Genomic DNA, 56,728 nt, shown 5'->3' on the forward strand with positions numbered 1-56,728 from the left:
CCGCCGGGGTCCTCAACGTGGTGCAGGGCTACGGCGCCACCGCGGGCGACGCGCTGGTGCGCCATCCCGATGTGCGGGCGGTGTCCTTCACCGGCGGCACCGTGACGGGCAAGCGCATCATCGAACGTGCCGGGCTCAAGAAGTTCTCGATGGAGCTGGGCGGCAAGTCGCCGGTGCTGGTGTTCGACGACGCCGACCTGGAGCGCGCGCTCGACGCCGCGCTGTTCACCATCTTCTCGATCAATGGCGAGCGCTGCACCGCCGGCTCGCGCATCTTCGTGCAGGAAACCGTCTACGACGACTTCACGCGCAAGTTCGCCGAGCGCGCCAAGCGCCTGCGCGTGGGCGATCCCACCAGCGAGCAGACCCACGTGGGCGCCATGATCACGCGCCAGCACTGGGACAAGGTGACGGGCTATATCCGCCTGGGCGAGCAGGAAGGCGCCACCGTCCTGGCCGGCGGGGCGGAGCGGCCTGCCGACCTGCCCGCGTACCTGCGCAACGGCAACTTCGTGCAGCCGACCGTGCTCGCCAATGTGGAGAACCACATGCGCGTGGCACAGGAAGAGATCTTCGGGCCGGTAGCCTGCCTGATCCCGTTCAAGGACGAGGACGACGGCCTGGCCATGGCCAACGATACCGAGTACGGCCTGGCCTCCTACATCTGGACGCAGGACGTGGGCAAGGTGCATCGCCTGGCGCGCGGCATCGAGGCCGGCATGGTCTTCGTCAACAGCCAGAACGTGCGCGACCTGCGCCAGCCCTTCGGCGGCACCAAGGCGTCCGGCACCGGGCGCGAGGGTGGCGAGTTCAGCTTCGAGGTGTTCGCCGAGGTCAAGAACGTCTGCATTTCGATGGGGGACCATCACATTCCCCGCTGGGGAGTCTGAGGGCAGCAAAGCGAGAGCGCCGGCATGCATGCCGGTGCCAACCAGAACCAAGGAGACACCGCCATGGGCAAGCTATCGCTCGCCGCCAAGGTCACGCACGTGCCGTCGATGTACCTGTCCGAACTGCCCGGCAAGCATCACGGCTGCCGCGAGGCGGCGATCGCCGGGCACCGCGAGATCGGCCGGCGCTGCCGCGAGCTGGGCGTGGACACCATCGTGGTGGCCGACGTGCACTGGCTGGTCAACGCGGGCTACCACGTCAACTGCAACGCGCGGTTCGAGGGCGTGTACACCAGCAACGAGCTGCCGCACTTCATCAAGGACATGGCCTATGCCTATGACGGCAATCCGGCCCTGGGCCGCCTGATCGCGCAGACCGCCTGCGAACACGGCGTGATGACGCGCGCGCACGAGATCGCCAGCCTGGAGCTGGAGTACGGCACGCTGGTGCCGATGCGCTACATGAATGCCGACCGGCATTTCAAGGTGGTGTCCATCGCGGCATGGTGCGCATGGCACCAGCTCGACGAGAGCCGTCGGTTCGGCGCCGCGCTGCGCGAGGCCATCGAGGCCAGCGATGCCAACGTGGCTTTTCTCGCCAGCGGTTCGCTGTCGCACCGCTTCAACGACAACAACAGTCCGGAAGAAAGCATCCACCAGATCAGCCGCGAGTTCTTCAGGCAGGTGGACCTGCGCGTGGTGGAGTTGTGGAAGCAGGGCGACTGGGCCACCTTCTGCCGCATGCTGCCCGAGTACAACGAGCATTGCATCGGCGAAGGCGGCATGCACGATACCGCCATGCTGCTCGGCCTGCTGGGCTGGGATGCGTACGACCGTCCGGCCGAGATCGTCACCGACTACTTCACCAGTTCGGGCACCGGGCAGATCAACGCGGTCTTTCCCGTGCGCTGAGCGGCGCCCCTGAACTGCGTCCCCGGGCGCACCATCCACGAAGCGAGGCACTGCATGCCCCACATCATCGTCGAGTACACCGACAATATCCGCGCCGAGGCGCGCGTGCCGGCGCTGCTCAAGACCCTCAACGACGTACTGATCGCGCAGGACGGCGCCTTCCCCATCGGCGGCATCCGTTCGCGCGCGCTGGCGCTGAGCGACTACCGCATGGCCGATGGCGAGGCGGACTATGCCTTCGTCCACATCACGCTCAAGATCGGCGCGGGGCGTGACGAGGCCGTCAGGAAAAAGGCGTGCGACGCGCTGTTCGATGCGGTCAAGGCGCACTTCGCCGAACTCTACGCGCGGCGTTACCTGGCGCTGTCGATGGAGCTCGTCGAGTTCAACGAAGGCGGCACCTACAAGCACAACAACGTGCATGCCCGCTTCAGGAAGGCCGGCTGATATTCGCGCCCGGTCACCAGACACGCTACCACGACCCCACGGAGACCCTATGCTCAGCCCTGAGCTGATCGGCCAGATCGCCCGGCGCCTGGACGGCGCCGAACAATCGCGCACGCAGATCCGGCAGATTTCGCTGGACCATCCCGACATCACCATCGAAGACGCCTATGCCATCCAGCGCGAATGGGTGGCGCACAAGCTGGCGCAGGGCCGCACCGTCAAGGGCCACAAGATCGGCCTGACCTCGCGCGCGATGCAGATGTCGTCGCAGATCGAAGAACCCGACTACGGCACGTTGCTCGACGACATGTTCTTCCAGGACGGCGCCACCATTGCGCCGGGGCGCTTCATCGTGCCGCGGGTGGAGGTGGAACTGGCCTTCGTGCTGGGCAAGCCGCTCAAGGGGCCGCACTGCACGCTGTTCGATGTCTACGACGCCACCGCCTACGTCATCCCCGCGCTGGAGATCATCGACGCGCGCAGCCATTCGATCGACCCCGAAAGCAAGCGCCCGCGCAAGGTCTTCGACACCATTGCCGACAACGCCGCCAACGCAGGCGTGGTGATGGGCGGCCGCCCGGTGCGCCCGTTCGACGTGGACCTGCGCTGGGTCTCGGCCATCATGTCGCGCAACGGCGTGATCGAGGAAACCGGCGTGGCGGCCGGCGTGCTCAACCATCCGGCCAATGGCGTGGCCTGGCTGGCCAACAAGCTCCATCCGTTCGGCGTGGGGCTGGAAGCGGGCGAGGTCATCCTCGGCGGCTCGTTCACGCGGCCGGTGGCTGCCAGCCCGGGCGATACCTTCCAGGTGGACTATGGCGCGCTGGGCACCGTCGCCTGCCATTTCGCGTAGCGGCGCGGCGCGGGTGCCGGGCCGATCTCGGGCCGCGCCCGGATCGCGCCGGACTGGCCCGGGCTACCGGGCTACCAGGCAGGCTCAGGAGACGTTGCGGTACCGCTCGGCGGCATGGACCTGCGCGAAATTCGGGAACATGGCGAGCCGGGCGGCTTCGTAAGCGTTCCATTGCCCCACGTCCGGCAACGGCGGGATCGTGACGGTTTCGCGGCGGTCGTAGCCGACGAGTGCCGCATCCACCAGTTCATCCACTTCCATGACGGCCGCGAGGCTGTTCACATCCTTGCCCGAGCGCGCCCAGATTTCCGTGCGGGTGGCCGATGGCAGCACGGCCTGCACGTAGATGCCCTTTGGCCCGAGCTCGAGGTGAAGACCCTGGGTCAGGAAAAGCACGAAGGCCTTGGTCGCGCCATAGACCGTCAGGCCGAATTCGGGCGCAAGTCCCACGACCGAGCCGATGTTGATGATGGCGCCGCCGCCGGCCTGGACGAAGCGGGGCGTGACGGCGCTGGCAAGACGCGTCAGCGCCGTGGTGTTGAGGTTGATGACCGCGGCCACGTCATCCGGGCTCTGATCGGCAAAGCCGCCGGCAGCACTAGCGCCGGCATTGTTGACCAGGACGCCGATGCGGGCGTCGTCGCGCAGCCGTGCCTCGACCTGGGCCAGCTCCGCCGGCCTGGTCAGGTCTGCCTGGAGGATATCGATGGTGACACCGGTTTCGCTGCGCAACGTCTGCGCGATGGCTTCCATGCGGGCGCGGTCGCGCGCTACCAGCACAAGGTTATGTCCGCGCCTGGCGAACCGGTCGGCATAGACGGCGCCGATGCCAGTGGATGCGCCGGTAATCAGGACGCTGGGCTTTGTGGTCATRCTGTTCCCCTTCAGGATGTCGGTACGTTTGCTCGCGTATTCATGACGGCCGTCATGAATGGAATCATGATGTACGTCATGTATAATGTCAAGCGATGATGGAGAGAATCAGATGAAGGTCAGTCGCGAGCAGGTTGCCGCTAACCGGCAGAGGATCCTGGAGGCGGCCAGCCGCCTGTTCCGCTCGCTCGGCTTCGAGGCCGTGACGGTGGCGGAAGTGATGAAGGCTGCCGGCCTGACGCATGGCGGCTTCTACGGGTACTTCAAGTCCAAGGACGACCTGATCGCCCAGACGCTGGCGCATGTCATGGCTGCCGGGGCCCAGGGCGAGGTCGACGTGGCCCGCTATGTCGCCGATTACCTTGCGCCGAGCCACCGCGACGACCTCGCGGGCGGGTGCCCGACGGCTGCCCTTGCCGCGGAAACCATCCGCCAGGCGCCGGAAGCGCGGGCGGCAATGACGGCTGCGCTACGGCGCCAGTTCGAGCGGTTCGGCGAAAGCGCGCCGGGTGGCAACGCGGCCCAGGCACGCCAGGCCGCGATCGGCAACTGGTCGGCCATGCTGGGCGCCGTGATCCTGGCGCGCCTGGTCGACGACCCGGACCTGTCCGACGAGATCCTGGCGCAGACCCACGCCTGGATCCGCGGCAAAGGCAAGCCGGCGGCCGGACCCGACACCTGAGCGGCAAGGGGCGCAACCGGCGCCCGGGACTGGCATGGCGATTGCGGCAGTACCGGATCGCGCCGCCGCCGGCGGCGATCCCGGAGGAGACAGCCATGCATTCGACGCCCCGCAAGGAACACAAGGAAGACAGCAGGGCCGTCCGGCCCGATGACCAGCCGGTGCCCGGCCGCACTGGCACCGCCACGCGCGCGCAGGACCAGCAGGGCGAACCCCAGCCGCGCCTGCCGCACGAACACGACGAAAGCCATCACAGCCAGCGCAGCGGCCCGCGCAAGGAGGTGGAGCAGGCCGGTCGCGATATCGAGCGCGGGCTGGAAGACACCGATCTCTACGCCACGCGCGGCAAGCGCGCCGGCGGGCAGAAGTAGACGTAGCGGTCCCCGGACAGGCGTGCCCGGGGACCGCTACAAGACGACTCTCAAGATATTTCCCAGAACAAAGCCGCCTCCACGCTTGCGCGCGGAGGCGGCTGGCGGCGCCGTGAGGTGCCGCGCTCGTCAAAGCAGGCTGTCAGCGCTGTCCGCCTTGCTGCCCACCTTGCTGGCGGCTCTTCTGGCCTTGCTGGTTCTGCTGACCGGCCTGATCGGTCTTCTGGCCCTGCTGGCCTTGCTGGCCCTGGCCGCGATCCTGTTGCTGCTGCTGGCCGCCCTTCTGGTCCTGGCCTCCGGACTGCTGGCCCTGTTGACCAGACTGCTGCTGTTGCTTGTCCTGGTCTTGCTGGCCTTGGCCGGGTTGCTGTTGCTGTCCCATCGTGCTCTCCATGGCGCGGCGGAATGCCGCGTTATGGCATGGGCGCAAGGCGCGTGCCACGCACGGTGGCGGCTGCTGCGCATGGCGCATCCCGGTATGGCGCGCGTACCCGCCAGGGCCTGCCAGGCAAGGGCCCCAGCGCCCTGGCGCATCGATCCGCGCGCACCGGCAGAGACCGCCCGACCCCGTGGAAGTCGATGGCGCCGCATATGCGCCGGCGCGGCGCGGCATGAGTTGGCGCCATCCACCCGGCGTTTTTTACAAGCCCGTCATTTATTTACAGGCGCCGCAGGGGCCGCACCGCCGGTTCGCTTGCGGCACCGGCCAGCGCGCCCGGCCAGCGCTGCCGGACGCGCTGGCCGGGCGTCTCTCCTTGCGGCGGCATGGGGGCGCCGCGCGTGCCTGTCCCGGAACGGTCCTTGCGGGAGAGTATGCAGAAGCCAGCACACGGCACGCGTCCAGCGACGCGCGGACGTGGATGCCAGGCCTTTCTGTTCCTTCCGGCTCCCTGCGCAATCATCGGAGCCATCGAACCATCATCAGGAGATCGCCATGAACACACATGAGACGTTTCGCGCCGTTTGCCTCGCTGCGCTGCTGGCAGCCGCCGGCGCCGCCCAGGCCGCCACCGCCACGGACACTGCGCCTGCGGCAAACAGCGCGCCGGGTATGACGGGCCATCCCGAAACCAGCAGCGCCAGGCAGAAGATGAGCGACAGCGCCGTGACCACCAAGGTCAAGGCGGAACTGCTGGCCGCAAAGGGCCTGAAGTCCACCGGCATTCACGTCAAGACCCGGGACGGCGTAGTGTCGCTGGACGGCGTGGTGCCTTCGGAAGACCAGCGCACGCTTGCCGCGCAGACCGCGCGCAACGTGGATGGCGTGGCGTCGGTCTCGAACTCCCTGCAGGTGGTCACCAGGTAGCCGCCAGTCGGGCGCAGGCGCCCGGAGCCCGACGCCCGGCGCCGGACGGGCTCGGGCCATGGCACGGGCACTACGCCGCGAGATTGATGCCCGTCAGGGTGAAGGCCGTGCTCGCCCGCATGGATTCCGGCAGGTTTTCATTGAGCAGCCGGACCGCGCCGGGGCCCACGGTATTGGCGCAGGCGCTCGCCAGCGCACTTGCATGCGCGAGGCCGGCCTGACGCGCCAGCCTGTCGCCGGGGATGCGCCGGCCGGTAGCCAGCAGGTATAGCGCGTGCGCTACGCGCTGCTCGCGCAACAGTACCCGCAGCGCCTCGCCCTCGGCAAACAGGCGGGCGCGCACCAGCCTTGGCGCTACCTGCCACCGTTCCGACACCAGCGCGGCATTCCACGGCAGCCGCGGCAGCTCGAACATCGCGCCAGCCAGCGCACGCGACCAGTATTTCCCGGTGGCGCCATGGTCGCGCGGGCAGGCCGCATCAGGCACCGCGCGCAGCACGAGCGCCGTGTCGCGTCCGGTCCTGGGCAGGAAATCGCAATCGAAATAGGCAAAGGCAGGCACCACGAACGGCTTGCCGGGCGATACCTCGCGCCGCGCATTGGCATCGCGCAGGCATGCGCTGCCCCGCAGGGCGTCCACGTGCACGGCAAAGGGAAAGCGCAGATGGGACAAGCGCAGCTCGGTGCTGCTGACAAGGGCCATGCGAAGCTCAGGGGGCGCAACCGGCGCGCGGGTATCGCGCCGCTTGGGAAAAGAGGCATTGTACGGTGTCGCGGCACGCCGGACCATCATCGTGCCGGCCATTGCCTGCGCTACAGCTCCGACAGCCCGACGTGGCGCAGCCGTTCGAGGTCGGTCACGCGGATGCTCTGGTAGGAAAGATCGACCATGCCTTCGGCCGCCAGCCGGCGCAATGCCTGGTTGACGCGCTGGCGCGAGAGCCCCGTGAGCAGGCCGATTTCTTCCTGGGAAAGCTCCAGTACCGCGCTTGTGCGCGGGTAGAGCGCAGCATGGAACAGCTGCGCGATGGCCTGCGCCACGCGCGCATCCGCACCCAGCAGCCGGTCGTTCTGCACGGTTGCGATGAACTGCCCCATGCGTTCGTTGAGCTGGCGCACCACGAAGCTGGAGAAGGGCAGGCTCTCCGCCAGCAGGGTGTGGAACACCGTATCGGGCACCAGCGCGATGCGCGAGTCGCGGATGGCGATCACGTCGTAGCGGCGGGCCTCGCGCTTGATGACGCTGCCTTCGCCGCACCAGCCGCCGGCCGGCACGCCGGAGAAGGTGCAGCCGCGCCCGTCCGGCGTATACACGGCGAGCTTGATGAGTCCGTTCTCGACCCCGATCCAGTAGCGCGACGGCTCGCCCCGGCGCGCCACGAAGGCGCCCGCGGCGAAGTCCTGGACCACCACCTGCCGTGCGGCCAGCGCCTGGTGGGCCGGCGCGAGCGAGGCGTACCACTCGTGCCTGGACAGCAAGGCAGCCGGCGACGCAGGCGTGGCAGCGGGGGGTGGTGCGGGAAGGCCGGGCTGGGAGGACGCGGGTGGATGGCTGGACATTGATCTGGATTCAACCCGGAGAGCGCGCCCCGGCGGGGCACTGTCATCCGGACGACAAAGCTTTGTCGTGTGGGATGATAGCCTTGCCCTGCAAAAAGTAACAGCGACCGGCGGCGCCCGCAGCGCCAGGCGCAAGCGGAGACCAAGCAATGCCAAGCGATTTCGACACCGGCCTGGGCAAGAACCCGGCCAACCACGTTCCCCTCACGCCCATCGATTACCTGGCGCGCGCCGCCGAAGTCTATGGCGAGCGCCTGGCCATCGTGCATGGCCCGCTGCGCCAGACCTGGCGCGAGACCTACGCTCGTGCGCGGCGCCTGGCCAGCGCGCTGGCGGGCCTCGGCATCGGCCGGGGCGATACGGTGGCGGTCCTGTTGCCCAACACGCCGGCCATGGTGGAAGCGCACTTCGGCGTGCCGATGGCGGGGGCGGTGCTCAATGCGCTGAACATCCGGCTCGACGCCGCCAACCTGGTTTTCATGCTGCGTCATGGCGAGGCCAAGGTGCTGCTGGCCGATACCGAGTTCGCCGAGCTCGCGCGCCAGATCGGCAACGAAATCCCCGGCCTGAAGGTGGTGGCGGTGGCAGATGCGCTGGGCCCGCAGGACGCGCCGCGCTTTGGCGAGACCGACTACGAAACCCTGCTGGCCTCGGGCGATCCCGACTACGCCTGGCAATGGCCCGCCGACGAGTGGGACGCCATCGCCCTGAACTATACCTCGGGCACCACCGGCGACCCCAAGGGCGTGGTCTACCACCATCGCGGCGCAGCCATCAATGCCGTGTCCAACATCCTCGAGTGGGACCTGCCCAAGCACGCGGTCTACCTGTGGACGTTGCCCATGTTCCACTGCAACGGGTGGTGCTTTGCCTGGACCATCGCCGCGCGCGCCGGCATCAATGTGTGCCTGCGCAAGTTCGAGCCCAAGCTGGTGTTCGACCTGATGCGCGACGAAGGCGTGACCCATTACTGTGCCGCGCCCATCGTCCACACCGCGCTGGTCAACGCGCCGCCGGCCTGGCGCGAAGGCCTGCGCGGCCCGGTGCGCGGCATGGTGGCCGGTGCGCCGCCGCCCGCGGCGGTGCTGGCGCAGATGGAAGAAATGGGTTTCGAGCTGACCCACGTCTACGGCCTGACCGAGACCTATGGCCCGGCCGCGGTGTGCGCGGAGCAGGACGACTGGGCCGCGCTGTCGCAGGAAGACCGCGCCACCCGCAAGGCCCGCCAGGGCGTGCGCTACCACTTGCAGGCCGGGGTGGCGGTGCTCGATCCGGATTCGATGCAGCCAGTGGCCGCCGACGGCGAGGAGATCGGCGAGATCATGTTCCGCGGCAATATCTGCATGAAGGGCTATCTCAAGAACGAGAAGGCCACGCGCGAAGCCTTCGCCGGCGGATGGTTCCACACCGGCGACCTGGGCGTGCGCACGGCGGACGGCTACGTCAAGATCAAGGACCGCAGCAAGGACATCATCATCTCCGGCGGCGAGAACATCTCCAGCGTCGAGGTGGAAGACGCGCTCTACCGCCATGCGGCCGTGCTGGCCGCGGCGGTGGTGGCGCAGCCGGATGCCAAGTGGGGCGAAACGCCCTGCGCCTTCGTCGAGCTGAAAGACGGCGCCAGCGCCACGGCCGAGGAACTGATCGCGCATTGCCGCACCTTGCTGGCTGGCTTCAAGGTGCCCAAGGCCGTGTATTTCGGGCCCTTGCCCAAGACTTCGACGGGCAAGATCCAGAAGTTCGAGCTGCGCCGCAAGGTCAAGTCGGACACGGCCATCGACGTCTAGCCACGCGCGGTGGCGCCGGCCGGCGCCACCGGGGCCGGGGGCTAGTGGACGGCCCGCTGCGCGGACGCCAGCGTCGCCGGCCGCGTCGTGCCACCGGCGGGCAGCGCGCCCGTAAAGGCGAAATCCACCTCCGGCACGCGGCCGCTGACGATGTCCGCGATCGCACGGCCCGAGCCGCAGCCGTGCGTCCAGCCAAGCGTGCCGTGGCCGGTGTTCAGGTAGAGCCCGCCGATGGCGCTGGCGCCGATATAAGGTACGTTGCCCGGCGTGGCAGGGCGCAGCCCGGTCCAGAATTTCGCCAGCTCCGGTCGGCTCATGCCCGGGAACACTTCCAGCGTGCGCCGCACGATGGCCTCGCAGCGCACCGGGTTCAGATCCATCGCATAGCCGTTGAGTTCGGCTGTGCCGGCCACGCGCAGGCGGTCGCCAAAGCGCGAGAACACCAGCTTGTACTCGTCGTCGGTCAGGCTCACGCTGGGCGCGCGCTCGCTGTCGAGCACCGGCAGCGTCACCGAATAGCCCTTGGCCGGATAGATGTCGAGCTTGACCCCGAGCGGGCGCGCCAGCATCGGGCTGAAGCTGCCCAGCGCCAGCACGTAGGCGTCCGCGCTCTCGATCTGGTAGCCGCCAGTCTCGTCGGCAATCTCCACCCCGTGCATGCTGCCGCCCTCGGCATGCAGGCGCTGCACCCGCACGCCATAGCGAAAGCGCACGCCCAGCGCTTCGCAGCGCGCGGCCAGCGCGGTGGTGAAGCGGTGCACATCGCCCGATTCATCCTCGCTGGTATAGGTGGCGCCCGCCAGACGCGGCGCGATATTCGCCAGCGCCGGCTCCAGCCGCACCACTTCGTCCGGCCCGATCACGCGGCGCTCGCAGCCCAGCTCGCGCATGATGCGCGCCGGCTCGACGGCCGCGTCGAATTCCTTCTGGCTGGTATAGAAATGCAGGATGCCGCGCGTGAGGTGGTCGTACTCGATGCCGGTCTCGGCGCGCAGCGCCTGCAGGCTGGCGCGGCTATAGGTGCCCAGGTTGAGCAGCTGGATCATGTTGTGGGTGGAGCGACTGGCCGTGCACTCGCGCAGGAACTTGAGTCCCCACGACCACTGCGCCGGATCTGCGCGCAGGCGGAACAGCAGCGGAGCATCCTCGCGCCCGAGCCAGCGCAGCATCTTCAGCGGCGCGGCCGGGTTGGCCCAAGGCTCGGCATGGCTGACCGAGATCTGCCCGCCGTTGCCAAAACTGGTTTCCCGGGCCGCGCCCGCATTGCGCTCCAGCACCACGACCTCGTGCCCGGCACGGGCCAGGTACCACGCAGACGCAACGCCGATCACGCCGGCTCCCATCACGATGACTTTCATTTCTCAGGCTCCGGATAGCAAAAAGGGGCAGGCAAGCCATCTGGCCTGCCTGCCCCCACTGTCCTTTTGCCTGAGAGATTCGCCGCACCCACCACGGGTACCGGCTTGCCCCTTCGGCGGCCGCGTGCCGCTTACCTGGTCGGTGTGCGGTCCGGCGCTCTCCAGTTTGTTCGGTTTCCAGTCTTTTGCACCTGAGCGTTTCAGGGGTACGCCTTCGGTAGAGACACCCACCTGATACGGCGGAGGTGTCTCGTTCTCCTGGAAGCCGCAACATAGCACGCGTTGCAGAGAGACTGCAAGGGCAGTATGGCGGCCCGGCGGCGCCCCGCCGCCGGGCCGCGCGCTGTAGCAAGGTTCTGTAGCAGTCTGGCCGGCCAATTTTTGGAGCCGGCGAGCTCGGGAGCAGGGCACGAGTAGCGCAGGCTTTTACAGGTGGCGGACCAATATGGCAATAGGGTTCAAGGTGCAGTGCCTGGTATCCGCGGCGTGGCACCGTTGAGTGCATCATGCAATTGCTGCTTCAGTGCTTTGCAGCGGTCGGCTACCTCTTCCGACTGCTTGCCAAGCCCGATACTGATGGCCTGGCGTTCCAGCATATCCTTCAGTTGACCAGTCAGATTTGCCGCGATGTTGTCCAGAGCCGTGTTTCCGAACCTCTCGATGGCATTGCTGGTGCCTAGCGCCGATGCTTCGGCGTGCTGTCTGAATGCAGCGCGAAGCGAGCGGCGCAGGTCCGTAACGTAGCGCCGTTTGGCATCCTCGATTTTCTCTTCCCGAAAATGCAGATAGAGGTCGAGGATGGTTGCTAGCAACGGGCTGAATGCCGCTAGTCTTCCCGATGCTCTTGTGATGAGGCCAGCTCGACGGAGAGCCTCCGTCCTGACCAGCCTTATCCCGGTGGACCCGGCAATTTCGTAGAGGAGATTGCCGAGTGCCTTTGTGCTTATCGAAGCGGCTTCCAGTCCGCCTGCTATTGGCCCGGTTGCGCTATTGACAAGCCGCGTCAGACGCAATGCCGGGCTAGCTGGGATGCGGATGGCATCCAGTGAGCCGGGTGTGCCTGGCGCGAAGCTGCCGCCGGACCACGGCATGTGGAGCGCCTGCGTTGTGCGATTCTCGAGTTGCTTCCCCGCGCCGCCAAGGATTTCGTGCAGCTGTCGCTCCATTTCGCACCAAAGCTTGCTCAAGTCCTCCTTCATCTGGTCAAGCGTGGAGGTGAAGAACGCCTGCACCTCCGGAGCCTCGGCGGTGCCGTCCAGACGTTCCATTGCTTTCGCGGCACGCCCCAGTACTGTTGAATAGACTTGCCGATGCCATAGGCGCGCGAGCGAATGCAGGTGTTCCCTTGCCTGTTCAAGCTCGGCGATTTCCTTCTGGACGCAGGCTATGCGTGCTTGCAGGCAGGGCTCGTCGCCGGATTGCATGACATCCCGCATAACGCCTTCCACAGCGCTGATGGCTGCAATCGCCCGGCTCGCCTGACCGGTCTGGTTTCCCCAGGCGGAAAGGCTGGTCACCAGCGCCGACAATCTGCTTTGCCGCAGCAGTCGCTCGCGGAAGCCGGCCGAGGCCTGCCTGGCATGGAAGTACTTTGCCACCGAGCAGTGGAGCACGGGAATGCCGATGCGTCTACCCAATACCGCCTCAATCCGCTGTTGCATGCCGGCGCCTCCATTGCGGTCCCGGTCTATTTTGTTGACCACCAGGCAGCATGGTCTGCCGAGACAGAGGTTGTCTTGGTCTAGCAGCCTTCTCAATATGCCTRCCTGGGCCCGATAGGGAAGTTCGGGTGTAACGACGAGCAATATCATGTCGGCCTCCATGGCCGCACTGAGTGCTGCCCCGCCCACGAGTTCACTGGGGGAAAGATAAAGGCCTGGCGTATCCACAAATACCATCCCGTGCCAGTCATGCTCGCCTACCGCCGCAGTTGGCTCATCCGTTCCGAGGTGCGCTTCGTCGTTCCCTGACACCGCCCGGATGAGGCTGGTTTTGCCAACTCCCGCCTCGCCGAGTAGCGCGATTCTCCATGGGGCCTCAGCCTTTAACGTTTCCTGCCAGTATTGCAGGGTCGCGCGCAACGATTCCGAAGATGAAGTTGGCCAATGCGAAATGATTGAGGCCGCGTCGCGGATGAGGTGGCGGACGGCGTCGCGAGTGTCTTGAAATCCAGGCGTCACAACAGCACTCCAGTGTGAATTGAGATGCCAAGCAATTGCTCCGCCAGCTGAATGGAAGTCGACCCAGCCCCGATTGCTTGTTCCCACTGCATTTCGCTAAGCAAGACGGTCGCCGCCTCCCGGCCCGGGGCTATCGCCACTGACGCAATCGCCGAGCCGCAGTTGTCTATCCCGAGTGCCTGGCGCACTTGTCGTTCGAGCGGGGCGAGCCGGTCAACCAGCAGAAGCCTTTCACCGCCCAGCCACTCGGATAGCTGCTTCAGCTTGCTGCCGTCAGACTCACCGGGAAGCTTGAATGCGTGGTCGAGGCTGCGGGAAAATGCCACACTTGCAATCGCCAAAACGCCGGGTCGCCGCGCAACGGTGACAATATCAATGTGTTCGCGGTGCAAGTCCTGGGCAACGAGCTCGAAAGCGTGACTCAACAGGCAGCCATCAATTTTCGATGCGATGCGCTCGAGTCGCTTCGTCTCCGCGTCGAGGGAACTGCGGACGCATGCGAGGTGCTCTGAGATAGAAGCGGCCAGTTGTCCTTGCGCGCCTCCATCGTATCTACTCCCCGATAAAGCGTGTAGCCATTGATGCATCCGCCGGTGGTGTTGCCCCAGGACATCCCGCAGATCTTTCTCAAGGGAGGCGCGCCGCTGCTCCAGCACCAGATTCGCTTCGCCGATCCACCGGCTGGTGACCCGGCATACCCCTTTGTCGACGCCGAGTCCTACCGCCATGGAGAGAATCGTCGTGGCGGCAATCGTCCAGAGCGTGTCATCCACGACCGCGGAGATTAGCCATCCCGCGACGATGGCCGCTGCTGTGGATGAGATGCTTCGGAACAGAAGACGTGCGTGACGGTGCGACTTGACACGATGCCTGGCAAGCTCGAGTTGAGATACGTCAATTGAATCGTTATCGAACTGCCGTGCCCCGATGTCTGAAGCAGGAGGAAAGCTGGCCATATCGTTCGTTGTCGCCTCATTTGCCTGTAGCGCCAGGGGAAGCCATCCGGCGGCGTCGGTAAGCCCGTGCTCATCGAGCATGCCTCGCCAACCACGGCTAATAGCGTCTGCTGGAGAGGGCTCCGACAGCGCGTCGTCTATGAGACTGGCTATTGAATCCGCCGCAGCTTCAAAGCGGGATTGAAGCAAGTCAAGACTCCGGGCAAGCAGCCGGGCCGCCGTTGACCTCTGCAGTTCAAGGGAGTTTACGGCCGTCATCGCGGCATCGCGAAGTTGCCGGACGGAATCAGAGGCCTCGTCGATACACCCTCGGGTCAACTGAACATACATGTGGAGAAGGCTGGCCGGGGCCTGGAGGCGAGCCGATGCGACGCCTGAGGTCAGCAGGCGCAGAACGGCGGACTCTGCGGCCATCACATTACTTGACCGTTCGAGTGACGCGGCGGATACGCCAGGCGGTAGCACTGCGCCATGCCGTGCCAGCCACGCGGCCCGTGCGTGTATCGGAGTTACCTCGATGGCATCGATGCAGAAGCGTTGATAGATTCGCTCTGCGATGCGAGCGCCCAGTTGAGCGACGTTCCGGTTGCCCGACGCATGTCCATCCCCGCCAATCAACAGGTCAAGATCTTCATCGTGCCGCTTCACATTCAACAGTACCGCCAGGCGGCCCCGCAGCGGACCAGCTTGCGCAAGGCTGTCGAACGCCCCCGGTGCCATATCGTCATCCGTTAGTACCAGGACGAGCGTGTCGGGCCACATTGATCTGTCCCACCGCTGCGCCATGACGCCGGCATCATTGGGAGGGCTCTTCGCTACGCTTGCTTCCTGGACAAGGAGACACGCCGGGGTGTTTGCGATGGCACGGTCGGTTGGGTTCTCGCGCCGTGCCGGCGCCAGCTCAAGTGCTTGTGCCTCTCGAGCAAAGAATGCGGGCGAGCCGAAGAGGGCTTCCCTGGTGGTTGTCTTCCCGGAGCCCTCCGGCCCGACGAACAGGACAGATGGGGGATAGCCGGCGTCGGCAATACTTTCATACCCGCGCTCGAGCGCATGGGAAATGCCATCAACCTGTGAATGCAGTGTTCTGGCCCATATGCGGGACCGTTCAAGAAGTTCACTTGACGGCATTGACCCCGCCAAGGATAAGTCGCCAAGCGTATGTGCAAGGTTGCGGGAGACGTCGCCGAGCCGGCTCAGCACGGCGCGAATCGAGTCACGCTGCGCCTCCTGGAACTTTGCTGCCGCGGCACCAACGGCACGTGCGGTTGATAGTGCCGCATCGAGTTCTCGTTTGGCACAAATTGAACCGCTTGTCAGCAAATGGCGAGATGCGGCATCGGGTTCGGGCACGCCGCCAATACCGAGTTGAATAGTCATAAACGAGCCTGGCCACGAGAGATAGTCCGCGCATGCCTCTGGAGTCGTGGTTTCCAACTCGGGGTGGGRCTGGCGCGTGAAAGGTCACTCCATACGGCCCTCGGTATCTCGCTGCCGAAAGCATAGTCGAGTGGGGGCACGGATCAGGACGAGCGGGCGTCAAAGGCGGCCTTCGAAAAAAATGACTGCCTGATGCTGCCGAGGAATCCAAAGTCGAACGCGTTCTTTTTCCCAGGCAAGAAAAGCGGCGCGCCTCCCATGAGAATGCGCGCCGCGAAAGCAGCAGATGTCCAAGCTACTCGCCGCCCTGGCGTCCAATACAGGGCTCTCATGCTGCCGGCAACGGGAGGCGGGGGCCCCCAATTGCATTGCGAGGAGCGCTAGTCTAATGACAGCGCTGGCTACTTATCGGTCTTTCTGGTTTCAGATTCAGCCAAGGCATGGCTGAAAAGCCGCTACATCGCCCGCCGACTCGCGGAGCGACCACGCGGAACGTTTGGCCTTCGGCCGCCCAATGCTGGCGGAGCGAGAAGGCAATGCGACGATGGCTGGCCGAACGACGCCGGATGTTGGCCTGTGATTCATCAAATCTGCGGGGGCTAACGAGGCATTGCGCTGCTACAGTGATGCCGACGGGAATCGGGTGGCGTGTGGACTCTACAGATGTGTCAGCGAGGTCCCAGGAGGCCACGGGCCGAAACCCGTCTGGAAAGGGCAACACGGCCTTTGTGACTGAGGAAGAGTGCAATGAGTTGGACGGTAGACGAGATGGCAGAGCGCGCGGCAAGAGAGTTGCGCGATGGCGAGTTCGTGGAGTTGGGCCCGGGCTTGCCTGCCTTGGTGGCAAATCATATCGATGTCGCGAAGGAGGTTTGGGTTCATTCCGACGATAGGCTGCCAGGCATGGGCCTATACCCGACGGACGACTACATGGATGCCGATATCCTCGACGCCGGGCGAGGTGGAAAGCGCGTTGGACGGCAACTCACTCCCTTCCATTCGACGCAATCCTTCGCGGCAATGCTGAGTCCTACGGCGGATGTCGCAATCCTGGAGGCTCTCTGTGCCAGTAGCGCGGGCGAGTTCATTGAGCCAGAAAATACCATCGCCCGGCGTAAGACCGGCGGCGCACTGGGCAACGCGACATATGGCGCGGGACGCATCATTCTGCTCGTCCGAGAGTCGGGACTCGTGCATGGCTGCGGTGGGCCGTCACATATCGTCGACGCCCTGGGCGGGCATGGAATGGTCGAGCGGGCTGCGAATCGAATTATTACCGAGTGGGCCGTGCTTGATGTAACGTCTGGCGGACTGCGGTTGGTCGAGGCGGCGAGTGGCGTCACTCGCGGAGAAATACAAGCGAAGATTGGCTCGCGACTGCTTGATTAAACCGAGTGTGGAGGTGGCGAACCGGAGGCGCTTCGGCGTGCCGAAACCATTGTCCGGAACGCCAGATGCGAGTCTCGCCACGAACCGCCGCAAGAGCGATGCGTGGCGAAACCCGGGTCTTGCGCTAAGTAAGTCCAGGGGCGAATGCGCCCTTCATCGGCGCGGCGCTCCCGCTGCTCATGAGGTGACCGGGTGGCCTGGAGTGAATGCGCCAAAGGTACCCGCATGCACATCCTTGCTGAAATGTTCGAGCCAGTCGGATTCGTCACCAATAAGATACTCGCGCGAAGTGCCGGCCGAGAGACGGCGAATCGTAATCCATCCCTGCAGGCCAAATATTTCGTCGCTCTTCGGGTCGGTGGTGTCGACTTCGACAAGCACGAAGTCATGCTGAGGCAGGCTGTGCCGCTCCAGGAAGGAGAGGAAGCGCGAATGCTCGGACGGGTCGATCAGTTCCATGGTTGAATCCTTCATACATTTGTGACTGCAGGCCAGCCGGCAAGCGCGGCCCCCGGTTATCCCACGCCCCGCAAGCTTCATGCATAAGGATCGAAGCGCGGCGGACCTGAGTGCTTTAACTCTAGCAATCCCAAGCCGATGGAGACAGCCCGTAGTTCGAGCGGATGAAGACAACCACATTGTAGTTTCGGCCAAATGCCGAAGTCGACGCCTGTGATGGGGAGTCAGCAAGTGGCGGGCCGGAGGTAGCCGCGTTGCGTTGCAGCGTGCGTTGCTGCCGAGAGCGGGAAGACGAGCGTACCGTGAGGACAACACGGGCATGCGCCAATTCCGCAGCAAAAGCAGTCAACGGTATGAGGTAGCAACGCAATCGCGCCAGGAGGCCTTGTAGCCGTGGGTTCGGAACACTCGCTTGACTCTCGACCGGGCCGGCCGCCGCCGTGTCGTTTTCCATCTGGACCACGGGCCGTGTGCCCTCGAGGCGATCAGCGAGCCACCATGGCCGAAGCGTTCACTTGTATGGCAGATACTTGGTGCGCTGTGAGCCTATCCTGTTCCAAGACCGATCGCGCGCTCTCCTCTTGGCAAGGTCCACCAAGTGCTATCCGGCAGGGCCGACTGGCAGTTCTCCCAGGTAGCGCGCTGCATGGAGCAGCCATGGCATCGCAGCAGTTGAAAGATATCGTTCAGTTCCTTCGGGACCGTAATTCACAAGTCCCGGCTCAGCCAACGCTGGAGCAACTCCGAACGCACGCGGACAGGATCTACAACGAAATCGACGTCCCGCAAGGCGTTCGCTTCCTTGACGGCAACGAACTGCCGGGGACGTGGACGGCGTCCTACGGAGCGCAACGCAACCAGGCTGTCCTGTATCTCCACGGCGGCGGCTATGTCATGCATACCCCAGCGCAATACCGAACGCTGACGGCGGCCTTGTGCATCGAGACGCATCGGGATGTCTTTGCGGTTGACTATCGGAGGGCACCTGAGAACCCTTTCCCTCTCGCACTGCGCGATGCGCTCAACGCCTACCAGTGGCTGTATGACCGGCTTGGTGAGGACCCTTCCATTGTCGTGGCAGGAGACTCGGCTGGCGGCGGTCTCGCCGTGGCTCTAATGCTGCTGTGCAATCAGCGGGAGATACCGCTACCGAAGGGGGTCTTTCTCATCTCCCCCTGGACTGACCTCACCATGAGCGGTGACTCGATCCGCGCAAAGGCGGACGTCGACCCCATCATTTCAATGGAAGGGCTCCAGGCGTTCGCGCGTAGTTACCTGCAAGAGGACAATGACCCGCGGAACCCTTTGGCATCGCCCCTCTTCGGCGACCTGGCGGGCCTGCCACCAATGCTGATTCACGTCGGAGGAGACGAAAGCCTGCTGGATGATGCGACGAGGCTTGCGGCGCGAGCCGGCGCCGCCGGCGTCGATGTCACCCTCAAGGTCTGGCCTGGGATGTTCCATGAATGGCATATGTGGCACACGCGCTTACCGGAGGCAAGATCTGCGGTTCTCGAGGGTGCCGCGTTTATCCGTGGACGATTCGACGCCTGAGTGGCAGCGGTGCGCCGCACCGTGAAGTGCGGCGAGGTGAAAAGAGCAGCGGCGGACAAGGCGAATGCAAGAAGGCCCCGGATGGGGCCTTCTTGCATGTCTATCGCGATGTGGTCAGGCTGCCAGGATCCGGTGAGGAGGCCCCGCTGGGCAGGGTGAGGACAATGCCGGCGATGAGAGTCAAAACCCAGGAGTCTGCTAAACAGCGTACTTCAGCGCTGCGTTCAGCACGACAGCCATTGCGAAGCTGATGGCCCACCAGGAGACGGCGAAGGGAATCAGATTCACCAGGAGATGCCTCACCGAGTTGTGCTGCTGCTGCATGGACGCAGCGTGGATGGCTGAAGTGTTCATGATGTCCTCGTCTGTCCGATACGGCCTGTTCTTCTGTTTTCGGCCGACTTGATTACTTGGCATTGGCGCCGCACGTACAGTGCTGCGGCGGTGAATTCATTATCGGAGATGAAGGCCCGTGCCGTTAGTTATGAGATGCAGCAGTTTCAGCCAAACTGCTCGCTACCGAAGCCACTTACAGGAGAGGGCCCACCAATGCACATGGCCGAGATGGGGCGCGAGGGTTGTCGAGCTTTTAATTGGGCCTGATACGGTACCTTGGTGCGCGAATGTGTAACTGGCTGCTGCGATTGCGAGCAGCAGCGCCAGGAGATGGAGAGCCTGCATGGCGTCCTCATGACACCTGAGTTGTGTGGACGCACGGTAGTCCGACCATTTGGACACCACCAGCCTCCTGGCAGTTATCGAATCAGGAATGGACCTTCCTGCTGGTTTGGACAGCCCACACTCATCTCCCCATGGCGCAGCGTGCCGGTTCAACGTCTCATGGTTTATCAGGGGGATTTCCTGCGTACACCTGCATGGAACTCAAAATGAGAGACGACGCTAACGGCCAATATTGACAGCGCTACGGCCAGGGCCGCTCGCGCATGGCGATTACTGTCTAGACTCTGCAACTGGAACTAGTGCTGGGCAATGAGTAGCGTACGCGTGCCTGCCGATGCCTCGGTGCGCAGGCTGCCATGGATAGCGCTAGTCAGAGCAAGCCCCGGACAACCGGCGAGGGCGCCGGCGAGTCATGGTTAAGGGACCAGTGGGGACAAAAGGCTAACGACGGGAGCATTGCCTCAGCTCGCGGTTGAGTGTGCRCCGCCAGCGGTCCCCGAGTTGGGAGTAGAAAGATGATTGAACTGATAAGTATGCATGGCACGGCAGGAACCGGCATTCTGGAAGTCCGCTGCAATGATGATACGCCGCAAGATGTCTTCCTACGGTTCGTGCGCGCAAAGGTCAGCATGGAGAATCTCCTTTCAGCCTCCGCGATACTACAGACCTCGAGAAGAATGGCGCTGGACGGCGCATCGCTTCGATGGGAAGTGAAGCTTCCCGACATGCCTGCCCACCTTGCGCTTGCCCGCGCGGCACTCGACGTCATGGGAATTGCCTACCTGGATAAGGCTGGCCCCTTGCTGCAGGCCGCGAATGGAAGGAGACCGCCGCCAATTTCCCGGTAGCGATTGTTGGCAATCCGATGGCGGCAAAGCTCATCCTACAAATCGAGTGGCCCATCTCGGGAGAAACTCACCGGAAAGTCGTCGGTTGCTTATGTGGCCGACGCCAATATCAGGATTGTTCATGCGGAAGAGAGGCATTGTTGTTTTGGTCGCATTGATGCTGATGGCATTGAGGCTTCCGCTGGCGGAGGCCCTGACACTCGGAACTGGACTGCGGGAAGTCGATGCCGACTTGGCCAGCGTTGTACAGCGGCCCATCGAAAGGCGAAAGGAAGGCCGCAGTGATGACAAATCTCATATCGTCCTGGAGCGGCGCTCAATTGTCGTTCCCAACGGGCCGTTCGCACATCGCTTTCTTCAACTCGAAATTGACCGCGCCGTCACGCGTGCTGGAGGGGACGCGGCAATTCGCGTTGGAGAGAGGGAAGAGGAGGCGTATACAGAGGTGGTGGACGGTGTTACTTATCCAGCCATTAATCTGGTAGTCGACATCCTTATCGTAAAGCACAGGTAAGCGCTCCGGTCCTCCGATTTCCTGAGGAAATTGGTGGCGGTTGCATCCTTTAAAGAGCCTAGGGAGTCGCGCATTGCAAGACCAAGCATCAATAAACTACGTTCTGACCTTGAAAGACCCTCGCATGCTCCGCGAGTTGACCGCGAGCCTGGCCGAGGCGTGGTCTGACCTCCAAAACCCTTTCTCGCTCATCTACGACGAAATGCTCGCCTGTGGTCTCTCCGCCAGCGTATCGTCCTGCTTGCTGCGGAGTTCACTTTCTGTCGACATAGCGAGCGCCGGCAGTTGTGGGGAGAAGGCTCAGCTACGCGTATCGGCACGCATTGATGCGTCTGCGATTGAACGCAACCGCGAGTGCCTCGAAGGCATACTCTTGAACGTGGTCTTTCCCAGCTTAAGGCCGACGTGCGATTTCGAGGTACACGAACTCGACAGATGATGTCCGGGCGCACCGGAGAAAAATCGAGGTGACAAAATCGCCCGCATTGTGCGTGACGGCCTATTTGCGATGGTCGCGCTAATTTAATTATGGACTCTTATTATTAATATCATGAGGCTGATTGGTAAGTCGCTATTCAGGTGTTCGATTTTCGTTTCCGCGGCCTGCGTCGGTTTGGCTGCTTGCGTAGCTCCGATTCAACGATACGAAGGTACGCCGGAGGTCCGGTATGGAACCGGTGGTGCCAGAGAGGTTGTCGACGGTGTGGATGTATGGACACATGGGGAGCCTCCCAGAGCATACGAGAGAATCGGCTACACAAGCGTGGAAAGCCCAGAGGGGTGGATTGGGAACCGTATTCTTCTGTCTCGCATAGCGGGGCGAGTGCGCGAGGCAGGGGGTGACGCTGCCCTGCTTGGAGAGGCGCGAACAAGGCTCGAATCGCTTCATAAGGCCGGTGGCCAGATGCTTGCGGAGAATCGGCGCATCGTGGAAATCACTATCATTCGCTACCGATAAGTTCCGGTCGCCGGTTCGGATGTCCTGCGGCGCAATGAAGGTATCCGCGCCCAAAGCCGTGCCACGGATAGCACGTGCGTCGGCCGTCGCAGTGCTTCGCACCGGCACTGAAGCTGCACCCCGCTGCGGCATCGGGAGCCGGCAAGTGTCTCTGAGTTAACAGCCCATGGCAGGCTGAGGGTGGCACAGAGTCAGGCCTGCCCGGCATCTCCGGCAGGAGCTAGCGGCAGCAGGTCGTGTAGATGCGAGATGGCTGTTTCTGCACATGCATTCAGATGCAGCCAATCGAGTGGCACTTCAAGCCAGGGCGCGCGCGCGTTGGCCGGAATTGACTAAAATAAAGTATCCGGTCATCTACGTCTGTTGTTGCCATGAAAATCGCTGTACTTGCTTTCCCGAGCGTCCAGATGCTCGACTTGGTGGGGCCTATCGATGTCTTCAATGAGGCTGCGCGTCAGGCAGGAAATCCAGGTGCGTACCAGTTCGAGATTGTGTCGCCAACACCCGGCATTCTGACTGCCTCGAACGGAATGACGATTACCCCGGATGCTACGCTTGATACCAGCAGCCCCGATATAGACACGCTTCTGATCGCGGGTAGTCCTTTGGTGAATCTTGTTGAGAAAGACACCGCGATACGAGATTGGATTAATCGCTACGCCAAGACGGTTCGTCGGATTGGCTCGGTCTGTTCGGGAGCGCTTCTCCTGGCGCACACAGGGTTGCTGGATGGAAGACGTGCTACAACGCATTGGAACTCAACCGCCAGGCTGGGCCGAATGTTCCCCAAGGTAAAGGTGGAGCCGGACCAGATCTATGTGAAGGATGGAAATATCTACACATCCGCCGGCGTCACGGCAGGGTTGGACCTCGCGCTTGCCATGGTAGAGGAGGACTTTGGGCGGGCGATTGCCCTGAAAGTTGCCCGTGAGTTTGTGATGTTCCTCAAGCGGCCTGGCGGGCAATCCCAGTTTAGTGCGCATCTGGCTGCGCAGACTGCAGAAAAGAGCGCGATTCGGGATGTTCAGAATTGGGCGGTGGAGAATCTGAACAAGCAACTCTCGGTGGATAATCTGGCCGCCCATGCGGGGATGAGCACACGAAACTTTGCCCGCATCTTCAAGCAGGAGTGCAACGTGACGCCTGCGGACTTCGTTGAGGGAGCGCGACTGGATGCCGCACGCAGGATGCTCGAAGAGACTAGGAATCCGCTAAAACGTGTGGCTGCCCTTACGGGCTTCGGTGACCCGAATGGCCTCAGACGAGCCTTCCTCAGGCGACTTGGCGTCTCGCCGGCCGAATACAGGCGCCGCTTCCGCATTGCGGCGTGATTGCCAGCGCCGCGGCATTGGGTGCTGGCATCGCCCGATGCCAAAGCAATTGCCTTCATCCAGCTCGCCCTCACATAGCTACTTTCGTAGCGCCTGAAGCGCAGTGAAGGAATCAACGCGTCATCGCGCGGGGCAGCGCATTACGTCATGGACAGCGCGTGGGTGATGGCCCTGAATCTGCCGACCCAAAGCGGGCCGCACCTGGCCTCCGACGCTACGGTTGTGGGGCTGGCTGGAAGCGTCACTGAATTGGCAGGAACAGCGCCCTCGTCAAGGTTTTCACTAGGGGTATGGACACCGATAATCCAGTAGCCAAACGACCCGCACCCGCTGGTACTGCAGTGAGCGCGGCGCAACTGAAGAACTCGGAGAATGCCATGAACCGCGAAGCTATTCTTTATCACGATGGCTGCAAGATTTGTCTTTCCGTTGTGGAAACGATGACAGGCCTCTTTGACAACGACCGACATTCCCTGACTGTTGTCAATCTCGAGGAACACGGAGAGCTAACCGCCTCCGCGGAGGCAGCGGGGGTGAAACGACTCCCGAGCCTGGTGATTGATGGGAAGGTCCTGGAGATTCAGCCACACGCCCCGATTGCGGAGTTCCGCCGGCAGTTGGTGTCCTGAGTCGCTCCGGACGGGGGCGCAGTCGGAGCGCTGCGCCCCGCTGGCGCGCTCAAGCCTCGCGTCCAAGCTGGTGGGAAGACTTCCGGTTCCCCGTTGGCGCATGAAGGCACAGGATGTGCGCTCCCTCGGCTTGAACTGATGGTATAGCGCCACGCGTTGGCTTTTCCACGAAGTCAAACTAGTTCACGTGGGGCGCCTGCGCAAGCGCGCGGCCCAAATCGTGGCATCAGCTCTGCTCTTCGAAAGTGCCCGTCAGGAAGGAGAGGCAAGCCTTCCCGGCGTCCGCCGAGCGTTCCTTCGGTGCCCAATCAGACCTCGCGGGAACCCGCCTACATCGACCTTGCCGGCGCGACTATCTCGTCAACAGTGTTTGGCCAATCAGTTCCTCGGTGCTTGCCGAACGGCGGAATTGTCCCCGTTCGCTTCCCTGGGGCTCGCAGTTCATCGCCGATGCGCTTGTATCGGCTGTCCTCTTCAAGAATAGCGTCATCATGAAATCAAACAGGTTGCCCCTATACATATTTGTGGCGATGGTACTCGGCGTGCTCGTCGGCACGGCCGTTCACTTCTTGGCCGGCGCGGAAGCGGCCAAGTCGATTAGTGGATATCTCTCCATCCTCAGCGACGTCTTTCTCCGTCTGATCAAGATGATCATTGCACCGCTGGTGTTTGCGACGCTTGTAGGCGGTATCGCGGGCATGGGCGACGGGAAGGCGGTGGGTCGCATTGGTCTCAAGGCGATGGCATGGTTCGTTGTTGCTTCCATCACGTCGCTGGTGATCGGCCTCGTTATGGCAAACGTCTTGACGCCGGGGCTTGGCATGGATCTGCCGCTGCCAGCCCCGCGGTCATCTCTACCCAGGGTGTCGGCGTGCTCCTCGTCTATGGAAAACTGCTCGGCAGCGTGTACCTGTCGCTGGCGATACTCTGGGTCATTCTTATCGGTGCAGGCTACTGGTTCCTCGGGCGAGATGTATTCCGGTTGCTTGGCGAGATTCGTGCTCCGCTTCTATTGGGCTTTGCTACGGCAAGTAGTGAGTCGGCTTACCCGAAGGTGGTCGAGCATCTCGGGCACTTCGGCGTAAAGGACCGTATTGTCAGCTTCGTCCTTCCGCTTGGTTACTCGTTCAATCTTGATGGCTCCATCATGTATACCTCGTTCGCGGCGCTGTTTGTCGCGCAGGTCTATGGCATCGAGTTGTCCCTGACGAAGCAGATTACGATGCTCTTGGTCTTGCTCGTGACAAGCAAGGGGATTGCGGGCGTTCCCAGGGCCTCCCTCGTTGTCGTCGCGGCCGTATTGCCGATGTTCGGACTGCCGGAAGCCGGCATCTTGCTCGTGCTTGGCGTTGACCATATCCTCGACATGGCTCGCACGGTTACGAACGTCCTTGGGAATGCGTTGGCTACGGCCGTGGTCGCAAAGAGCGAGGGAGGACTGCAAAGCTCCTCCGCTGCGCGGTCGAGCCTGGATACCCCCAGGACGGCGTAGGGCCCCAGGCGGGGTGTAGAGAACGCCGCGACTCGCGCTTCGAATTTCTGGTGAAAGCTGCGGCCGTTTGGAGAGTCGTCGAGGGCAACCCGTCCGACTCGCAGGCGTGCCGGCCAACCTATTCCGAATTACTCACAGCGGCCTGAAAGGCCACCTTCAAAGATATGCTCGAAAAGAAACCAGGGCGACCGTCCGCGTTCATGACGGCGTGCATGAGCACAGGACTGTTCTTCGCCATGGCAGCGGTTACCTGCGCCGCATCCGCTGCCTCAGCCAATGCGCCAGAGGACCCGGACAGTAACAGAATTGCCGCGGAAATGAAGAAAATGCTGGACGGCCGTGCCGAAGTCAAGGGAGTCGCAAAGACACCGATTCCCGGCTTGTTCGAGGTCAGCATTGGTGGTGGCTTGGTGTACACGGATGGCTCCGCGAGATACATCATCAACGGCGTGATGGTTGATGCAAAGAGCGGTGCCAACCTGACGGAAGAGCGCCTTGCCGACTTGAATCGCATCAAATGGTCTGACCTGCCTCTCGCCGACGCGTTGAAGTGGACCAAGGGAAATGGAAGCCGGCAGATGGCCGTATTCTCGGACCCAAACTGCCCGTACTGCCGCCGGCTTGAGCAGAATTTGCGTCAGATTGACGATGTGACCGTCTACACCTTCCTTATGCCGGTGTTATCCGACGATTCGGAGCTCAAGGCCCGGCAGATCTGGTGCGCGGCGGATAGGACCAAGGCCTGGCGAGACTGGATGCTTGGGAAAGTTGCCCCGGCAGGGAAGGCCAACTGCAAGACACCTATTGCCGACAACCTTCGGCTGGGCAGGAAGCTGAACGTGACGGGCACGCCCGGCGTGTTCTTTGCTGACGGCACGCGGCTGGCCGGTGCTGCCGACGTGGTCACGCTCGAGCGCAGGTTGAGCGCCGAAAGGAGATAGCACTTACAGTTCGCGCAGGCCGAGTGCGCCTACAGATCAACGCTACGCGCGATTGGTGTTCGATAGCGACGAGGGGTGTCCGTTGCGTGGAAGGAATCGCGAAGCCAGCCGGGAATGGCGTCTTTCCGGGAAGAGGGCAACACAGGCCGGACAGTCGGAAGTGCTACGGGAAACTGGATAGACTCGTGCCCAGTTGGTTTCGTTCAGCGCGGACAGCCGCCAAAGTGCGAGCGCAGCGCAATTTGTCTCCGTTTATGACATCGACACAAAATACTCATACACATCGCGCTTGCGGACCGAGATAACCTCCACGGCGTCAAGAACTCGTATGAAGGTAGAAATTGTGAAGCGCGCCGTTGTAGTGGGTATCAGCTCGGTGGTTCTGTTGAGTGCATGTGTCATCGCTCCTCCGCGCGAGGAACACCGGCATCGGGATTGGGAAAGGGAAAGGGAAAGGGAAAGAGAGAGGTTCTCTCGATGGGAGCAGCCGCAGGAGATGCCTCGAGACTTCACCATCGAGCGTCACCAGCAGCGCTGATGAGACAGGTGGCGTGTGCCCTGGATCAGGCTCATTCCCGAGGCCGCCTTCAGTCCTTCTCTGAGGGCGCTAACGAATAGCTAGCGGAATGCCTACGAATGCGAAGACCGCTCTGAAAGCTTCCATGTAGGCAGTGCGATACTCCGCCTCGAATCGCCAGCGAAATAGACAACCATCCGAGGCCAGCGGGAGTACTTCGAGATACATGGTCTCGGTCACCAAGCTAACGGCCTGGGAAATTAGCCGATAGTCACTGGCATCGACGATTCTGTTGGCGTAGATGCCAAGCCATGCCAAACCGCCGGCGCCCGCATCGTCCGCGGTACGAAGTTCGCAGTCCATCTTGTAACCATCCTAAGCAAACGTACAGCCTGGTCTTCCATTCGGGATATTCTCCGCCGATGCAAAAGCGGGCTACCGAGTGCCCGCTCCAAGCATGGAGAACCTATTACCTGCACTCGGGTTGCAAGCAGCCGTCAAGCGCAAAGTCGGCCCTCCTGTCGAGCATGATATTCAGGGCCTGAATCGCAGCTCGGGCCGAGCCGCGCCCAAGATTGTCCAATCGCGCAGCAAGCAACCCGCTTTCCTCGGAGCTTCCCGGCAGGCAGTAGAGTTCCAGGATGTTGGTGTCACTGACTTCGCCTACGGCGATGCCGTCGGCTGGGGTGGCGCCTCGTGTCACCCTGACGTGACATGAATCAAGGTACCAGCGCTCCAGCAAGGAGTACGCGTCCTCCAGCGTGTGATGCGGCGTGAGGTTGGATTGGAACAGTGGGATGTGTACGGCGGTGCCACGCGCAAAGTTTCCTATGCTTGTGGCAAGCTGTATCGCTTGCGGGGGACGGGTCCATCGCTTGATTTCCCGCAGTTCACGGTCAATGGAGGTTGTCTGCAAAGTCCGGAAGACGGCGCGCTCCGCGCGGGCCGCGGTTTCCGCGCGCGACCTGGTCTCGCTAGCCTCCAGTGCACTATATCCTTGCACCGCATGGATACTTATCGGCAGGCGGGGGGCCAGGTATCCAGCTTCAAACAGGGGGTGCAACAGCGAAATGGAGGCACTTGCCACAGCGTTCGGAATCCCTACAACGCGTGCTTCGCGAATGAGAGCAGAGTTTTCCCGGAAGAACTCGGGGAGACCGCACACTACGTCACCACCTGAGAGATATGCTCCACTGGTATCGATGATTCGGGGCCCCTCGTGCAGATGTCCCAGAAGCTCGAGGGAGGAGGAGGCATTCCCACAGAGGATAGCGAAATCGGCCTCTCGGGCGATGTCAATCCGCGACACACGCCCCTCGTGGACGAAGGGCTCATAGCATGATAGTTCCAAATCGGACCTGTTCCGCAATAGCCCCCACAGGGTAAGGCCAACGGGAGTTTCCACTCCATCTACAAACACCTTCCGTTTGAGCATTTGAAATCCGATTCGTGGGGCCGCTTTGAGTGAGTACGCGGTGTTGGGGCGAGCTAGGTGGCAGTCCGAAACCGGCGCCTGTAGTCTGCCGGTGTGACGCCGAGGCGACGAACAAATGCGCGGCGAAGGCTATTGGGGTCGCCGAATCCGCAGAGTGCCGCGACCCGCTTCAAGGGATTGGCAGTTTCCTCCAACATCCGCCTCGCGGCGTCCAGACGAGCCCCTTCGACAAATTCGGCCGGTGTCGTGTTCGACTCGCGCTTGAACATGCGGGCAAAGTTCCGCGTGCTCATTCCTGCGTGCAGCGCAAGATGGTCTACGGAAAGGGGCTTCTCAATGTTCTCAAGCACCCAGTTCTGCACGTCGCGAATAACGCTCTTCTCAGCGGTCTGGGCCGCCAGGTGAGCGCTGAATTGCGATTGCCCACCTGGCCGTTTGAGGAACATCACGAACTCTCTTGCGACTTTCAACGCCACACCGCGACCGAAGTCCTCTTCGACCAAGGCCAATGCCAAGTCCATGCCCGCGGTAACGCCTGCGGATGTGTAGGTAGCTCCATCCTTGATGTAGATACGGTCAGGTTCCACGGTTACGGCGGGAAATGTGCTCGCCAGGCGGGTCGATGCGTTCCAGTGCGTCGTAGCCCTCTTTCCATCCAGAAGACCGGCACGGGCCAACAAGAACGCCCCCGAACACACGGCGCCAAGCCTGCGCACCCGTTTGCTTTGCTGCACGAGCCAGGAGAGCAGGGCCGCTTGCTCCTCGATTTCGCGCATCTTCGGGCTGCCTGCAACAAGAAGCGTGTCAATGTCACCACTCGCTGATGCGATGCCAGCGTCGGAGAAGAACGTCATGCCATTTGATGCCCGGACTTCGCCGCGCTCCGGCGTGATGATTTCGAACGTGTATGCGCCCGGATTTCCAGCCTGCCTGGCGGCTTCGTTGAACACGTCAATTGGGCCAACCACATCAAGCATCTGGACGCCCGGAAATGCAAGTACGGCTACTTTCATGGTCGCTTATTGGTCGAGGCCTGTTGCGTGCTGTTTAATCAGAAAAGGTCAACCGGCCTTTGGGGGTCCGTGTTTGCGCCATCATTGGCTGTATTTGGCGCGGGAGTCTGGTTGCCATCTTTCTTGAAACTACGCTGCCTTCCCCTTGTACGGAGGCCGTGCGTTTCCCRTGCGGAGCACCCGGGGAATTGCCCTCTGCCGCGGGTTGCCGGGCCGCCGTCTATCGGGGGCCCGGCTCGGGAACGTGCGGCGCAGGTCTAGCGACTYCAGCCAAGCAGCAAGCGGCCGCTGAAGAGCAGGTGAAGCGTGCGAATGAACAAGATGCCAATCGCAATCGTAAGGATGGCGAGGATGAGGCCGGCGATTAGCGTCAGCGGCCAGGTATTGGCAAAGAGTGCATATTTCAGTGCGGCATTCGCCAGGGCAGCCATCGGGAAGCTAATCGCCCACCAGGACGCAGCAAAAGGAATCGAGCGGCGGAAGACTTTGAAGCCGAGAACGATAAAGAGGAAGAAGCCGAAGTAGAAGAGCAGCGACGCGAACATATCGACATGCTGAGCGACGTTCACGTATGCAAGAAATCCAACTTCGAACGGCGCAATCATGATGATGAGCGAGGGAACCATCCCCTTGGGGAGCGGCTCGTGGTGCACGACACGCGAAAAGATCATGGTGAAGAAAACCATCGCCATCATCGTTCCGACCGCGACCGCAAACATGTTCACTTCGTGTGCCCAGGCCATCGGCATCGTCCCGCCCGCAACGGCGATATCCAACGTCGCAACACCGGGGATAAGCCACGCCGGGGCTGCATGCGTAGGGTCCTGCTTACCCTTGAAAAGGCGGGCAGTGATGATAAAGCTCAGAACAATGGTAAGAACTGCGCCCACCCCCCAGACTACCTGACCCAGCGACTCGCTATAGAAGCCCAAGACTGAGGAAAGCAGGAGTATGCCAATGGTAATGGTTCCAAAGAAGTTGCCGGCGATAGGATGAGTGAATTCGCCGTGCACGGTCGCCGGATACTTAATCCATTTGGCTATGTAGCCGATAGACAGAACCACGAACGTGAGAATTGCGACAATTCCAATGACTTCAGCAATGACCGGGTTGACGCCAAAGGCCCGATGAGCCAATCGCCACGCTAGAGACAGGCCAGAGATACCCATTACCGCGCCAAAAAGGTTGACGGGCAAATGCCTGACCGAGTGTGTTTTGACCTCTGCTCCAGCGGAATGACTTACAGTCGTACTCATCTCAAGCTCCACGAAAAATTGTCTGATTTTGCAGCGTACCCAGGAAAACGGGTCCGGCTAGCCGTATGCTTCGGCTCGCAGATTTGTTGGCCCGTTGGGAATGACTGAATTATGGTAGCCGGAGTGCGCGACTGAAAGATGCAAGATGTGGCAGTTTCGGCCAACCTTCGATCTGGTTTCTGCCAGCCAAAACAGCATGGCCGAATTTGTCGTATTTGAGGCCGGATTGGCCTTCCCAGGTGCAGCACGCTACGCGAAAGTCGCCAGCCAGCGGCCTCGCAAATCACACGCCCTCTCGGAACCAGGCCCTCACCCCTGGACGGACTACACCGGCTCGCCGGCCCGCCCCCATACGAGCGCAGGGGACATCGTTTCCTCCAGCGTGCAGCGTACGCTGCACGGCGCCGCAAATACGGACAGTGGCAGATAGCCCTTTCAGTACGGCCGAAATTGCAGGTTTGCCTACGCCGAGCAGCGGGTTGTGATTCCATCCGCGTTGACGCGTAGACCAGGCTCAAAGAAAGAGCGGTCTGGCCGGAAGTGAACTCAAGCTGTCCGTCAAACGGAGAATTAGTAGTACAGAATGCTCGGTACTCATCGCGCGAGCGGAAGGCTACCCCGTCCTCCTTATCCTGGAATCCATGCGCAATGCACCATGGCACGCCTGCACATTATTCCGGGCCGTTGCCCAGGGGGAGGATAGCGCCTGTCATTTCGGCGCCACTTACATTGGATTAAATATGGCTTGGACTATTCTATCTATTGCTGGACTACTGGAAATAGCTTTCGCGTTTGGGATGAAGTGGTCGGAGGGGTTCAGTCGACCAGGGCCCAGTTTGTTCGCCATCGCCACGGGCCTGACGAGTATTGTTCTGCTGACGCTGTCTCTGCGTAGCCTCCCGGTTGGCACCGCATACGCCGTGTGGACGGGTATTGGCGCGGCGGGTACCGCGGCAGTGGGCATGGCTTTCCTTGGGGATTCAATAACCGGCGCTCGAATCCTTTGCCTGGCGCTGATTCTCTGCGGCGTGATTGGCTTGAGACTGGTTGGAGGGGAGGCGGCCTAGCACGGCGCCCGCCGCCCAACCCCGGGGCGGCCTTGGCTTGCTGGACGCCCTATCCCTGCATGCCATCGTGGCCACCCGTCGGGTCAACGGACTTTGCCTGCCCGGCGAATTGTCTGCGGTAGGCGAGCGGGCTCTCCCCATAGTGTCGCCGAAAGACGAACCGGAACTCCTTGGAATCCGAGAATCCGCACATCGTGCAAATCTTTGCAATCGGGTAAGTGGTCTCCCTCAGCAGTCTGCTTGCCTCGGTTGCACGGGCAGACTCGACAAAGATGCTTGGTGCCACCTTGGCCTCCTCCTCAAATTTCGCCTGGAAGTTCCTCGGGCTCATGGCAGCCTGCAGGGCTAGTTGCTCAATCGTCAGCGGCTTGTCCAGGTTTCGGCGCACCCATTCCTGCACCTCGAAAATCTCACCGTGCGGCCGCACCCGCGGGCCACATGAACGCCCGCTGAACTGGAGCTGCCCTCCGAGCCTGCGCGGGAAGATGATAAGCTCCCGCGCCACTTTCATCGCGACGGACTTCCCAAAGTCTTCCTCGACCATCCCGAGAGCCAAGTCCATTCCGGCGGTAACGCCAGCGGATGAATAGACCTGCCCATCCTTGATGTAGGGCCTATCGGGCTCGACCTGAACACGAGGGAACCTGGCGGCGAGCTGGTTTGTGGCGTCCCAGTGGGTCGTGGCACGCTTCCCGTCCAGCAGCCCTGCGTTGGCCAGCACCATGGCGCCAGAGCAGATGGAGCCCAGCCGGCGCACGACTTTTGCCTGGTCTTTCAGCCATTGCACGGTGATCTCCCCGACCGCCATTGCCGTCCTGTTCTGCATCCCGGGTACCAGTAGCGTATCAATGTCCCCGAGGTAATCGGCAATGGTCATGTTTGGCGTAACACGGATGCCGTTGGAAGCGATGACAACGTTTCCGTCGATTCCCACCAAGCTGATTCGATACGCGTGAGGGCTTCCTGCCTGTCTCGCCGCCTCGCTGAAGACATCCATTGGGCCGACGACATCGAGCAATTGCACGCCCGGGAAGATCAAGATAGCTATGTGCATGATGGGAAAATTCCGGTCTTGGATGATACGAAACGAGTCTATTATTTAAACCAAACAATGTCGCTAAGATGGCCGTATGTCATGCATCAAAGTCTGAATCTGTTGCCGGGCAGATCATGAAGATGGAATTAACGTAATGTGCATCCACAAGTCGCGTGCGAGGTAACTATCGTCTCGGGTTGTGGAGCTTTTCTGGTTTCAACTCACGGGGCATTGATGACCGTAGTTGAAATTTCGGTTAGACCGATGTGCGGTGGATCGTTCTTTGCAGGCGGCTCAAGGGGCCGCCTAACCGTAGTGGCGGAAACTGTCCCAAGGTTGGCGGGCCATGCCGCGTGGGGACTCTTTACCCGGAAAGCACCGCAATCGAGAATGTTCCTGGAGTTAATCGGCTTGGCGTAGCGTCGCAGATGAAGCGATCCGGCGGTCCGGTTAGCGATGGCTCTGAATGAGAGAGCGAAAGATTCATTGGAGAAATGGACCGATTCGTTTGCTGGGGATTTGCTCGATTCGGTTCAATGAAGGGATATGTATGCTGCGAATGGCTGTTGATGCAGGGTTGGAACGGTGGGTTGCTCGGGTCAGAAAAGATGCGGACGTCCCGGTGCGGATCAAGCTATGGACCGGAAGCGCCTTCGACCTGGGACGCTTCGGGAACCCGAAAGTAACGTTGTCGGTACGCGACTCAAGAGCGTTGCCTTACCTTGTATCGCCAAGCTTGGACAGTCTTGGTGAAGCGTATGTGCAAGGAAGAATCGATGTTGATGGCGACATCACCGACATTATCCATATGGGCTATCGCCTCGCGGAATTGGGCTCGGACGATGGGGGCACGTGGGACCGATTGGCCCAGACAGTCCGGCGATTGGGGCATTCCAAGGACGAAGACAAGGCCGCCATTGAATATCATTACGATGTCTCCAACGAGTTCTACAGTCTCTGGCTGGACGAGAACATGGTGTACTCGTGTGGCTACTTCGAGGATGGAAGCGAGACCCTGCATTCCGCCCAGTTAAAGAAGATTGACCACATTCTGACGAAGATTCGCGTCCAGCGAGGGCAGACTTTGCTGGATATCGGTTGCGGATGGGGTGCCCTTGTCATTCGCGCCGCCCAGAAATACGGGGCGAAGTGCGTTGGCATCACCCTCTCCGAGAATCAGTATCGCTTTGCCAAAGAGCGGGTGGAGAGGCTCGGTCTAGCGTCGTCGATCGAAATTCGCCTGCAGGACTATCGCGACGTTGCGGGTACCTTTGACCGGATTACCAGTGTTGGCATGTTCGAGCACGTCGGCCTGGAGAATCTGCCGCGCTATTTCGGGAAAGTCGCCTCCTTGCTGTCGGAGGGTGGGGTCGTGATGAATCATGGCATCACATCAAGCGATGCCTCTAGTGCAGACTCGCCCCATGGCGGTGGCGGATTCATCGATAAGTATGTCTTCCCGCAGGGTGAGTTACCTCATATCTCGTTGGCACTTAAGGCGATGCAAGAGGGCGGAATCGAGGCGCTCGATATCGAGAATCTGCGAAGGCACTACGCACAGACCCTGTCTATGTGGACCGAGCGTTTTGAGGAGAAGGCCGCGGAGATTCGCGAGGCCATCGGTGAGAAGAAGTATCGAATCTGGCGCGTATACCTGGCGGGTTGCGCGTTTGCGTTTGATGTCGACAACGTGGCCATCTACCAGGTCGTTGGGCAGAAGGCTCGTCGCAACGCGGGGTCCATCCCCTGGTCGCGGAAGTACATGTACCGAAAGACGGAGTAATAGTCAGGTCCCACGGCTAGCGACTTGCTGTCGTGGCGACCTGATCTTGCGAGTCGCTCAACTCTCGTCTGGCCTTCGGAAGCCATATGACCATGCGCCAAGGATTTCGGGAAACTGAAGCGGAGGGAGGCGCAGTGCGGGCTGAGAGCATGAATGCGAAATACTGGCACGGTCGCTTCGACCAGGCCAGGCGCGTTGATGTTCCTGTGTAAGGGGGCATGGTGCGCCATAGCAGTAACCCGATTGCCAATTACGCCGAGAACATGGTCGGTCATCGCTGCGTCACGGGCCTGGGAACGTTGGAAAGCGGTTTCGGCGCCTTCAGCTTTGTCCGCCACGTGATTGAGCAGACAACGGAACGAGCGTTCCCCGCGAACTTGATGATGGCGGCAGAACTGCTCCCGCGCGTAGAACTGTCCGAGGCGTTGCCGGGCGACCTCGTCTTCTTCAATACCGAGATGAGAGCGTTCTCCCACGTGGGAATCCTGTTGTCCGAAGGCGCCTTCGTTCACGTACTCGGCAAGTGCGGGACCGTCGAGTACGGGTCGATTCGTTCCTTCCGGTGGCGGTCGATCGTAAACGGTGTCAGGCGCTGTCCTCAGTGTGTCTGCGGCCCGTGAGGCCTGCATCTGGATGCCGCGATACGGCCGCGAACACCTGAGGGGCCGTATCTGCCAACGGAAATTTCAATGAATGCAATCTTTGATTGACCGGAGGTCTTGACGGCGGTCATAGGCTGGAAGCGTTTCGCGGTGTCGTCGTCACCGATTCGCTTCCAGACGGTTTGTTTCGCTTCGAGCCTCATCAGACTCGCACGGACAGGCCGAAGCCTGTTTAGAAAGTGTAGTTGACTGACGATAGCGCGTACACAGCAAGGCGTCGCTGGACAACTGGGCTTCGCGCCGTATCGCCGAGCAAGCCAGTAACCGAAACTGCGCTGGTGATAGCCCAATTGCTTGTCAGCTTATGGGTCCAGACGAGTCTCGAGTCGGCGCCATATACGCCGGAATGGGCGGCGTATTCATTGAAGCCCGAAGTGAGAGCTTGCGACCCCGTTACTCCAAAGAAGGTCTGGTTGTACTTGCGGGTTCCGGCGAGCACGCCGACATCAAGGGAAACAACATCCCGGTCAGTCTTTGCCAAGTCGAACTTCGCTGCGGTACGAGAAGTGATTCCGCGCTCGCGGTGCGTGAGCGGAACCCTGAAAGTTGAGGTGAGGGAGATCTGCGGGGTCAGGGAAAAGCCCAGTTGGAGGACGCTGACAGCGGAGCCGCTGATGTCACCCATGCCGCGCAGGTGGTCGGAGCCCGGGAGCCCAGGTCGATTCTCGTCCTTTCGTCCCAGATCGTAGGTCAATGCAGCACTGCCAAAAAAGCCACTGGATGAACTGAAACGGGCTCCGATGCCGTCTGTCGCGGAGGCAAAGAGTCCATTCGGCAAAGTCACGGCGAAGGTAGGAAGTGCCACCGCGTGGTAGTCTTTGCTGCCCAGGTACCTCGGCACGACACCCCCGGCCAGGCCGACGCTGTATGACGTCGTCGACGATGGAGATTGACTCCCAGTCTGATTATCCACGGTGGATGCGGCGGCGAAACCGAAGGTACAGCAGCCGAGGAGTAGTAGTAGATTGCGCATGGTAAAAAACAGGCAGGTTGATAGTGCATCCGACTATACGAATGGAGCCTGCCTGCGTGGGTCATGGCTTTGTGTAGATTTGTCTCCAGTTGTCAGGCCATCTTGCGTCCGTCGGCGGACGCTCCAGGAAGAAGCATGACGAAGCGAGCGCCCCCCAGTTTGGACTGCTCGCATACGGCGGACCCATGGTGTGCTTTCACGACCTGCATGACGATAGAGAGGCCGAGGCCATGGCCACCCGTGCGTCTGTCGCGACTGCTGTCAAGACGATGAAATGGCTGAAAGACCAGCACTCTCTGACCCTCAGGGACGCCGGGCCCGTCATCCTCCACGGAGATGGTGACCGTATGACCTGACGTCTCAAGGACAGTGATCACCACACTGCTGGTGGCGTAGCGTATGGCATTACGAAGAAGATTCGCGAGGGCGCGGCCAATGCCGTGCGATTCGCCGCATAGACGGGAAACGCCATTAAGCTGGGCGTGGACAGAAATGTTCGCAGCGGCGGCCTCAGGCCTGGTTGCCTCTATCGCCATCTCGATGACGGGTTGGACATCGAACGGTGCGCGAGTTACGCCCGGCAGCAGGTGCTCCAGGCGGCCGAGTTCAAGAATCTCGGCTACGAGCGACTCCAGTTCCTTGATATCCCCATGCATTGCTTCCGCGCGCGCATGTACCTTGCTTAGAGAGGTGGATGACTTCAATAGCTCTAGCTCAAAGGCGACGCGAGAGATTGGCGTGCGGAGTTCGTGGGACACGGCGTTCATCAGATGCTTCTGCGCCTCAAAAGAGAGTTCGATGCGATCGGCCATCTGATTGAAACGGCGAGCTAGTCCGGATATGTAGGATGTTCGGGGGAGCTGCGAGCGCGCGGACATGTCGCCGTGCCCGAACTCTTCGGCGACAGAGCTTAGTGAATCCAGTTCAGTCCAATGGCGACGCACCCATAACAAGCTTGCGGCGAGAACCAGCGCTGCGACAATTCCGTACGCGGCGTAGAAGACGGCCTGTGTTCTGAACTTTGTTTTTCCAACGCGGGCGGCTAACGTTGTCGAGCCAAGGCGCAGGTAGAAAGCGTTGCCGTCGGCTGCGAACACCGGGAGACCATCGTGCAGGTCTGCGAGGTCCTGCTCGTGTATGAGGTCGGACGGAGGAATTGATACCAGCGAAAGCCGGTTGCGGCTGCGTAGATTCAGATCGTCGATGACATGCGGCCACTCGGCGTATGGATGGGAGAGGATGCGTTGCGAGAGTAGGTCGGAGTACCCTTGAACGGCCTCCCGCTGCATCTCGGTGTACCGGCTATGGAAGACCCGCGGCAAGCCAAGGTCCACCAATGCAATTGCGGAAAAAGTGGCAACCAGGACAAATACATACAATCGGATAAGGAAGCGTCGCACGGTTGCTACCAGGCCGAAGGGCTTAATAAATAGCCTTGGCCCCAAATGGTCTTGATGCGTTCAGGCTTATCCCATGAGTCCTCGAAGTGACGTCTCAGCCTGCAAATGTAGTTGTCAACCGACCGGTCGAAGCCGTCAAAGCCAAAGCCACGCAGCTCCTTAAGAATTTGGTCTCGATCTAGTACAGTTCCGGCCTGCCGCGCCAGCACAAGAAGGAGGTTGAACTCCTTGGTGCGAAGTGGGATGGTCTCCTCACGCCAGACGACTCGGCGGTCGCTCAAGTGAATTTCCAGACCCCCAATCTTCAAGTTCTCGTGTCGAATGGAGGCGGAGTTTTGTTCACTACGTCTCAGCAGGGCCCGAACCCGTGCCAGGAGGACTCTCGGCTCGACGGGCTTGGCTACGAAGTCGTCGGCACCCAACTCCAAACCTACGATCTGGTCGTAAGGGTCTTTACGTGCCGTCAGCATGAGAATCGGAACCGACGAGATTTGCTTTAGGCGACGGCAGACTTCCATTCCGTCCAGCCCAGGTAGCATCAGGTCTAGAACAACCAGGTTTGGCTTCAGTTCCTGATACGCGGCTATGGCCTCGTCCCCGCGATTGCACGTGCTCGTCGCAATGTCGAATTCACTCAGATACTCCGAGATGAGTTTCGCTAGCCTATTGTCATCCTCTACGAGCAGTAGTCTGCGCTTCGTACTGTCCATCCCCACATCCATCGTCTAGGCCTTGGCGCGCGTACCGAGTCTCGCAGCGGCAAGCGCCATATTCACCTATCAAAATCGGCACCACGGCATGCAGTGCCGCAGAAGAGAACATCTGCATCACTTTATGAGAGCCGGCGCGCCGAATTTGCCATTCTGCCTAGCACACCAGCAAGGTGAAAGCTGGCGTGTGCTACCACCAGCATATATGGCTGGATTTGCCATAATTTTGGCTAAGTTTGAGTGCAGACCAATCGAGCTCGAAAGTGATGAAAGGCTCGGCGCGTAGCCCAGGCTCCCGGTGGGATGGTCTTTTGCGACGCCTCGTCCCTCGGCGGGGCGCGGCATACGATGCGCATCGTTGCGCCCACCGTTAAAGTAGCCGTTGAATACACATTATATTTTTCGACAAATTCAAACAAAGTTGTGAAAAAAATCCTGGAAGGAAAGACGTAGAGTTTGAGGCATAGATACGGTTGGGAGGATGTCATGACCATGCTGATGCAGAGTTACGGTACAGGCGAGGCCAACACATGTTGATATCGATTTTTGGAGGGAGAGCATCTCGAAACAAAGGAGGGAAGTATTCAATGGGGGAATATGTGAAGTTCGCGCAATACTGGCAATGAAAACCGTCGCAATTGTCGGCCTCTCCACCATTCCAGACACAGCTAGCTATGAAGTAGCCAGATTTCTGCAGCGCGATGGCTTTCGCATCGTGCCCGTCAATCCCCGTCACGCGGGCCAAAGAGTATTGGGCGAGCTATGCCATTCCAGCCTGACTGATGCAGCGGCAAAGCTGGCGGAGGTGGGCGAACGGATTCAATGGGCTCATATTTGCCGGCAAAGCCGTGATGTCCCGCCGGAGGTCGTAGAGGCAGTTCTTCTTGGGCTTCGTGGGGTGTGGCTCCAGCTTGGCATCGTTAATAGCGAGGCGGTGAAGTGGGCCCGTATGGGGTGGCTGCTTGCAGTGCAGAATCGCTGTCCGAAGATTGAGCTAATGAAGCTGTGGGGAGAATAGCCGCTCCGGTCCTCCGATTGTTGCATCTTCTCAAGAGTCTGGGGAGTCGCGCATTACAAAACCAAGCATCGAAGAACTATGTTCTGACTGTGAAAGATCCCCGCATGCTCCGGGAGCTGACCGCGAGGCGGGCCGTGGTCTGGTTTGGCCTGGCCTGCAAAACCCTTTCTCGCTTATGTACGACGAAGTGCTCGCCTGTGGTTTCTCCGCCAACGTATCGTCTTGCTTACTGCGGAGTTCACGTTCTGTCGACACTATGAGCGTCGGCAGTTGCGGAGAGAAGGCTCGGTTACGGATATCGGCACGCGCTGATGCGTCTGCACGTTACCGATTGCCGACTGGCGGGAGCGGTATCGCTCTCTTTCTCTCTCTCCCTTTGAGGCGGTCGCCCGGCCATCTACGTCTGTTGTTGCTATGAAAATCGCTGTACTTGCTTTCCCGAGTGTCCAGATGCTCGACTTGGTCGGGCCTATCGATGTCTTCAACGAGGCTGCGCGTCAGGCAGGAAATCCAGGCGCGTACCAGTTCGAGATTGTGTCGCCAACGCCCGGCATTCTGACTGCATCGAACGGAATGAAGATTACGCCGGATGCTACGCTTGATACCAGCAGCCCCGATATAGACACGCTTCTGATCGCCGGTAGTCCTTTGGTGAATCTTGCTGAAAAGGACACCGCAATACGAGATTGGCTTAATCGCTACGCCAAGACGGTTCGTCGGATTGGTTCGGTCTGTTCGGGACCGCTTCTCTTGGCGCACACAGGGTTGTTGGATGGAAGACGTGCAACAACACATTGGAACTCAACTGCCAGGCTGGGCCGAATGTTCCCCAAGGTAAAGGTGGAGCCGGACCAGATCTATGTGAAGGATGGAAATATCTACACATCCGCTGGCGTCACGGCAGGGTTGGACCTGGCGCTTGCTATGGTAGAGGAGGACTTTGGGCGAGCGATTGCCCTGAAAGTTGCCCGTGCGTTTGTGATGTTCCTCAAGCGGCCCGGTGGCCAATCCCAGTTTAGTGCGCATCTGGCTGCGCAGACTGCAGAGAAGAGCGTGATTCGGGATGTCCAGAATTGGGTGGTGGAAAATCTGAACAAGCAGCTTTCAGTGGATAATTTGGCCGCCCATGCGGGGATGAGCACGCGAAACTTTGCCCGCATCTTCAAACAGGAGTGCAACGTGACGCCTGCGGATTTCGTTGAGGGAGCGCGACTGGATGCCGCACGCAGGATGCTCGAAGAGACCAGGAATCCGCTAAAACGTGTGGCTGCCCTTACGGGCTTCGGTGACCCTAATAGCCTCAGGCGAGCCTTCCTCAGGCGACTTGGCGTTTCGCCGGCCGAATACAGGCGGCTTCCGCATTGCGGCGTGACCGGGAGGGTCGGGGCATTGGGAGTTGACATCTCCTGATGCCAAAGCAACACAAGCGGTTCACCCTAGCTACCAATGTACAGGTCTATTCTTGCGATTCGCAAAGCCCATGGCAACGTGGCACTAATGAGAGCTCGACACATTGCCTTTGTTAGCCAAGCAGGCTGTCCAATGCCTGGAAGTAGTCGTCCGCTTGTTCAACTACCGGGAAATGTCCAGACCGGCTGAGCTCAACGAACCGGCTACCCGGAATGAGGGAAGCGCAGGCTGCGCCCTCCTGCGGCGGATTGAGCCGGTCGTGCGCTCCTGAGATAACGATGGTCTTTGCACTGATCTTGGGGAGAATTCCCCGGAAGTCGAAGCCGACGAGTGCGCCCCCCGCCGCGGCCATCTCGTCTTCTGATAGAAGAGAGCGCATAAGCCTCTTGATATGAGCATCCTTCTTGATAGGGTCCACATAGGGTCCGAAGGCGAACCCAAGAAGGAACTCTTGCGTTTCCCGATGTGTCAGGTGCTCCACCTCGAGCTTGTGCTCCTCAAGGATGCGGGCGGAAGAGGACGTTGCACCATTGCTCTTGGTCACAATCAGGGCCAACTCCTTGACCCGCTGCGGATATGTGGCGGCGAAGCCTTGGGCGATGTAACTGCCCATGGAAGCTCCCATCACGGTGCAGTGATCGATCCCGAGTGCATCCAGCAGGCACCTGAGGTCTTCGACATGATGTTCGAGACCGAACTTTCCTCCGCGACTTGACTGTCCATGCCCGCGGGCGTCATACGCAATCGTGCGGTGCTGCTTTGCAAAGTGCGCTACCTCTTCATCCCAGCTTTCGAGACTTGCTCCCAGTCCGTGAATGAAGACAATGGGGGCTCCTTCGCCTCGTTCGACGACGTTGAGATTCACTCCGTTCACTCCGTTCACCGCAAAGCATTTCACAGTCGACTCTCCACAGATGCGCATGCATCTCGTTGCCGCTGTACGGTGAGCCAGGATCTTCCTGGCGACACTCCCTCACCACAGCATCACGATTCTATGTCCCCAGGCGGGATATCTCACTGCGAGGTGGGGGAGGTGTCCCTTCCTGACTGCGCATTGTCCGGGAATTGCACAAGATGTCCGGGCATCCCGCCGACCTTTCGCAAGTGCCGCCGGGGACTGCGCCGCTTGAAGGGTCAGGCAGACCTGAGGAAGCTCGATGAGATTTCTCGTGTCAGGAGTTCCATCGCTTCCAGTTCCTCCTCCGACAAGCCGCCCACGCAAGCGGTCGTGCCCCAGTCTCCGTAGATCAGTGCGACGCAGCGATTCCTGATGGTCACCGGGGCCAGCAGGATCGAGGTGGCATCGGGCAACTGTTCACGGTACCAGCGGGGCACGCGGTGGGCAATTTCCTTGTCGAAGGAATCTTCGATCACCAGCGGTTTGCGCGCGGTGGCGGCAAAGTGGAATATATCCGGGACAAAGCCCTCCTCGAACGATAGCGCCTCCAGTTTCTCTCGCATGCCGTCGCCAAATCCGATACGCGCCCCGAAGCGCTTTGCCTTCGGGTTCAGCAGCATGAGAAAACAATGCGAGAAGTTCAGTGCCCGCATGGCGGATTCGAGAACGAGCGGGGCCAGTTCGGAAATTGGCAGCTCGCCGCCTTCGCGTTGTATCTCGCCAAGGCTCTGCCGCAGGCGCGCGAGAGCGTCGTGCGGTTTGGCTGAGTTCGTTGGCGCGACCGCCTCGGCGGTGTCCGCGGATGCGGCGTCGCGCATCGAGGCATTGAGTGTCTGCGCCTGCGCTACCGCGATTTCGATGGCCTCGGGTTGCAGGCCCAGCGTTTGCGCGAGCTCCAGTATCGCGGCCTGGACGACATCCTCCGGTTCCCCGCTGCAGATCAGCGCCGCGGCCTGCGATGAAACCTTGGCCATTGCACCCAGCCAGTCGGCATGGGACTCCAGCGGTGTCTCTTTGTCGAAGCTCGCCCGCGTCATCGAGGTCGCGATCAGGGACGGCAGCCGCCATTTGATGGCGGCCGCCTGCGCGATGTCTTCCAGCGTCACGCCCAGCACACGCTGGATTGCGTCGCTTTCCCCGGCAGCGTCTTCCTGGCAGGAATCCTGGATCTGATTCCATTCTTCAGGAAAGTAGAAGACCAGGAGCAGGCGGCTCATGTGATGCATCAACGTGCAGACCACGGCCTCTTCCGCCTGGCCTATGCCCTGCGCGTTGCTCAGGGCCCTTGTGAGCTCGCCGGCAATCAGCGTTTGCTGCAATGCCTTGGCAGCCTGCGGGCGGTTGGCGGCGACCCCGGAAAAATACTCGAGAAGCTGGACCCCCAGCGAGAGATGGCTTATCGCATCGACACCCAGCACAAGGATGGCGCGCGATACCGTCGTCACCTCCCCGCCGAAAGTGCGGTACATGGCGGAATTGGCCAGCCGAATGACCTTCTGCGACAGGCTGAAGTCAGACAGTACGCCGGCGGCCATCTCGCCGACGCTGCTGTCGCTGTTCAGCGTCTTGAATATGTTGTCAATGCTGAACTGCAGTGTGGGGAAGTCCCCTTGCTGAGCCATTCGGCTCCAGAGCATTTCGAAGAACTGTTTCTTTGACATGATGGCATCTATTTCGCAAATGCCTGGGAATCGTCAAATAACAATTGACCGGCCCGAGTCATGCTCTCAAAATCCGGCGCGCTGAGCGCCTTCGAATATAGCCACCCCTGAACCAGCGCACATCCGTGCCTGGCCAGCAGCTGATTTTGCTCTACCGATTCCACGCCCTCCGCGATTGCCACCAGGCCGAGTTCCCGCGCCAGCGAGAGCACGGCCGATACGATGGTCCGCGCATGCGGCGAGTCCATCATGTCGGCCACGAAGCTCCTGTCGATCTTCAACGCGGATAGCGGGAAGCGCCGCAGGTAGGACAGGCTTGAGTAACCGGTTCCGAAATCGTCAACCGCGAACCGGACGCCCAGTGCGCGTAATTCCATCAGCAATTCCTGTGCTGCCTCGGGGTCAGTCATCAATACGCTTTCCGTGATCTCGAGAACCAGGCGTTCGGCGCTGATGCCGGCGTCGTGAATTGCCCTTCTGACGCTGGCGGCGAATCCCGGATGCTTGAACTGAACGGGCGAGACATTGACCGATATATATCCCACCTGCATCCCCTGGGCGTCCCATCCCGCGAGCTGCGCACAAGCGCACCGAAGCGCCCACGCTCCGAGGTGATTGATGAGTCCGTTATGCTCGGCAATTGGAATGAATACGTCCGGCGGGATGGGCTCGGCCTTTCGCTCCCATCGCATCAGCGCCTCGACCGCGCAGACCTTGCCGGATTCGGGCCACACGATAGGCTGGTAGTGGAGAACGAACTCGCCGTTCTGGATAGCCTCGAATATGGCCTGCTCTATGCGGAACTGCTCGTCCTGGCGATGGCCGAGTTCCGGCGAGTATACGCAGTAGCGATTCTTGCCCTGGGCCTTTGCGTCATACATGGCCAGGTCTGCATGCTTGAGCAGTTGCGACTCGGACTGGGATGCGTGTGTGCCGAAGGTCAGGCCGATGCTGGTGGTGACACGGACCTGGCAGCCCGCGAGATGAAACGGTTGCCTGCAGACGTGGATGATTCGTTCCAGTGTGGCGACGGCAGCCGCTTCCGATGCGACCCTGGACAGCAGGAGCACGAATTCGTCACCACCCAGCCGCGCCACCATATCCCCCGGACCCACGGTGCCCAGCAGGCGCAGGCTGACCTGTTTGAGCAAGGCATCGCCGAATTCATGGCCCAGCGAGTCGTTCACCCGCTTGAACCCGTCGAGATCCATCAAGGCAACGGCGAAGGGCGCCGTTCCTGCCCCGGCTTGCGCAAAGCATTCGGCAATGCGCTTGCTCATCAATGCGCGGTTGCCTACGCCCGTCAGGGGGTCAAGGAAGGATTCGTCGATGAGCCGTCGTTCGTTACTGACCCAGTGGGTGACGTCGTGCCCGAACAAGGACAGATACGCGTTGCCGTCGTCGTTCGCGCAGGGGGCGATGCGGAGGTCCAGCCACCGGCTTTCGCCAATTCCGCCCAGGAACCTGACCTGGCCGCATTTGACGTCGCCGTCGCGCTCGCAGGCCGTGAGCATCGCCGCGAGCTGTTCGCACTGCTCGAGCGAGACTAGGTCGAGTACCGACGATTTGAGTAGATATTCCCGGGGGTACGCCAGCAGCTGTGCCGAAGCTTCGGTAGCGGACAGGATTCTCCCCGCGGTGTCGACCTGCAAAGCCAGTCCACCGGAGGTCTCGAGCAGTGCCCAGGCGTCCTGCGCCGATACATCAGACGATACGTGCGGATTCCCGACGGAAGATAGCGAATGCGGAGGTACGTCCGTCAGAACAGCATCATACGTATACGATGTCATGGGATCTTTAACTCGTAGTCCTTTGTGGGCTAGCCTCAGCCTGAAACTAATACCATAATCACCCGAATAATGGGAATCGGCTTTGGCGGGCAGCGCGTTACGGCCAGGCCCGATTCTAAAGACCGCGACACGGATTTTCAGGTATTCCGGCTATTCGGGCCGTGCCTGCCCTCGTATGCGCAGCGTTGGGCGGGGAAAATACCGGAGCCGCCCGGGGACTTGCTTCGCGCCAGCTTTTTGTTGCTTTTGTACGACAGTCCGGAGTTCCGCCGGAAGCCCGGGCCTGAACGTTCAAACAGCAGGTGGCCCGGGCATCCGGCGGGCCATTCGTCCGGAGCGCGCGCTTCATGCACGGACTGCCGTGATCCAGAGGATCATCGCCCCGACATTCAGCGCCACGGTGGCCCGGAAGATGAACTGGAATTCCCGCTTCTGGTTCTTGTGCCGGAACAGGTGCTGGGCCGCAAGCGCGCCCGGCCAGCCCCCGAAGAGGGCGAGCAGATGCAGGTTTGCCTCGGGAACACGCCACTCCCTGCGGGCTGCGCGGCCCTTGTCCATGGCGTAGAGCGCGAACACCGTCACACTGAGGGCAAGGCTGAGGAGCGCCACGCCGCGCGGCAGGTAACCTGCGAGGGCAATGCCGATCACCGTGGCCAGGGCGAACGCGCCCGTCACCGCTGGAAGCAGGCTTGCCTGCGCTGATGCCTGCGCTGCTGCCTGCCTCGGGGCGCCCGCTATCGAAACCCGGCTTGCCTGCGGGCGGCCTTCCTTGCTCGTCGTGATCTCAAACGATACCCGGTCGCCAGCCCGGGGCACGGCGCTGCGATTCTGCAGCGAGCTGACATGAAGGAAAACATCTTTCGACTGGGCGTGAACCTCAATGAAACCGTAGCCCTTGTCGGCATTCCAGGATTTGATCCGTCCGGCTTTTCTCATCCCTGTTATTCATATTCCGAGATGGCCAAGTCTAACTGATGCGGGAACGCATCACGCATGGCCGGCGGTGGCAGGCCATGCGTTCTTGTCCGTTCAGCCGCCGATGCCCAGCAGCTCCACCTCGAAATTCAGCGTGGCATTGGGCGGGATCGTGCCCGGCACACCGCGCGCGCCGTAGGCGGTCGGGCCCGGGCAGACCAGCTTGGCCTTGCCGCCGACCTGCATTKTCTGCACGCCTTCCGTCCAGCACGGRATGACSCGGTTGAGCGGGAACGARATCGGCTGGCCGCGCTTGTAGGAACTGTCGAACTCGGTGCCGTCGGTGAGCGTGCCGCGGTAATGGACCTTGACCGTGTCGGAGGCCTTGGGCGAGGGGCCGGTGCCCTTGACCAGGTGCTGGATGGTCATGCCGGAAGGCAGGGTTTCCGCGGGGCCGGCAGGCGCTGCGGCGTGAACGGCGCCGGCGCAGGCGAGGGCGGCGAGGAGCAGGGAGATCTTCTTCATCGTTGGCTTGGCTGGGTGGGAAGTCGGATGCGCCGGCCGGGCCGGCCGCAAAACCAGCATCTTAAACCGGGACGGGGGCAGTCCCGGTTTTTACGCTTCCTGCCAGGCCACACCAGGCCACACCAGGCGGCAAGCGCAGCCTATGGCATCACGGGCGGGCGATAAGGCAAGGTCGCGGCGAACGCCCACAGCATGAACAGCACCAGCGGCGCGTGCACCAGCAATTGGGTGAAGGTGAAGCCGACCACGTCCTTGGCCCGGATCCCGAGCACACCCAGCAGCGGCAGCATCCAGAAGGGGTTGATGAGGTTGGGCAGCGCCTCCGCGGCGTTGTACACCTGCACCGCCCAGCCGAGGTGGACCTGCAGCTGGTTGGCGGCCTGCATCACGTACGGCGCCTCGATGACCCACTTGCCGCCGCCGGAGGGTACGAAGAATCCCAGCACCGCCGAATAGACGCCCATCACCGCCGAGAACGACTCCCTGGTGGCCACCGAGACGAAGGCCGACGCCAGGTGGTGCGACAGGCTAGCGCCATCCACGCCCGCCGCCTTGGTGAGCATGAAGGCGATGCCGCCGTACAGGGGGAACTGGATCAGCACGCCGGCGGTGGATGGTACGGACCTCGCGACAGCCCGCAGGAAACGCTTGGGGCGCCAGTTCAGCAGCATCCCCAGCATGAGGAACAGGAAGTTGTACGTATTGAGGTTGGAGATCGCGAGGACCGGATCCTTGGTGGTGAATTCGTGCACCAGCCAGCCGGTCCCGAGCGCCACGATCAGCAGTGTCAGTAGCGGGCTGTATTCGAGCCATTCGCCGGGGCGCGTCGGGCGCCCGGTCACATCGCCGGCATCGTCCAGGTCCACGCCCATGTCTTTCGCGGTGCGGGCGCGCTCCCCGGTGGGCGCGGAGAAGTAAGCCACCAGCAGGGAGGCCACGATCAGCACGGCGGTCATTGCCATCGATTGCCACAGGAATATCGTCTCGGCGAACGGAATCACGCCGGTGATATCGAGGAGCGACCTGGGCAGGCTGGCCGGATTCGCCTGCAACTGCGCCGCGGACGAACTCAGGCCAAGCGCCCAGGTGGCGCCCATGCCCAGGTAGGCGGCCGCGCTGGCGGCCCGGTAGTCCACGCGCAGCCCGGTGCGCCGCGCGATGGCGCGCACCAGCAGGCCGCTGAAGATCAGGCTGACGGCCCAGTTCAGCAGGGAGGTCAGCAGGCTGACCAGTGCCACGAAGGCGACGGCGCCGCGCGCCGTCCCGGGCAAGGCGGCGAGGCGCGCGATCAGCAGCGACGCGGGCGGCGACGCCGCCACCACGTACCCCGCGATCGCCACCACCGCCATCTGCATGGTGAACGGTATCAGGCTCCAGAAGCCATCGCCGAAGGCCTGCGCCACGCTCTGCGTGGACGCGCCGATGCCGATGGCGCCGAGCGCCACGACGACCACCGCGATGGCGGCGAAGATATACGAATCGGGGAACCAGCGCTCGGACCAGTCGGTGACCTTGATGGCCAGCCGTTCCAGTCCGCCGCGGCTTGGGTTGTCCCCGTTTTCCAGGGATAGGGGTGCGCTTTTCATTTACTGTCTCCTTGCATTGCCATGGCTTTGCGCGCGGCACGATGCCGCGCTAGCCTTCGAATCCCTCATAGGCCATGACGGCGGCCGCCAGATCTTCCAGCGCGGTGCCGACTGCCTTGAAGACCGTGATTTCCTGCTCGTCCGCGCGGCCCGGATGGGCTTGCCGGCACAGGTCCGCCAGCGTCGCCCGGATGTCGGCCGCCCGCAGCACGCCTTGTTCGATGGGGTGCAGCAGGTCGCCCGCCTTGAGGACCGCCTCGCCGGTGTCGACGAACACCGAGGTTGCGTCAAAGCAGGCATCGTCCGCTTCGCGCATGGCTGGCGTGAAGCCGCCGATCAGGTCCAGGTGCGTGCCGGGGCCGAGGCAGGTCCGCCGGACGATGGGCACGGTGGAGAGCGTGGCCGCGGTCACGATATCGACGCCTTCGCAGCCGTGCGAAACCGATGCGGCAAAGCGGGCGTCGAAGCCGTCGGCCCGCAGCCTTGCCGCCAGCAGCTCGCCCTGGTGCGCGTTGATGTCCCATACCGCTACGCGTTCGATGGGCCGAACCGCGCGATACGCATAGGGCAGCAGGCTCGCCACCCGCCCCGCGCCGATCACCAGCATCGACGACGCATCGCGGCGGCTCAGGTACGACGCCGCCAGCGCCGACGCGGCGGCGGTGCGGCGGGAGGTGATCTCGTTGCCGTCGATCATCGCCAGCGGCTTGCCGGTGCGCGCATCGTGCAGCAGGTAGGTCGAGTACAGGCCCGGCAACCCAGCCTGCGTGTTGCCCGGATAGATGGTGACCGTCTTGACGCCGAGGTAGGCGCCGGGCTGCCAGGACGGCATCAGCAGCACCGTTCCTGCCGCCTCGCCGGGCGTGCCGATGGCATGGCTGTGGCGCTGCGGGACCTCGCAGCCGCGGATGAAGGCGTCGCGCAAGGCGGGCACGAGCGCATCGAACGGCAGCAGCGCGCGGGTGGTGTCGGAGTCGAGTATCTGCATGTTTTACGTGATGGAGTTGGGGAGGGAACGTGTGATGGCTTGCGGGCCGCTCGCCGCCGGCGCGGATGAGATCAGGCATCCAGCACGATGTCGCTCGCGGGGATCGCCTGGCATGCCAGGCACACGCCGGCATCCTCCGGCTCTTCGCCATGCAGGTGGAGGACGCGGCCCGACACGACCGGCACGGCGCAGCTTTCGCACTGTCCGACCCGGCATCCGCTGGGCAGCGCCAGGCCCAGCCTTTCGGCGAACCCCAGCAAGGGTCCGTCGGCCGAGCGCCAGACGCGCGCGGTGGCGGATTTCGCGAAGACCACGTTGAACTGCTGCTCGGGACCGGACACCGTGCGTTCGGGGGAGCGGAACACCTCGCGGAAGATGTCGGAGCGATGCATTCCCCTGGCCGCCAGCGCATCGGCAAAGGCGCTCATCATCGGCGCCGGGCCGCACATATAGACCAGCGGACGGGCGCCGAGCCATTCCGGCGGGACATGGCCGGCGCTGACACGCCCGGCCACGTCGTAGTCGATGCCGGGCCGATCGCACGCGTCGGGGCGGTCGTAGAAATCGATCACCTCCAGCCCCGTGATGCACTCGCGCAGCGCGCGGATGCGCGAGCGGAAGGCGTGCGCCTGGCCGTTCTGGTTCGCGTACAGCAGCAGGATCCTGGGCCGATCGACCGGATCGACCGGATCGACCGGATGGCCCGGATCGCTGGCGGCCGCGAGGGATTCCAGCAGCGAGATGAACGGCGTGATGCCGATCCCGCCGGCCAGCAGCACAAGCGGCCGCCGGGAACGCACCGGCATCACGAAGTTGCCGGACGGCGCCCGCAGCGATACCACATCGCCCACCGCAAGGCTCTGGTTGATATACGAGGATGCGCGCCCGGACACGGCTTCGCCGGTAGCCGTCATGCCGGTGGCGCGGCGCACGGAAATCGAGTAGCCGCGCCGTGCCGGCACCGTGGCCGGGCCGGTGAGGGAATACGAGCGCACCACCTCTTCGCCGCCCGGCCGCATGGCGAGCCTGATCGTCACATGCTGGCCGGGCTGGAAATCCGGCAAGCCGCCGCCATCGGCGGGCTCCAGGAAGACGGAGGTGACCTCGCGTGCTTCCCTGGCCAGGCCGGCCACGCGGAAGGCGCGATAGCCATCCCACCTGCGCCGCGCCTCGTCGAGCCCGGGCTCGCGTTCCACATTGCAGCGAAAGGCGCGCAGGGGCACCGAGCCGCTGACCGGGTCGATGCTGTCCGCGCTGATCAGTGCGTTGTAGTTGCTGTTGCCCTGGCCGGATACCGGCAAGGGACCCTGGGCGAGGGCGTCGCAGCGTTGCCACCAGCCGAACTCGCCCACCACCACGCGCGGATGCAGTCCTTCTCTCACCCTGGCGATAAAGCGGGCGCTGCCGGCGGGCGTGGTCACGCGGATTGCATCGCCGCTGGCAATGCCGCGCGCGGCCGCCAGTGCGGTCGGGATTTCCGCTTCCGGCTGCGCGGCCTTGCGCCTGAGCGAAGGCAGGCCGCGATGCTGGCTGTGGCAGTAGTAGCCGCTCTTGGCCGAGGTCAGCACAAAGGGAAAGCCCTCGCCTGCGGGGCCGGCAGCTTCGCCGGCAGGCTGGCCCGGGCGCGGCAAGGCGGGATAGCCGTGGCGCAGCAACAGTTCGGAGTACAACTCCACCAGGCCGGTCTGCGTATCGAAGGCGCGCTCGCGCGGCCTTGCCGCGTACTTCCGTTCCATGTCGGCCACGGGCACGCGGATGCCTTCGGGCTGTGCGCGCAGCCGCTCGACGCTCAGCCCGGAGGGGGCCAGCATATGGTTCCAGCCCGCTTCCAGGCTGCCGCCGAAGAAGGCCTCCGACAGCCCGAGCCTGGTCGCGAGGTCGAACACGATGTCATTGTCCGAGCGCGATTCGCCGCGCGGCGAGACCATGCGCTGGCGCAGTTGCACCAGTTGTTCCGCCTCGGCGGAGATTTCGAAGCCGATGCGCAGGCCTTCGCGCTCCCACGGCGTATTCACCGGCAGCAGGATATCGGCGTAGCGCGCGCTCGGCGTCTCGAACAGGTCGCAGTGCGCATAGAAGTCGAGGCTGCGCAGCGCCCGTTCGCCATCTTCCACGTCGGCCTGCGACAGCAGGGGATTGGTGCCGAACGCCACCAGCGTGCGCACGCTGTAAGGCTGTGCATGCAGGATGGCCCGGTAGAGATCGCGCGCGGTGACCCAGCCCTGCGCGGGCGGGCCCAGCGGCCTTTCGGCATAGCCGAGTGCCTTGGGCTTCTGCCCGGCGGGCAGCAGGCCGGAGCCGCTGACGGGGTTGTAGGGCGGCTTCTGGTAGATGCGGTTGCCGCCGTTGCGGTCGAAGCTGCCGGTCAGGGCGTACAGGCAGGCGATCGCGCGGTCGGTCTGGGTGGCGTTGTCATGCTGGCCGACGCCGGACCAGGCGTGATAGGCCACGCGCCCGGCCGAGGCGAACAAGCTGGCGGCATGGCGAATATCTCCTTCGTCCACCCAGGTCAGCTGCGCGGCCAGGGCTGCCGGGTAGCGGGCGCATTCGCCGGCATAGAGCTCGAAAGCAGGGTGGCAGCCGATGGCTGTGCCCGGTGTATTGGCGTCATCCACGCTGAACGAACCGCGCAGCGCAAGATGCTGGAAATCCTGCGCCGCCAGCGACGATGACGTCTGCGCCCGTGCAGTCTGCGCGTTCCAGACCAGGTAGGCATCGCCATCCGGCAGCCCCAGGTCGCGCCCCCGCAGGAAGCGTCCGTTGTCGCTGCGCACTAGCAGCGGGCCGTTGGTCCACTGGCGGACGAAGTCCAGGTCGAACGCGTTCGCTTCGATCAACAGGTTGGCGATCGCCATCGCCAGCGTGGCATCGGTGCCCGGCCGCACGCGCAGCCATTGGTCCGCCTGGCCGGCCAGCGCCGTTTCCCTGGGGTCGATCACCAGCAGCTTCGCGCCGGCGCGCCTGCCGGCCCCGATTGCCTCGGCCTGCGACAGCCAGGTGTTGGTCGGGTTATGACCCCATAGCACGATGAGCCCGGCATGCCGGTAGTCCGCGGTCGGCATGCCGCAGCCGAAGGTAAAGGCGTGCGCGTAGTCCTTGTGCCAGTTGCAGATCTCCGTGGCGTAGCAGGTGTTGGGGCTGCCGAAGAGCCGGATAAGGCGTTCGATCCAGTCGATGCTGTCGCTCAGCGGCGTGCCGCTGGGCGTGGTCACGGCGAAGGCCACCGACTCGGCACCGCCATCGCGCCGGGCCTGCAGCATGCGCCGGGCGATCTCCGCCAGGGCCTCTTCCCAGGAGATCCGTGCCCAGCCGGGATCGGGGTCGGTCTTGGGATGGGTGCGCCGCATCGGATAGAGGATGCGCTCCGCGCTATGGACCAGCTCGGGCGCCGACTTGCCCTTCAGGCACATGGCCTTGCCGGTGGGGTGGGCGGGATCCGGCCGCACCGATATCAGGGCGTCGTCCGCCACCACGTTCACCGTCCCGCACCGGGAGCGGCACAACGTGCAGTAGCCGTGCTTGTCTTCATTGCTCATTGCTGGTCACCGCATCTTGTCTCCTGACCGGATGCTAGCTAGCATGGCGAAGTATTTCTAATTCTTAATTTTGAAAAAGCAATATCGGAAAAATCGATGCTACCCACATTGAAGCAACTGCAGCATTTCGTGGCCATGGCCGAGTCCGGGCAGGTGTCGCGTGCGGCACTTCGCTGCCATGTGTCGCAGTCGTCGATGACGTCGTCCCTGAAGAGCCTCGAGGAGGCACTGGGCGTCCAGTTGTTCACGCGGCATGCCAGCGGCGTGCGTCTCACCGAAGCCGGCACGCGTTTCCTCCGGCATGCGCAGCAGATCGGGGATGCCGTGCTGGATGCGGTGGAGGCCATCACCGTCGCGCCGGTGGAGATCACCGGAACGGTGCGCCTGGGGGTGACCGAGACCATCACGGCCTATGTGCTCCCGGGCCTGCTGCCGGCATTCGAGCGGAAATTCCCGAAGCTCCGGCTGTCGGTGCTGGAGCGGGAGCGGCACGACATCGAGCAGGGCATCCTGGACGGCGAGATCGATATCGCCCTGCTGCTGGTGTCGAACCTGCCCGGCCTGAATCATGTCACCTGCGAAACACTGCTGCGCTCCGCGCGGCAGCTGTGGGGCCATCCGGAGCATCCCCTGATGACGGCCGAGCGCATCGGGCTGGCCGACGTGGCGCGGCATGACTACATCCTGCTCGACATGGACGAGCACATTTCCACGGTGGGCAAGTACTGGGGCCAATACGGCCTGGCGCCCGATGTTCGCTACCAGAGTTGCTCGATCGAGGCGGTGCGCAGCCTGGTGGCGGCCGGGCGCGGCGTCGCCATCCTCTCCGACCTGGTCTACCGGCCATGGTCGCTGGAGGGCCAGCGCATCGTGCGGCGCGGCATCGCCGACAAGGTGCCGTCGATGGACGTTGGCCTGGCGTGGAGGCGCGAGCCCGCCACGCCGGGCAATGTCGTTGCGCTCGCGGACTTCCTGCGCGGCGCCCTGCGCGAAAAGGCCAGGTTCTAGGTCCGGCTGCGGCATTCGGCGCTAGCCGCCGGAATTCCCGCATGCCGTGGCGAAACGGCAATTGAGCCTATGCCGGCGGGCGCGGCGCCGCCTATCCTGTCTTGTGCCGGTGCACGGCGCCTTGAGCGATACGCGTGCACCCGGGCACACCCACGACAGGAGAACACGCATGGCTGGAACCACGGTGGCGGACATGATGGCGGACATCCTGACGGTGGCCGGCGTCGAGCGCATCTACGGCCTCGTCGGCGATTCGCTGAACGGCCTGACGGATTCCCTGCGGCGCAAGAAGACCATCGAGTGGCTACACGTGCGCCACGAGGAGGTGGCGGCCTTCGCGGCTGGCGCGGAGGCCCACCTGAGCGGCAAGCTGGCGGTATGCGCCGGCAGTTGCGGCCCCGGCAACCTGCACCTGATCAACGGCCTGTTCGACGCGCACCGCAGCCGGGTGCCGGTGCTGGCCATCGCCGCGCACATCCCCAGCTCGGAGATCGGCTCGGAGTATTTCCAGGAAACCCGCCCGCAGGAGCTGTTCCGCGGCTGCAGCCACTATTGCGAGATGGTCAGCAACCCGGAAGAACTGCCGCGCATCATGCAGTCCGCCATGCGCGCCGCGCTGGGCCAGCGCGGGGTGGCGGTGATCGTGGTGCCTGGCGATATCGCCCTGATGGAAGTGCAGGCACCGGCGCTGCTGGAACTGGCCCTGCCCGAAGCGCCCGCGGCGGTGCCGCCGGCCGAGGAACTGGCGGTGACGGCGCGCCTGCTCGATACCGCCAGCAGCGTCACCCTGCTGTGCGGGCGCGGCTGCGAAGGCGCGCACGCCGAAGTGGTGGCGCTGGCGCAGCGCCTGAACGCGCCCGTGGTGCACGCGCTCGGCGGCAAGGAATTCGTCGAGTACGAGAACCCGTTCGACGTCGGCATGACCGGCCTGATCGGCTTCTCCTCGGGCTACTACGCCATGCTCGAATGCGACACGCTGCTGATGCTGGGCACGGACTTCCCGTACCGGCAGTTCTACCCGACCAAGGCCACGATCATCCAGGTGGACATCCGCGCCGAGAACCTCGGCCGCCGCTGCCGGCTGGCGCACGGGGTGGTCGGCTCGGTGAAGGAGACCATCAAGGGTCTGCTGCCGCTGCTTGGGCAAAAGAGCGACCGCGCCCACCTGGACCGCGCGCTCGAGCATTACCGCAAGGCGCGCACCGCGCTGGACGACCTTGCCACCGGCGCGCCGGGCAGCGGGCTGGTGCACCCGCAGTACCTGGCTCGCTGCATCAGCGAAAACGCGGCGCCGGATGCGGTCTTCACCTTCGACGTGGGCACGCCCACGGTATGGGCCGCGCGCTATCTCGCCATGAACGGCCAGCGCCGCCTGATCGGCTCGCTCAACCACGGCTCGATGGCCAACGCCCTGCCGCAGGCCATCGGTGCGCAGGCGCTGTTCGCGCAGCGCCAGGTGGTGGCAATGTGCGGCGACGGCGGATTTTCCATGCTGCTGGGCGATCTGCTCACGCTGCGCCAGCACAACCTGCCGGTCAAGGTGGTGATCTTCAACAACGGCAACCTCGGCTTCGTCGCCATGGAGATGAAGGCGTCGGGTTTCCTCGACACCTATACCGACATGGTCGACACCGACTTCGCCGCGATCGCCACGGCGGCGGGCATCCCCGGCATCCGGGTGGAAGACCCCGGCCTGGTGGCGCCGGCGCTGCAGGAGGCATTCAGCCGCCCCGGCCCGGTGGTAGTGGACGTCAAGACCAACCGGCTCGAACTCGCCATGCCGCCCACCATCACCACCAAGGAGGCCAAGGGCTTCAGCCTCTACCTGCTGCGCGCGATCATCGACGGGCGCGGCGGCGAGATCGTCGACCTGGCGAAGTCCAACCTGTGGCGATAGGGCAGGCGGCAGGGCCACAGGGCGGCAGGGCTTCGCTGCAGGCCATCAGCCGATGCGCGCGCCGCTGGCCTTGACGATCGGGCGCCAGGACTGGTACTCGGCCACCACGAACTTGCCGAACGACTCCGGCGTGTACTGCATCGGCTCCGCGCCCTGCATCACGAACTTCTTGCGGATGTCGGGGCGTCAGCAGACTCAGCCCCGTCAGTCGTAGTCCAGCGCGTCTTCGAGCGGGACTTCACGCTGCGGCATGAGCCGGCGCGGCGGGTGCATTCCGGTGTACAACGGAATGCGCCCGCCTGCAAGCTGGCCGCCAGGGTGGCGCGCCGCGTGCGCCAGACCATGCACGGCAGCGCCACCGCGGCGCTAACTTGCGCTAGAGTGGGAACCTCGTACAGCTTGCGTTACACATGAGGATGTCCATGGAAGCCCAGCGCCTGCAGTTCCCCGGAAGTGACGGCCAGCAACTCGCCGCGCGGCTGGATTTACCGGCCGGCCCGGTCCGCGCCTTTGCCCTGTTCGCCCATTGCTTTACTTGCGGCAAGGACGTGCTCGCGGCCACGCGCATCGCACAGGCACTCACCGCCCACGGCATCGGCGTGCTGCGCTTCGATTTCACCGGTCTTGTCGGCAGCGGCGGCGATTTCGCCAATACCAATTTTTCCTCCAACGTGGCCGACCTGCTGGCGGCGGCCGACTACCTGCGCCAGCAGCACCGCGCGCCCGCGCTGCTGATCGGCCATAGCCTCGGCGGCGCGGCCGTGCTGGCCGCGGCGCAGGGCATACCGGAGGCCAAGGCGGTGGTGACCATCGCCGCGCCCAGCGATCCGGGGCATGTGGTGGGCCTGTTCGGCGAGCACGCCGCGCGCATCGAAGCCGACGGCGAAGCCGAAGTCCAGCTTGCCGGCCGGCCGTTCCGCATCAAGCGCCAGTTCATCGAGGATGTCGGCGAGCAGAAGCTGCTCGATAGCGTGGCCAGGCTGCGCCGCGCGCTGCTGGTCATGCACGCGCCGCAGGACGATACCGTGGGCATCGACAACGCCACGCAGATCTTCATTGCGGCCAAGCATCCCAAGAGCTTCGTCTCGCTGGACCGCGCCGACCACCTGCTCACGCGCAAGGAAGACGCGGTCTACGTGGCCAATACCATTGCCGCCTGGAGCCAGCGCTACCTGGGCAGCGAGACGCTCGACATGCCGCCCGCCGTGGCCGAGGAAGGGCTGGTGCGCGTGGAAGAGACTCACACCGGCAAGTACCAGCAGCGCATCGTCGCCGGCCCGCACCGCCTGCTTGCCG

48 protein-coding genes, 1 pseudogene and 1 riboswitch (2 of these 50 only partly in view) are annotated in these 56,728 nt (G+C 62.6%); of the genes and pseudogenes, 24 read left to right on the plus strand and 25 right to left on the minus strand.

Annotation, left to right across the window (positions count from 1 at the left end):
* From hpaE to hpaH, 4 genes are all read left to right on the plus strand, one after another.
* Positions 1–890, plus strand: the 3' portion of a protein-coding gene (hpaE, locus tag AC1DK4_RS22920) for a 5-carboxymethyl-2-hydroxymuconate semialdehyde dehydrogenase (protein ID WP_441619032.1). 571 nt of this gene lie to the left of the window's left edge; only the last 890 of its 1,461 coding nucleotides appear in the window; the start codon falls outside the window, past its left edge; the stop codon is at positions 888–890.
* A gap of 63 nt (positions 891–953) precedes the next feature.
* Positions 954–1,802, plus strand: coding sequence for a 3,4-dihydroxyphenylacetate 2,3-dioxygenase (hpaD, locus tag AC1DK4_RS22925; protein ID WP_441619034.1), 849 nt, complete (start codon positions 954–956; stop codon positions 1,800–1,802).
* A 54-nt stretch (positions 1,803–1,856) separates the two neighbouring features.
* On the plus strand, positions 1,857–2,249 hold the full coding sequence (locus AC1DK4_RS22930) for a 5-carboxymethyl-2-hydroxymuconate Delta-isomerase (protein ID WP_441619035.1): 393 nt from the start codon (positions 1,857–1,859) through the stop codon (positions 2,247–2,249).
* A gap of 49 nt (positions 2,250–2,298) precedes the next feature.
* Entirely contained in the window at positions 2,299–3,102 is an 804-nt protein-coding gene (hpaH, locus tag AC1DK4_RS22935; RefSeq protein ID WP_441619037.1) for a 2-oxo-hept-4-ene-1,7-dioate hydratase, read from the plus strand.
* Between the two features lie 84 nt (positions 3,103–3,186).
* Here the strand turns inward: hpaH and AC1DK4_RS22940 are convergent, their stop codons facing one another.
* A complete protein-coding gene (locus AC1DK4_RS22940; RefSeq protein WP_441619039.1) occupies positions 3,187–3,975 on the minus strand; it encodes an SDR family NAD(P)-dependent oxidoreductase in 789 nt (262 codons plus the stop codon).
* 112 nt (positions 3,976–4,087) lie between these two features.
* On the opposite strand from AC1DK4_RS22940, the gene AC1DK4_RS22945 reads away from it, so the two are divergent.
* Positions 4,088–4,657 (plus strand): TetR/AcrR family transcriptional regulator, encoded by a 570-nt coding sequence (locus AC1DK4_RS22945; protein WP_441619041.1) that lies wholly within the window; start codon positions 4,088–4,090, stop codon positions 4,655–4,657.
* Positions 4,658–4,752: 95 nt separating this feature from the next.
* Positions 4,753–5,028, plus strand: a complete 276-nt coding sequence (locus tag AC1DK4_RS22950; protein WP_441619043.1) for a hypothetical protein — start codon at positions 4,753–4,755, stop codon at positions 5,026–5,028.
* A gap of 142 nt (positions 5,029–5,170) precedes the next feature.
* Here AC1DK4_RS22950 and AC1DK4_RS22955 read toward each other — a convergent pair whose 3' ends face one another.
* Positions 5,171–5,410 (minus strand): hypothetical protein, encoded by a 240-nt coding sequence (locus AC1DK4_RS22955; protein WP_441649817.1) that lies wholly within the window; start codon positions 5,408–5,410, stop codon positions 5,171–5,173.
* A 552-nt stretch (positions 5,411–5,962) separates the two neighbouring features.
* Here AC1DK4_RS22955 and AC1DK4_RS22960 point away from each other — a divergent pair.
* On the plus strand, positions 5,963–6,334 hold the full coding sequence (locus AC1DK4_RS22960; protein WP_441619046.1) for a BON domain-containing protein: 372 nt from the start codon (positions 5,963–5,965) through the stop codon (positions 6,332–6,334).
* A 70-nt stretch (positions 6,335–6,404) separates the two neighbouring features.
* Here AC1DK4_RS22960 and AC1DK4_RS22965 read toward each other — a convergent pair whose 3' ends face one another.
* Together AC1DK4_RS22965 and AC1DK4_RS22970 are read right to left on the minus strand one after the other, a co-directional pair.
* Entirely contained in the window at positions 6,405–7,037 is a 633-nt protein-coding gene (locus AC1DK4_RS22965) for an AraC family transcriptional regulator (protein ID WP_441619048.1), read from the minus strand.
* 110 nt (positions 7,038–7,147) lie between these two features.
* On the minus strand, positions 7,148–7,894 hold the full coding sequence (locus tag AC1DK4_RS22970; RefSeq protein WP_441619050.1) for a Crp/Fnr family transcriptional regulator: 747 nt from the start codon (positions 7,892–7,894) through the stop codon (positions 7,148–7,150).
* A 149-nt stretch (positions 7,895–8,043) separates the two neighbouring features.
* Here AC1DK4_RS22970 and AC1DK4_RS22975 point away from each other — a divergent pair, with 149 nt between their 5' ends.
* The gene (locus AC1DK4_RS22975) at positions 8,044–9,681 is read left to right on the plus strand and encodes an acyl-CoA synthetase (protein WP_441619052.1); all 1,638 of its coding nucleotides are present in this window, start codon (positions 8,044–8,046) and stop codon (positions 9,679–9,681) included.
* A gap of 41 nt (positions 9,682–9,722) precedes the next feature.
* On the opposite strand, the gene AC1DK4_RS22980 is transcribed toward AC1DK4_RS22975, so the two are convergent.
* The 3 genes from AC1DK4_RS22980 to AC1DK4_RS22990 all read right to left on the minus strand — a co-directional run bounded on the left by AC1DK4_RS22980 (position 9,723) and on the right by AC1DK4_RS22990 (position 15,552).
* Complete coding sequence (locus tag AC1DK4_RS22980; protein WP_441619054.1) at positions 9,723–11,039, minus strand: D-amino acid dehydrogenase; 1,317 nt, start codon at positions 11,037–11,039, stop codon at positions 9,723–9,725.
* A gap of 48 nt (positions 11,040–11,087) precedes the next feature.
* Positions 11,088–11,214: riboswitch (glycine riboswitch) on the minus strand.
* 283 nt (positions 11,215–11,497) lie between these two features.
* A complete protein-coding gene (locus AC1DK4_RS22985; RefSeq protein WP_477131797.1) occupies positions 11,498–13,219 on the minus strand; it encodes a GTPase domain-containing protein in 1,722 nt (573 codons plus the stop codon).
* The gene (locus AC1DK4_RS22990; protein ID WP_441619058.1) at positions 13,216–15,552 is read right to left on the minus strand and encodes a hypothetical protein; all 2,337 of its coding nucleotides are present in this window, start codon (positions 15,550–15,552) and stop codon (positions 13,216–13,218) included. Before AC1DK4_RS22990 ends, AC1DK4_RS22985 begins: the two co-directional genes overlap by 4 nt.
* Positions 15,553–16,299: 747 nt before the next feature.
* On the opposite strand from AC1DK4_RS22990, the gene AC1DK4_RS22995 reads away from it, so the two are divergent.
* Positions 16,300–16,941 (plus strand): CoA-transferase, encoded by a 642-nt coding sequence (locus AC1DK4_RS22995; RefSeq protein WP_441619060.1) that lies wholly within the window; start codon positions 16,300–16,302, stop codon positions 16,939–16,941.
* 177 nt (positions 16,942–17,118) lie between these two features.
* Here AC1DK4_RS22995 and AC1DK4_RS23000 read toward each other — a convergent pair whose 3' ends face one another.
* Positions 17,119–17,400 (minus strand): transcriptional regulator, encoded by a 282-nt coding sequence (locus AC1DK4_RS23000; RefSeq protein ID WP_441619061.1) that lies wholly within the window; start codon positions 17,398–17,400, stop codon positions 17,119–17,121.
* Between the two features lie 657 nt (positions 17,401–18,057).
* Between AC1DK4_RS23000 and AC1DK4_RS23005 the strand changes: the two genes are divergently transcribed.
* The gene (locus tag AC1DK4_RS23005; RefSeq protein ID WP_441619063.1) at positions 18,058–18,954 is read left to right on the plus strand and encodes an alpha/beta hydrolase; all 897 of its coding nucleotides are present in this window, start codon (positions 18,058–18,060) and stop codon (positions 18,952–18,954) included.
* A 198-nt stretch (positions 18,955–19,152) separates the two neighbouring features.
* Here AC1DK4_RS23005 and AC1DK4_RS23010 read toward each other — a convergent pair whose 3' ends face one another.
* Positions 19,153–19,308 (minus strand): hypothetical protein, encoded by a 156-nt coding sequence (locus tag AC1DK4_RS23010; RefSeq protein ID WP_441619065.1) that lies wholly within the window; start codon positions 19,306–19,308, stop codon positions 19,153–19,155.
* 842 nt (positions 19,309–20,150) lie between these two features.
* Here AC1DK4_RS23010 and AC1DK4_RS23015 point away from each other — a divergent pair.
* The 6 genes and pseudogenes from AC1DK4_RS23015 (at position 20,151) to AC1DK4_RS23040 (ending at position 26,348) form a co-directional block, all read left to right on the plus strand.
* Positions 20,151–20,483, plus strand: a complete 333-nt coding sequence (locus AC1DK4_RS23015; protein ID WP_441619067.1) for a hypothetical protein — start codon at positions 20,151–20,153, stop codon at positions 20,481–20,483.
* A 121-nt stretch (positions 20,484–20,604) separates the two neighbouring features.
* On the plus strand, positions 20,605–20,997 hold the full coding sequence (locus AC1DK4_RS23020; RefSeq protein ID WP_441619069.1) for a hypothetical protein: 393 nt from the start codon (positions 20,605–20,607) through the stop codon (positions 20,995–20,997).
* 1,329 nt (positions 20,998–22,326) lie between these two features.
* Positions 22,327–23,286, plus strand: coding sequence for a GlxA family transcriptional regulator (locus AC1DK4_RS23025; RefSeq protein ID WP_441619071.1), 960 nt, complete (start codon positions 22,327–22,329; stop codon positions 23,284–23,286).
* A gap of 377 nt (positions 23,287–23,663) precedes the next feature.
* The gene (locus tag AC1DK4_RS23030) at positions 23,664–23,915 is read left to right on the plus strand and encodes a hypothetical protein (protein ID WP_441619073.1); all 252 of its coding nucleotides are present in this window, start codon (positions 23,664–23,666) and stop codon (positions 23,913–23,915) included.
* Between the two features lie 491 nt (positions 23,916–24,406).
* Positions 24,407–25,407, plus strand: a pseudogene (locus AC1DK4_RS23035) (dicarboxylate/amino acid:cation symporter).
* 212 nt (positions 25,408–25,619) lie between these two features.
* Positions 25,620–26,348 (plus strand): DsbC family protein, encoded by a 729-nt coding sequence (locus AC1DK4_RS23040; protein WP_441619077.1) that lies wholly within the window; start codon positions 25,620–25,622, stop codon positions 26,346–26,348.
* A gap of 607 nt (positions 26,349–26,955) precedes the next feature.
* Here AC1DK4_RS23040 and AC1DK4_RS23045 read toward each other — a convergent pair.
* From AC1DK4_RS23045 to AC1DK4_RS23060, 4 genes are all read right to left on the minus strand, one after another.
* Positions 26,956–27,228 carry a hypothetical protein gene (locus tag AC1DK4_RS23045; RefSeq protein ID WP_441619079.1) on the minus strand — a complete coding sequence of 91 codons (273 nt, stop codon included), beginning with the start codon at positions 27,226–27,228 and terminating at the stop codon, positions 26,956–26,958.
* Positions 27,229–27,334: 106 nt separating this feature from the next.
* Positions 27,335–28,300, minus strand: coding sequence for a hypothetical protein (locus AC1DK4_RS23050; RefSeq protein WP_441649820.1), 966 nt, complete (start codon positions 28,298–28,300; stop codon positions 27,335–27,337).
* Between the two features lie 53 nt (positions 28,301–28,353).
* Complete coding sequence (locus tag AC1DK4_RS23055) at positions 28,354–29,313, minus strand: GlxA family transcriptional regulator (RefSeq protein ID WP_441619083.1); 960 nt, start codon at positions 29,311–29,313, stop codon at positions 28,354–28,356.
* Positions 29,314–29,570: 257 nt separating this feature from the next.
* Complete coding sequence (locus tag AC1DK4_RS23060; RefSeq protein ID WP_477131798.1) at positions 29,571–30,569, minus strand: SLAC1 anion channel family protein; 999 nt, start codon at positions 30,567–30,569, stop codon at positions 29,571–29,573.
* Between the two features lie 740 nt (positions 30,570–31,309).
* On the opposite strand from AC1DK4_RS23060, the gene AC1DK4_RS23065 reads away from it, so the two are divergent.
* Positions 31,310–31,636 carry a DMT family transporter gene (locus AC1DK4_RS23065; protein WP_441619087.1) on the plus strand — a complete coding sequence of 109 codons (327 nt, stop codon included), beginning with the start codon at positions 31,310–31,312 and terminating at the stop codon, positions 31,634–31,636.
* Positions 31,637–31,685: 49 nt separating this feature from the next.
* On the opposite strand, the gene AC1DK4_RS23070 is transcribed toward AC1DK4_RS23065, so the two are convergent.
* Positions 31,686–32,690, minus strand: a complete 1,005-nt coding sequence (locus AC1DK4_RS23070) for a GlxA family transcriptional regulator (RefSeq protein WP_441619089.1) — start codon at positions 32,688–32,690, stop codon at positions 31,686–31,688.
* 532 nt (positions 32,691–33,222) lie between these two features.
* Between AC1DK4_RS23070 and AC1DK4_RS23075 the strand changes: the two genes are divergently transcribed.
* A complete protein-coding gene (locus tag AC1DK4_RS23075; RefSeq protein WP_441619091.1) occupies positions 33,223–34,455 on the plus strand; it encodes a class I SAM-dependent methyltransferase in 1,233 nt (410 codons plus the stop codon).
* Positions 34,456–34,673: 218 nt separating this feature from the next.
* Positions 34,674–35,075, plus strand: coding sequence for a C40 family peptidase (locus tag AC1DK4_RS23080; RefSeq protein WP_441619093.1), 402 nt, complete (start codon positions 34,674–34,676; stop codon positions 35,073–35,075).
* A 214-nt stretch (positions 35,076–35,289) separates the two neighbouring features.
* On the opposite strand, the gene AC1DK4_RS23085 is transcribed toward AC1DK4_RS23080, so the two are convergent.
* The 3 genes from AC1DK4_RS23085 to AC1DK4_RS23095 form a co-directional block, all read right to left on the minus strand.
* Positions 35,290–36,090, minus strand: a complete 801-nt coding sequence (locus tag AC1DK4_RS23085; RefSeq protein WP_441619095.1) for a MipA/OmpV family protein — start codon at positions 36,088–36,090, stop codon at positions 35,290–35,292.
* Between the two features lie 92 nt (positions 36,091–36,182).
* The gene (locus AC1DK4_RS23090; RefSeq protein ID WP_441649821.1) at positions 36,183–37,490 is read right to left on the minus strand and encodes an ATP-binding protein; all 1,308 of its coding nucleotides are present in this window, start codon (positions 37,488–37,490) and stop codon (positions 36,183–36,185) included.
* 5 nt (positions 37,491–37,495) lie between these two features.
* A complete protein-coding gene (locus AC1DK4_RS23095; protein WP_441619099.1) occupies positions 37,496–38,200 on the minus strand; it encodes a response regulator in 705 nt (234 codons plus the stop codon).
* Between the two features lie 622 nt (positions 38,201–38,822).
* Here AC1DK4_RS23095 and AC1DK4_RS23100 point away from each other — a divergent pair.
* Both AC1DK4_RS23100 and AC1DK4_RS23105 read left to right on the plus strand, forming a co-directional pair.
* Complete coding sequence (locus AC1DK4_RS23100; protein ID WP_441619100.1) at positions 38,823–39,218, plus strand: CoA-binding protein; 396 nt, start codon at positions 38,823–38,825, stop codon at positions 39,216–39,218.
* Positions 39,219–39,632: 414 nt separating this feature from the next.
* A complete protein-coding gene (locus tag AC1DK4_RS23105; RefSeq protein WP_441619102.1) occupies positions 39,633–40,628 on the plus strand; it encodes a GlxA family transcriptional regulator in 996 nt (331 codons plus the stop codon).
* 112 nt (positions 40,629–40,740) lie between these two features.
* Here AC1DK4_RS23105 and AC1DK4_RS23110 read toward each other — a convergent pair whose 3' ends face one another.
* The 8 genes from AC1DK4_RS23110 to AC1DK4_RS23145 form a co-directional block, all read right to left on the minus strand.
* Positions 40,741–41,493: an alpha/beta fold hydrolase gene (locus tag AC1DK4_RS23110; RefSeq protein WP_441619104.1), complete on the minus strand. Its 753-nt coding sequence runs from the start codon at positions 41,491–41,493 to the stop codon at positions 40,741–40,743.
* A gap of 269 nt (positions 41,494–41,762) precedes the next feature.
* A complete protein-coding gene (locus tag AC1DK4_RS23115) occupies positions 41,763–43,187 on the minus strand; it encodes an HDOD domain-containing protein (RefSeq protein ID WP_441619106.1) in 1,425 nt (474 codons plus the stop codon).
* 8 nt (positions 43,188–43,195) lie between these two features.
* A complete protein-coding gene (locus tag AC1DK4_RS23120) occupies positions 43,196–44,977 on the minus strand; it encodes a putative bifunctional diguanylate cyclase/phosphodiesterase (RefSeq protein WP_441619108.1) in 1,782 nt (593 codons plus the stop codon).
* A 345-nt stretch (positions 44,978–45,322) separates the two neighbouring features.
* Positions 45,323–45,913, minus strand: coding sequence for a DUF1294 domain-containing protein (locus AC1DK4_RS23125; protein ID WP_441619110.1), 591 nt, complete (start codon positions 45,911–45,913; stop codon positions 45,323–45,325).
* Positions 45,914–46,006: 93 nt separating this feature from the next.
* Positions 46,007–46,417, minus strand: a complete 411-nt coding sequence (locus AC1DK4_RS23130; RefSeq protein WP_477131799.1) for an FKBP-type peptidyl-prolyl cis-trans isomerase — start codon at positions 46,415–46,417, stop codon at positions 46,007–46,009.
* Positions 46,418–46,557: 140 nt separating this feature from the next.
* Entirely contained in the window at positions 46,558–48,003 is a 1,446-nt protein-coding gene (locus AC1DK4_RS23135) for a short-chain fatty acid transporter (protein ID WP_441619113.1), read from the minus strand.
* 49 nt (positions 48,004–48,052) lie between these two features.
* Complete coding sequence (gene lhpI, locus AC1DK4_RS23140; RefSeq protein ID WP_441619115.1) at positions 48,053–48,991, minus strand: bifunctional Delta(1)-pyrroline-2-carboxylate/Delta(1)-piperideine-2-carboxylate reductase; 939 nt, start codon at positions 48,989–48,991, stop codon at positions 48,053–48,055.
* Between the two features lie 71 nt (positions 48,992–49,062).
* Entirely contained in the window at positions 49,063–52,527 is a 3,465-nt protein-coding gene (locus AC1DK4_RS23145) for a molybdopterin-dependent oxidoreductase (protein ID WP_441619117.1), read from the minus strand.
* 96 nt (positions 52,528–52,623) lie between these two features.
* On the opposite strand from AC1DK4_RS23145, the gene AC1DK4_RS23150 reads away from it, so the two are divergent.
* The 3 genes from AC1DK4_RS23150 to AC1DK4_RS23160 form a co-directional block, all read left to right on the plus strand.
* Positions 52,624–53,535: a LysR family transcriptional regulator gene (locus tag AC1DK4_RS23150; RefSeq protein WP_441619119.1), complete on the plus strand. Its 912-nt coding sequence runs from the start codon at positions 52,624–52,626 to the stop codon at positions 53,533–53,535.
* Positions 53,536–53,704: 169 nt separating this feature from the next.
* A complete protein-coding gene (poxB, locus tag AC1DK4_RS23155) occupies positions 53,705–55,432 on the plus strand; it encodes a ubiquinone-dependent pyruvate dehydrogenase (protein WP_441619121.1) in 1,728 nt (575 codons plus the stop codon).
* Positions 55,433–55,854: 422 nt separating this feature from the next.
* On the plus strand, positions 55,855–56,728 hold the 5' portion of the coding sequence (locus tag AC1DK4_RS23160; protein ID WP_477131800.1) for a bifunctional alpha/beta hydrolase/OsmC family protein. The gene runs 359 nt beyond the window's last position; 874 of the gene's 1,233 nt are visible here — the first part of the coding sequence; the start codon lies at positions 55,855–55,857; the stop codon falls past the right edge of the window.

It is taken from the genome of Cupriavidus sp. 05N38, from assembly GCF_056397345.1.

Bases quoted from the DNA above. Each gene is read 5' to 3' on its own strand.
- hpaD (WP_441619034.1), top strand. From the start codon at position 954: ATGGGCAAGCTATCGCTCGCCGCCAAGGTCACGCACGTGCCGTCGATG.
- AC1DK4_RS23115 (WP_441619106.1), bottom strand. From the start codon at position 43,187: ATGTCAAAGAAACAGTTCTTCGAAATGCTCTGGAGCCGAATGGCTCAG.
- AC1DK4_RS22940 (WP_441619039.1), bottom strand. From the start codon at position 3,975: ATGACCACAAAGCCCAGCGTCCTGATTACCGGCGCATCCACTGGCATC.
- AC1DK4_RS23080 (WP_441619093.1), top strand. From the start codon at position 34,674: ATGGTGCGCCATAGCAGTAACCCGATTGCCAATTACGCCGAGAACATG.
- AC1DK4_RS22970 (WP_441619050.1), bottom strand. From the start codon at position 7,894: ATGTCCAGCCATCCACCCGCGTCCTCCCAGCCCGGCCTTCCCGCACCA.
- AC1DK4_RS22995 (WP_441619060.1), top strand. From the start codon at position 16,300: ATGAGTTGGACGGTAGACGAGATGGCAGAGCGCGCGGCAAGAGAGTTG.
- AC1DK4_RS23100 (WP_441619100.1), top strand. From the start codon at position 38,823: ATGAAAACCGTCGCAATTGTCGGCCTCTCCACCATTCCAGACACAGCT.
- poxB (WP_441619121.1), top strand. From the start codon at position 53,705: ATGGCTGGAACCACGGTGGCGGACATGATGGCGGACATCCTGACGGTG.
- AC1DK4_RS23010 (WP_441619065.1), bottom strand. From the start codon at position 19,308: ATGAACACTTCAGCCATCCACGCTGCGTCCATGCAGCAGCAGCACAAC.
- AC1DK4_RS23030 (WP_441619073.1), top strand. From the start codon at position 23,664: ATGAACCGCGAAGCTATTCTTTATCACGATGGCTGCAAGATTTGTCTT.
- AC1DK4_RS23000 (WP_441619061.1), bottom strand. From the start codon at position 17,400: ATGGAACTGATCGACCCGTCCGAGCATTCGCGCTTCCTCTCCTTCCTG.
- AC1DK4_RS23040 (WP_441619077.1), top strand. From the start codon at position 25,620: ATGAGCACAGGACTGTTCTTCGCCATGGCAGCGGTTACCTGCGCCGCA.
- AC1DK4_RS22960 (WP_441619046.1), top strand. From the start codon at position 5,963: ATGAACACACATGAGACGTTTCGCGCCGTTTGCCTCGCTGCGCTGCTG.
- AC1DK4_RS23125 (WP_441619110.1), bottom strand. From the start codon at position 45,913: ATGAGAAAAGCCGGACGGATCAAATCCTGGAATGCCGACAAGGGCTAC.
- AC1DK4_RS23085 (WP_441619095.1), bottom strand. From the start codon at position 36,090: ATGCGCAATCTACTACTACTCCTCGGCTGCTGTACCTTCGGTTTCGCC.
- AC1DK4_RS23075 (WP_441619091.1), top strand. From the start codon at position 33,223: ATGCTGCGAATGGCTGTTGATGCAGGGTTGGAACGGTGGGTTGCTCGG.
- AC1DK4_RS22980 (WP_441619054.1), bottom strand. From the start codon at position 11,039: ATGAAAGTCATCGTGATGGGAGCCGGCGTGATCGGCGTTGCGTCTGCG.
- AC1DK4_RS23135 (WP_441619113.1), bottom strand. From the start codon at position 48,003: ATGAAAAGCGCACCCCTATCCCTGGAAAACGGGGACAACCCAAGCCGC.
- hpaH (WP_441619037.1), top strand. From the start codon at position 2,299: ATGCTCAGCCCTGAGCTGATCGGCCAGATCGCCCGGCGCCTGGACGGC.
- AC1DK4_RS22955 (WP_441649817.1), bottom strand. From the start codon at position 5,410: ATGGGACAGCAACAGCAACCCGGCCAAGGCCAGCAAGACCAGGACAAG.
- AC1DK4_RS23065 (WP_441619087.1), top strand. From the start codon at position 31,310: ATGGCTTGGACTATTCTATCTATTGCTGGACTACTGGAAATAGCTTTC.
- AC1DK4_RS23005 (WP_441619063.1), top strand. From the start codon at position 18,058: ATGGCATCGCAGCAGTTGAAAGATATCGTTCAGTTCCTTCGGGACCGT.
- AC1DK4_RS23050 (WP_441649820.1), bottom strand. From the start codon at position 28,300: ATGCTCAAACGGAAGGTGTTTGTAGATGGAGTGGAAACTCCCGTTGGC.
- AC1DK4_RS22965 (WP_441619048.1), bottom strand. From the start codon at position 7,037: ATGGCCCTTGTCAGCAGCACCGAGCTGCGCTTGTCCCATCTGCGCTTT.
- AC1DK4_RS22975 (WP_441619052.1), top strand. From the start codon at position 8,044: ATGCCAAGCGATTTCGACACCGGCCTGGGCAAGAACCCGGCCAACCAC.
- AC1DK4_RS22990 (WP_441619058.1), bottom strand. From the start codon at position 15,552: ATGACTATTCAACTCGGTATTGGCGGCGTGCCCGAACCCGATGCCGCA.
- AC1DK4_RS23070 (WP_441619089.1), bottom strand. From the start codon at position 32,690: ATGCACATAGCTATCTTGATCTTCCCGGGCGTGCAATTGCTCGATGTC.
- AC1DK4_RS23055 (WP_441619083.1), bottom strand. From the start codon at position 29,313: ATGAAAGTAGCCGTACTTGCATTTCCGGGCGTCCAGATGCTTGATGTG.
- AC1DK4_RS23045 (WP_441619079.1), bottom strand. From the start codon at position 27,228: ATGGACTGCGAACTTCGTACCGCGGACGATGCGGGCGCCGGCGGTTTG.
- AC1DK4_RS23095 (WP_441619099.1), bottom strand. From the start codon at position 38,200: ATGGACAGTACGAAGCGCAGACTACTGCTCGTAGAGGATGACAATAGG.
- AC1DK4_RS23150 (WP_441619119.1), top strand. From the start codon at position 52,624: ATGCTACCCACATTGAAGCAACTGCAGCATTTCGTGGCCATGGCCGAG.
- AC1DK4_RS23145 (WP_441619117.1), bottom strand. From the start codon at position 52,527: ATGAGCAATGAAGACAAGCACGGCTACTGCACGTTGTGCCGCTCCCGG.
- AC1DK4_RS22930 (WP_441619035.1), top strand. From the start codon at position 1,857: ATGCCCCACATCATCGTCGAGTACACCGACAATATCCGCGCCGAGGCG.
- AC1DK4_RS22950 (WP_441619043.1), top strand. From the start codon at position 4,753: ATGCATTCGACGCCCCGCAAGGAACACAAGGAAGACAGCAGGGCCGTC.
- AC1DK4_RS23120 (WP_441619108.1), bottom strand. From the start codon at position 44,977: ATGACATCGTATACGTATGATGCTGTTCTGACGGACGTACCTCCGCAT.
- AC1DK4_RS23025 (WP_441619071.1), top strand. From the start codon at position 22,327: ATGAAAATCGCTGTACTTGCTTTCCCGAGCGTCCAGATGCTCGACTTG.
- AC1DK4_RS22945 (WP_441619041.1), top strand. From the start codon at position 4,088: ATGAAGGTCAGTCGCGAGCAGGTTGCCGCTAACCGGCAGAGGATCCTG.
- lhpI (WP_441619115.1), bottom strand. From the start codon at position 48,991: ATGCAGATACTCGACTCCGACACCACCCGCGCGCTGCTGCCGTTCGAT.
- AC1DK4_RS23105 (WP_441619102.1), top strand. From the start codon at position 39,633: ATGAAAATCGCTGTACTTGCTTTCCCGAGTGTCCAGATGCTCGACTTG.
- AC1DK4_RS23020 (WP_441619069.1), top strand. From the start codon at position 20,605: ATGCGGAAGAGAGGCATTGTTGTTTTGGTCGCATTGATGCTGATGGCA.
- AC1DK4_RS23015 (WP_441619067.1), top strand. From the start codon at position 20,151: ATGATTGAACTGATAAGTATGCATGGCACGGCAGGAACCGGCATTCTG.